Source organism: Endothiovibrio diazotrophicus, from assembly GCF_054657215.1.
In genome coordinates this window covers 1-57,671 of the sequence record NZ_BAAHXB010000018.1, presented here as the reverse complement: position 1 = coordinate 57,671, position 57,671 = coordinate 1, and the positions used below count along the sequence as shown (strand labels likewise).

37 protein-coding genes and 2 tRNA genes (1 of these 39 running past the window's edge) are annotated in these 57,671 nt (G+C 68.5%); 24 read left to right on the top strand and 15 right to left on the bottom strand.

The genetic code is table 11. From position 1 onward, the window contains the following. Positions 1 to 9,786 carry the 5' portion of an amino acid adenylation domain-containing protein gene (locus ACYQ2W_RS07200; protein WP_459864719.1) on the bottom strand. 4,752 nt of this gene lie to the left of the window's left edge, so only the first 9,786 of its 14,538 coding nucleotides appear in the window; its start codon is at positions 9,784 to 9,786; its stop codon lies off the left edge, out of view. An 847-nt stretch (positions 9,787 to 10,633) separates the two neighbouring features. Between ACYQ2W_RS07200 and ACYQ2W_RS07195 the strand changes: the two genes are divergently transcribed. The 3 genes from ACYQ2W_RS07195 to ACYQ2W_RS07185 all read left to right on the top strand — a co-directional run bounded on the left by ACYQ2W_RS07195 (position 10,634) and on the right by ACYQ2W_RS07185 (position 16,911). Continuing rightward, positions 10,634 to 11,164 carry a YcjF family protein gene (locus ACYQ2W_RS07195; RefSeq protein ID WP_459864717.1) on the top strand — a complete coding sequence of 177 codons (531 nt, stop codon included), beginning with the start codon at positions 10,634 to 10,636 and terminating at the stop codon, positions 11,162 to 11,164. Positions 11,165 to 11,689: 525 nt separating this feature from the next. Continuing rightward, positions 11,690 to 12,973 carry a prohibitin family protein gene (locus ACYQ2W_RS07190; RefSeq protein WP_459864736.1) on the top strand — a complete coding sequence of 428 codons (1,284 nt, stop codon included), beginning with the start codon at positions 11,690 to 11,692 and terminating at the stop codon, positions 12,971 to 12,973. Between the two features lie 23 nt (positions 12,974 to 12,996). Then, the gene (locus ACYQ2W_RS07185) at positions 12,997 to 16,911 is read left to right on the top strand and encodes a non-ribosomal peptide synthetase (RefSeq protein ID WP_459864715.1); all 3,915 of its coding nucleotides are present in this window, start codon (positions 12,997 to 12,999) and stop codon (positions 16,909 to 16,911) included. Positions 16,912 to 17,134: 223 nt separating this feature from the next. On the opposite strand, the gene ACYQ2W_RS07180 is transcribed toward ACYQ2W_RS07185, so the two are convergent. Continuing rightward, on the bottom strand, positions 17,135 to 18,475 hold the full coding sequence (locus ACYQ2W_RS07180) for a serine hydrolase domain-containing protein (protein WP_459864713.1): 1,341 nt from the start codon (positions 18,473 to 18,475) through the stop codon (positions 17,135 to 17,137). Positions 18,476 to 18,761: 286 nt separating this feature from the next. Here ACYQ2W_RS07180 and ACYQ2W_RS07175 point away from each other — a divergent pair. Both ACYQ2W_RS07175 and ACYQ2W_RS07170 read left to right on the top strand, forming a co-directional pair. Beyond that, positions 18,762 to 18,837, top strand: a tRNA-Ala gene (locus ACYQ2W_RS07175). A 58-nt stretch (positions 18,838 to 18,895) separates the two neighbouring features. Next, positions 18,896 to 18,971 (top strand) — tRNA-Glu (locus ACYQ2W_RS07170). Positions 18,972 to 19,109: 138 nt separating this feature from the next. Here ACYQ2W_RS07170 and ACYQ2W_RS07165 read toward each other — a convergent pair. The 3 genes from ACYQ2W_RS07165 to ACYQ2W_RS07155 are packed head-to-tail and all read right to left on the bottom strand — an operon-like array spanning position 19,110 to position 20,336. Next, entirely contained in the window at positions 19,110 to 19,775 is a 666-nt protein-coding gene (locus ACYQ2W_RS07165; protein WP_459864712.1) for a nucleotidyl transferase AbiEii/AbiGii toxin family protein, read from the bottom strand. Further along, positions 19,772 to 20,176 (bottom strand): type IV toxin-antitoxin system AbiEi family antitoxin domain-containing protein, encoded by a 405-nt coding sequence (locus ACYQ2W_RS07160; protein WP_459864738.1) that lies wholly within the window; start codon positions 20,174 to 20,176, stop codon positions 19,772 to 19,774. The genes ACYQ2W_RS07165 and ACYQ2W_RS07160 overlap by 4 nt, the downstream gene beginning before the upstream one ends. Next, positions 20,094 to 20,336, bottom strand: coding sequence for a type IV toxin-antitoxin system AbiEi family antitoxin domain-containing protein (locus ACYQ2W_RS07155; protein WP_459864734.1), 243 nt, complete (start codon positions 20,334 to 20,336; stop codon positions 20,094 to 20,096). Before ACYQ2W_RS07155 ends, ACYQ2W_RS07160 begins: the two co-directional genes overlap by 83 nt. A gap of 300 nt (positions 20,337 to 20,636) precedes the next feature. Between ACYQ2W_RS07155 and ACYQ2W_RS07150 the strand changes: the two genes are divergently transcribed. Then, positions 20,637 to 20,843, top strand: a complete 207-nt coding sequence (locus ACYQ2W_RS07150; protein WP_459864732.1) for a helix-turn-helix domain-containing protein — start codon at positions 20,637 to 20,639, stop codon at positions 20,841 to 20,843. Positions 20,844 to 21,080: 237 nt separating this feature from the next. On the opposite strand, the gene ACYQ2W_RS07145 is transcribed toward ACYQ2W_RS07150, so the two are convergent. After that, on the bottom strand, positions 21,081 to 21,812 hold the full coding sequence (locus ACYQ2W_RS07145) for an SPOR domain-containing protein (protein ID WP_459864710.1): 732 nt from the start codon (positions 21,810 to 21,812) through the stop codon (positions 21,081 to 21,083). A gap of 175 nt (positions 21,813 to 21,987) precedes the next feature. Here ACYQ2W_RS07145 and ACYQ2W_RS07140 point away from each other — a divergent pair, with 175 nt between their 5' ends. From ACYQ2W_RS07140 to hypD, 7 genes are all read left to right on the top strand, one after another. Then, positions 21,988 to 22,440, top strand: a complete 453-nt coding sequence (locus ACYQ2W_RS07140; RefSeq protein WP_459864708.1) for a YkgJ family cysteine cluster protein — start codon at positions 21,988 to 21,990, stop codon at positions 22,438 to 22,440. A 69-nt stretch (positions 22,441 to 22,509) separates the two neighbouring features. Beyond that, complete coding sequence (gene rlmD / locus ACYQ2W_RS07135) at positions 22,510 to 23,859, top strand: 23S rRNA (uracil(1939)-C(5))-methyltransferase RlmD (RefSeq protein ID WP_459864707.1); 1,350 nt, start codon at positions 22,510 to 22,512, stop codon at positions 23,857 to 23,859. Next, a complete protein-coding gene (locus tag ACYQ2W_RS07130) occupies positions 23,856 to 24,077 on the top strand; it encodes a DUF2835 domain-containing protein (RefSeq protein WP_459864705.1) in 222 nt (73 codons plus the stop codon). Before rlmD ends, ACYQ2W_RS07130 begins: the two co-directional genes overlap by 4 nt. A 127-nt stretch (positions 24,078 to 24,204) precedes the next feature. Continuing rightward, entirely contained in the window at positions 24,205 to 24,447 is a 243-nt protein-coding gene (locus tag ACYQ2W_RS07125; protein WP_459864703.1) for a HypC/HybG/HupF family hydrogenase formation chaperone, read from the top strand. After that, on the top strand, positions 24,440 to 24,790 hold the full coding sequence (gene hypA / locus ACYQ2W_RS07120; protein ID WP_459864701.1) for a hydrogenase maturation nickel metallochaperone HypA: 351 nt from the start codon (positions 24,440 to 24,442) through the stop codon (positions 24,788 to 24,790). The genes ACYQ2W_RS07125 and hypA overlap by 8 nt, the downstream gene beginning before the upstream one ends. A gap of 384 nt (positions 24,791 to 25,174) precedes the next feature. Beyond that, complete coding sequence (gene hypB / locus ACYQ2W_RS07115; protein WP_459864699.1) at positions 25,175 to 26,026, top strand: hydrogenase nickel incorporation protein HypB; 852 nt, start codon at positions 25,175 to 25,177, stop codon at positions 26,024 to 26,026. A gap of 278 nt (positions 26,027 to 26,304) precedes the next feature. Beyond that, positions 26,305 to 27,399 carry a hydrogenase formation protein HypD gene (hypD, locus tag ACYQ2W_RS07110; protein WP_459864697.1) on the top strand — a complete coding sequence of 365 codons (1,095 nt, stop codon included), beginning with the start codon at positions 26,305 to 26,307 and terminating at the stop codon, positions 27,397 to 27,399. A gap of 211 nt (positions 27,400 to 27,610) precedes the next feature. Here the strand turns inward: hypD and recN are convergent, their stop codons facing one another. The 4 genes from recN to ACYQ2W_RS07090 form a co-directional block, all read right to left on the bottom strand. Next, positions 27,611 to 29,281: a DNA repair protein RecN gene (gene recN, locus ACYQ2W_RS07105; protein WP_459864695.1), complete on the bottom strand. Its 1,671-nt coding sequence runs from the start codon at positions 29,279 to 29,281 to the stop codon at positions 27,611 to 27,613. A 64-nt stretch (positions 29,282 to 29,345) separates the two neighbouring features. Next, the gene (locus ACYQ2W_RS07100; RefSeq protein WP_459864693.1) at positions 29,346 to 29,825 is read right to left on the bottom strand and encodes a YcjF family protein; all 480 of its coding nucleotides are present in this window, start codon (positions 29,823 to 29,825) and stop codon (positions 29,346 to 29,348) included. Positions 29,826 to 29,857: 32 nt separating this feature from the next. Next, positions 29,858 to 31,408 carry a hemopexin repeat-containing protein gene (locus ACYQ2W_RS07095; RefSeq protein ID WP_459864691.1) on the bottom strand — a complete coding sequence of 517 codons (1,551 nt, stop codon included), beginning with the start codon at positions 31,406 to 31,408 and terminating at the stop codon, positions 29,858 to 29,860. Positions 31,409 to 31,554: 146 nt separating this feature from the next. Beyond that, positions 31,555 to 32,469, bottom strand: a complete 915-nt coding sequence (locus ACYQ2W_RS07090) for a prenyltransferase/squalene oxidase repeat-containing protein (protein WP_459864689.1) — start codon at positions 32,467 to 32,469, stop codon at positions 31,555 to 31,557. Between the two features lie 173 nt (positions 32,470 to 32,642). On the opposite strand from ACYQ2W_RS07090, the gene ACYQ2W_RS07085 reads away from it, so the two are divergent. The 3 genes from ACYQ2W_RS07085 (at position 32,643) to ACYQ2W_RS07075 (ending at position 39,003) form a co-directional block, all read left to right on the top strand. Further along, positions 32,643 to 35,090, top strand: coding sequence for a pre-peptidase C-terminal domain-containing protein (locus tag ACYQ2W_RS07085; RefSeq protein WP_459864687.1), 2,448 nt, complete (start codon positions 32,643 to 32,645; stop codon positions 35,088 to 35,090). Between the two features lie 308 nt (positions 35,091 to 35,398). Further along, entirely contained in the window at positions 35,399 to 36,280 is an 882-nt protein-coding gene (locus ACYQ2W_RS07080; RefSeq protein WP_459864685.1) for an ethylbenzene dehydrogenase-related protein, read from the top strand. Beyond that, positions 36,277 to 39,003 carry a hybrid sensor histidine kinase/response regulator gene (locus ACYQ2W_RS07075; protein WP_459864683.1) on the top strand — a complete coding sequence of 909 codons (2,727 nt, stop codon included), beginning with the start codon at positions 36,277 to 36,279 and terminating at the stop codon, positions 39,001 to 39,003. Before ACYQ2W_RS07080 ends, ACYQ2W_RS07075 begins: the two co-directional genes overlap by 4 nt. Before the next feature lie 63 nt (positions 39,004 to 39,066). Here ACYQ2W_RS07075 and ACYQ2W_RS07070 read toward each other — a convergent pair whose 3' ends face one another. Then, a complete protein-coding gene (locus tag ACYQ2W_RS07070; protein WP_459864681.1) occupies positions 39,067 to 39,843 on the bottom strand; it encodes a TatD family hydrolase in 777 nt (258 codons plus the stop codon). Between the two features lie 244 nt (positions 39,844 to 40,087). Between ACYQ2W_RS07070 and ACYQ2W_RS07065 the strand changes: the two genes are divergently transcribed. From ACYQ2W_RS07065 to ACYQ2W_RS07045, 5 genes are all read left to right on the top strand, one after another. Continuing rightward, positions 40,088 to 41,545: an HDOD domain-containing protein gene (locus tag ACYQ2W_RS07065; RefSeq protein WP_459864679.1), complete on the top strand. Its 1,458-nt coding sequence runs from the start codon at positions 40,088 to 40,090 to the stop codon at positions 41,543 to 41,545. A gap of 261 nt (positions 41,546 to 41,806) precedes the next feature. Then, positions 41,807 to 43,879, top strand: coding sequence for a TonB-dependent receptor plug domain-containing protein (locus ACYQ2W_RS07060; protein WP_459864677.1), 2,073 nt, complete (start codon positions 41,807 to 41,809; stop codon positions 43,877 to 43,879). A 186-nt stretch (positions 43,880 to 44,065) separates the two neighbouring features. Then, entirely contained in the window at positions 44,066 to 44,977 is a 912-nt protein-coding gene (locus ACYQ2W_RS07055) for a carotenoid biosynthesis protein (RefSeq protein WP_459864675.1), read from the top strand. Positions 44,978 to 45,028: 51 nt separating this feature from the next. Further along, the gene (locus tag ACYQ2W_RS07050) at positions 45,029 to 45,625 is read left to right on the top strand and encodes a hypothetical protein (RefSeq protein WP_459864673.1); all 597 of its coding nucleotides are present in this window, start codon (positions 45,029 to 45,031) and stop codon (positions 45,623 to 45,625) included. Positions 45,626 to 45,697: 72 nt separating this feature from the next. Continuing rightward, positions 45,698 to 48,640: a hybrid sensor histidine kinase/response regulator gene (locus ACYQ2W_RS07045; protein ID WP_459864671.1), complete on the top strand. Its 2,943-nt coding sequence runs from the start codon at positions 45,698 to 45,700 to the stop codon at positions 48,638 to 48,640. Between the two features lie 46 nt (positions 48,641 to 48,686). Here ACYQ2W_RS07045 and ACYQ2W_RS07040 read toward each other — a convergent pair whose 3' ends face one another. From ACYQ2W_RS07040 to ACYQ2W_RS07030, 3 genes are all read right to left on the bottom strand, one after another. Beyond that, on the bottom strand, positions 48,687 to 49,490 hold the full coding sequence (locus ACYQ2W_RS07040; protein WP_459864669.1) for a hypothetical protein: 804 nt from the start codon (positions 49,488 to 49,490) through the stop codon (positions 48,687 to 48,689). A 147-nt stretch (positions 49,491 to 49,637) separates the two neighbouring features. After that, positions 49,638 to 50,087, bottom strand: a complete 450-nt coding sequence (locus ACYQ2W_RS07035) for a cyclic nucleotide-binding domain-containing protein (protein ID WP_459864667.1) — start codon at positions 50,085 to 50,087, stop codon at positions 49,638 to 49,640. Next, a complete protein-coding gene (locus ACYQ2W_RS07030; RefSeq protein WP_459864665.1) occupies positions 50,080 to 52,536 on the bottom strand; it encodes a Lon protease family protein in 2,457 nt (818 codons plus the stop codon). Before ACYQ2W_RS07030 ends, ACYQ2W_RS07035 begins: the two co-directional genes overlap by 8 nt. Positions 52,537 to 52,682: 146 nt before the next feature. Here ACYQ2W_RS07030 and ACYQ2W_RS07025 point away from each other — a divergent pair, with 146 nt between their 5' ends. Both ACYQ2W_RS07025 and ACYQ2W_RS07020 read left to right on the top strand, forming a co-directional pair. Next, complete coding sequence (locus ACYQ2W_RS07025) at positions 52,683 to 52,964, top strand: FmdB family zinc ribbon protein (protein WP_459864663.1); 282 nt, start codon at positions 52,683 to 52,685, stop codon at positions 52,962 to 52,964. Further along, positions 52,952 to 53,338, top strand: a complete 387-nt coding sequence (locus tag ACYQ2W_RS07020; RefSeq protein WP_459864661.1) for a hypothetical protein — start codon at positions 52,952 to 52,954, stop codon at positions 53,336 to 53,338. The genes ACYQ2W_RS07025 and ACYQ2W_RS07020 overlap by 13 nt, the downstream gene beginning before the upstream one ends. Here ACYQ2W_RS07020 and ACYQ2W_RS07015 read toward each other — a convergent pair. After that, positions 53,245 to 55,923: a bifunctional acetate--CoA ligase family protein/GNAT family N-acetyltransferase gene (locus ACYQ2W_RS07015; protein WP_459864659.1), complete on the bottom strand. Its 2,679-nt coding sequence runs from the start codon at positions 55,921 to 55,923 to the stop codon at positions 53,245 to 53,247. The genes ACYQ2W_RS07020 and ACYQ2W_RS07015 overlap by 94 nt on opposite strands. 223 nt (positions 55,924 to 56,146) lie before the next feature. Here ACYQ2W_RS07015 and ACYQ2W_RS07010 point away from each other — a divergent pair, with 223 nt between their 5' ends. Beyond that, the gene (locus tag ACYQ2W_RS07010; protein ID WP_459864657.1) at positions 56,147 to 57,088 is read left to right on the top strand and encodes a histone deacetylase family protein; all 942 of its coding nucleotides are present in this window, start codon (positions 56,147 to 56,149) and stop codon (positions 57,086 to 57,088) included. Positions 57,089 to 57,671 lie beyond the last annotated feature (583 nt).

Sequence of the window (57,671 nt, the reverse complement as noted above, 5' to 3'; positions counted from 1 at the left end):
GACGTAGAGGGTGAGGTCGAACTGGGCGCTGGCGCTGCCCACCTCGTGGGCGCGGAACGGGGTGTGGGCGAGGATCTCGTCGATCTCCTCGCGGCTGTCCATCACCAGGCAGATCTCGAACAGCGGGTTGCGCGCCGGGTCGCGGGGCAGCTTGAGGGCATCGACCACCTGGTCCAGCGGGGTGGCGTCGTGGGCGTAGGCCTCGAGCATCGCCTCGCGCACGGTGCCGAGGAGCCCGCGGAAGCCGGCCTCGGGGGCCACCTCCACGCGCAGCGCGAGGGTGTTGACGTAGAAGCCGATCTGCGGCTCCAGCGCCGGGTGGTCGCGGCCGGCGCTGACCCCGCCGATGACCAGGTCGCGCCGGCCGCTGATCCGGTGGAGCAGGGCGAACAGCGCGGCGGTGACCCCCATGAAGGGGCTGGCGTCGTGGGCGCGGGCGAGGCCGGCGAGGGCGGCGGTGGCGCCGGCCGAGAGGGTGCGCTGCAGCCGTCCGCCATCGTAACGCTTGATCGCCGGCCGCGGCCGGTCGGCGGGCAGCTCCAGCGGCGGCGGCGGGTCGGCCAGACGGCGGCTCCAGTAGGCGAGGCCGGGATCGGGCTGCGCCGCCCGCCACGCGGCGTAGTCGCGGTAGTGGATCGCCAGCGGCGGCAGATGGGCCGCGCCGCCGCCGCTCTCCTCGCGGTAGAGGGCCATCAGGTCGCGGACAAAGACCCCCACCGACCAGACGTCGGCGACGGTGTGGTGGAGCACGCAGGTGAGCCACTGGCTGCCGGGCACCTGGATCAGGGCGGCGCGCCAGAGCGGCGCGCGGGCCAGCTCGAAGGGCTCGGCGACCAGCGCCTCGGCGCGCCGCCGGGCGGCGGACTCGGGATCGACGCCGTTGGCCGCATCGATCACCCGGAGGGGCGGGCGCAGGTGGGGGACGATCACCTGACGGGGCAGGCCGTCGTGATCGATGAGCGCGGTGCGCAGGCTCTCGTGGCGCGCCGCCAGACGCTCCAGGGCGCGCTCCAGCGCGGCCTGCTCCACGGGCTGCTCGGTGACCAGGGCGAAACCGATGTTGTAGGCGATCAGTCCCGGTTCCAGCTGTTCGAGGGTCCACAGCCGCGCCTGGGCGCTGGAGGCGGGGTAGTCGGCGGCCTCCGTCAGGCGGGGGATGGCGCCGAGCGCCGCCCCCTCCAGCCGGTCGCTCAGGCGGCGGGCGACGCCGGCCACCGTCGGCTCCTCGAAGAACTGGCGCAGGGTCACCCCGTGGCCGTCGCGGTTGACCCGGTTGAGGATGGTCAGCGCCTTCAGGCTGTGGCCGCCGAGATCGAAGAAGTTCTCGCTCACCCCCACCTCGGCGAGGTTCAGCACGTTGGCCCAGATCCGCGCGATGCGCGCCTCCTCGGGGTTGCGCGGTGCGACCAGTTGGCGGGCGCGGTGGCGCGGGGCGTCGCTGCGCGCCAGCGCCTCGCGATCGACGGCGCCGTCGGCGCGGCGCGGCAGGGCGGGGAGTTCGGCGAAGCGCGCCGGGGTGACCGCCGCCCGCGGCTGGCCGAGGAGGAAGGCGGCCAGGTCGCGGGCGGTGGTGGAGCGCCCCTCGGCGCAGCGGTAGAAGGCGGTAAGGCCGTCGGCCTCGGCGACCACCGCCGCCTCGCGGATCGCCGGGTGGCGGGCCAGCGCCTCCTCGATGGCGTGCAGGTCGATCCAGTCGCGGGGGCCGCGGACCAGCGCGTCGGCGGGGCCGAGCAGCTCCACCGAGCCGTCGCTGCGCAGGCGGCCCAACTGGTTGCCTTCGTCCAGCGCGGCGATGGTGCCGATGGCGGCGGGGGCGCCGAAGCGGTCGCGCAGCGCCGGCCGGCCGCCACGCTCCGTGCCGGCCGGGGCGGCGCTGCGGGCGGCGGCGCGGTCGGCCGCCGACAGCGGCAGCTCGCCGAGCGGGGTGGCGGGGGCGGCGAGGGCGGCGGCGAGGAGCGACTCGAAGCTCTCCATCCAGCGCTCGGCGCTGGTGCGGCCGATCAGCGCGCCGTCGTAATCGAGGTCGAACAGCGCCTCGCCGTTGAGTTCCAGCACGTTGAGGAAGAGCTCCACCTTGGGGTGGCGCAGCGGCGGCGAGTACCAGTGGGTGGCGAGGCCGTGGAAGTGCAGATCGACCCCGCGGTCGAGATTGAACAGCACGCGGATCTCGCTGCCCTCGCCGTCGGCGGATTCGAGGAACCGGTGGCGCGCCTCGCTCTGCCCCGCCTTGAGGCGCTGGGCGACCCGTTCGAGGAGGGCGGAGAAGGGTTCGCCGGGATGCAGTTCGAGGACCAGCGGGTGGACCGCCGAGGCCTGGCCGATCATCCGCGGCAGGCCCGCCTCGTTGTGGCCGGCCAGCGGCAGGCCGATGGTGAAGCGCTCCTCGTCGGCGAGGCGGCCGAGGAGCACGCCGTAGGCGCTGAGCAGGACGCTGAACGGACTCACCCCGTGGCGCCGGGCGAAGGTGCGCACCTCGTCGAACAGCGCGGCGCCGCCGGCGGTGCGCGGGGCGCGGCGGTGGATCCGCCCGCCCGAGAAGGTGGCGCGGGCCGGGCGCCGGTGGTCGGCCGGCAGCAGCGGCGAGGGTGGCAGTTCGCCGCGCCGTGCGGGTGCCTCGGCGGTGGCGCTGCGGCTCCACTCGAGGAAGGCGTCGTAGGGTACCGCCGGATCGAGCGGCGGGTGGCCGCCGTCGGCCGCCCGGTAGAGGGCGGCCAGCTCGCTCAACAGCAGGCCGAGGGACCAGCCGTCGGCGATGATGTGGTGCAGGCGCAGCACCAGCAGGTGGTGCTGCGCGCCGCGGCGCAGCAGGTGGGCGCGCAGCAGCGGGCCGCCGGCCAGGTCGAGGGTGCGCTCCAGCTCGTCGTCGAACCAGGCGCGCACCGCCTCCTCGCGGTCGTCGATCTCCACCAGGGTGAGCGGCGGTTGGAGCCGGGCGGCGATGTGTTGGCGCTCGCCGTCGATGGCGGTGGTGCGCAGCGCCGGGTGGCGGGCGACCACCGTGGAGAGCGCCTGCTCCAGCGCGCCGCGGTCGAGTTCCCCCTCGAGGGTGAGGGCGACGCACTCGTGGTAGGCGAGATCGGCCTCCGGGCGGGCCTGGAGCAGGAACCACATCTCGCGCTGGCCGCGCCACAGCGGCAGGTCCCGCGCGGCCGTCTCCGTTTGCGGGCTCGCCGGGGCGTCGGCGGCGGCCAGCCAGCCCTCGGCCTTCATCGCCTGCACGCCGCGCCGCACCGCCTCCACCAGGGCGTCCACGTCGGCGTCGCTGTGGGCGGTGGAGAGGAAGCAGTTGCGCCCCTCCCAGACGAAGATCCCCTGGTTCAGCAGGTGGTAGTTGAGCAGTTCGGCGTCGCCGCTGAACTCGAAGCGGAAGAGCGAGCTGAAGCCCACCGTGCGGATCGCCACCCGCTCCTCGGCGAACAGCGCGTTGAGCCGCCGGCGCAGCGCCTCGGTGCGGGCGTTGAGCCGCTCCTGCAGGGCCGCCCCCTGCTCCTTGAGGTGGCGCAGCACCGCCTCGGCGGCGGCCATCGACAGCGGGTGGTTGTTGAAGGTGCCGGCGACGAAGGCGGTGCGCGTGCCGGGACCGCTGCCGTCGCCGTACTGCCAGCGGCCGCCGTCCACCGCGTCGAGGAAGCGGCGGCTGCCGGCGACCACGCCGATCGGCATGCCGCCGCCCACCACCTTGCCGTAGGTGACGATGTCGGCGCGCACGCCGAAGTGGTGTTGGGCACCGCCGGGGTGGGTGCGGAAGCCGACGATCATCTCGTCGAACAGCAGGGCGATCCCCGCGCGCTCGGTGAGGGCGCGCAGCTCGCGCAGGAAATCCGCCGGCTGCACGCTGGGGTCGCGGCTCTGCACCGGCTCGACCAGCACCGCGGCCAGTTCGCTGCCGTGGAGGGCGAGGGTGTCGAGGGCGGCGGGGTCGCCGTAGCGCAGCACGATGACGTCGTCGACCATCGCCTGCGGGGTGCCGTCGGTGACCGGCATGGTGGTCACCTGCGCGCCGCTGCTCCAGCCGGCGGCGAGCACGCCGTCGAAGGTGCCGTGGTAGGCGTTGGTGAACATGGCGATGCGGCGGCGGCCGGTGACCGCGCGGGCGAGGCGCACCGCGACCATCACCGCCTCGCTGCCGGTGGTGAAGAAGGCGACCCGCTCGGCGCCGGTCAGCTCGGCGATCAGCTCGGCGACGCGGCCCGCGGCGGGGGTCTGCGGGCCGAGGGGGGCGCCGGCCGCCAGTTCGCGGGCGAGGGCCTCGCGGACGAAGGCGGGGTTGTGGCCGAACAGGGTGGCGCCGAAGCCCATGGTGACGTCGATGTAGCGGTTGCCGTCGACGTCCCACACGTAGGGGCCCTCGGCCCGCTCGACGTGCAGCGGGTAGATCAGCTCCTTCCACTCCTGGCGGTAGCCGATGGTGGCGCGGGGGTTGGCGTAGACTCCGCGGAAGCGGTCGGTGAGCCGCTTGGAACCGGCGGCGCGCTCATTGTAGGCGGCGGCGAGGCGGGTGAGGTGGCCGCGCTGGGCGTCGTTCAGGCCCTGCTCGCCGGTGCGCGGCTGGACGTAGAGGCCCTTGATTTCGCCGCCGGGACGCGGGGTCTCCGCCGTCGCCGGGGCGGGGTGGGGAGCGGCCGACGATGGTTGGGCCGCGGCGTGCGTGGGGAGGGCGGTGGTCTGGCCGCCGAGCACCGCCAACTGCTGGCGGAACAGCTCGCTCATGGCCTCCACCTGACGGGACATCAGGGCGGCCAGCGGGGTGTCGGTCGGTACTTCGCCGGTGGGCATCGCCGGGGTGGCCGGGCCGTCGGCGGGGAGCGTGGGCGCGGCCGGTTGGGCGTCGGCGGCGAGCGGGGCCGGCACCCGCGCCAGCAGCAGGGCGGTGAGGCGGTCGAGGGTGTCGCCCTGTTCGAGGACCTCGCCGAGGGTGAGGGCGATCCCGTACTCCCGCGCCAGCCCCTGTTGGAGCTGGGCGATCAGCAGCGAGTCGAGGCCGAGGGTGAACCAGTTGGCGCCCGGGTCCACCTGCTCCGGCTGGAGGCCGGCGATGGCGCCAAGGATGGTCAGCAGGTGGCCGCGGATCGCCGCCTCGGTTGCGCCGGCGGCGGGCGGGGCGGGGGCGTCTGCGGTGGGCCTGGTCGTCGCTTCGTTCGCTGTGGCCGACGGGACGGTGCGGCTGGTGGGGAGGAGCGGGGTGGTGCCCTGGAACGGGTACTTGGGCGCGTCGGTGAAGCGTCCCGGACGGTGTGCGAAGAGCGCCTTCAGCGAGAGGGGGACGCCCGCCTCGATGAGCCGGCCGGCACTCTCCAGCAGCCGCTGTTCGGCGTCGTCGCGGTGGGAGCAGGGGAGCCAGACCATCCCCGGCGCCGCGTCGGCGGCCAGCGGGGCCAGCGCGGGGTGGGCGCCCAGTTCGAGGACCAGCGCCTCGCCCTCCGCGGCGATGGTGGCGAGGGCGTCGTGGAAACGCACCGGTTGGCGCGCGTGACGCGCCCAGTAGCCGGGGTCGCCAAGTTCACCTGTCGCCAGCCGGGACCCGCTCACCGTGGAGTAGAAGGGGATCGCCGGGTCGCCGATGGCGAGGCGCCGCGCCGCCTCCGTCAGCGGCTCGAGCACCGGCTCCATCAGTGGCGAGTGGAAGGCGTGGGAGACCGTCAGCCAGGTGGCGCGAATCCCCGCGGCGGTGAATTCGGCGACCAGCCGTTCCACCGCGGCCTGGTCTCCGGAGAGGGTGATCGCCGCGGGGCCGTTGTAGGCGGCGATGGTGACGCGTCCCGCGTCGCTGCCGAGTCCGGCGATCCGCGCCTCCACCGCTTCGGCGGGGGCGGCGACGGCGGCCATCGCCGCCGTCGGCAGCGCCTCCATCAGGGCGCCGCGCCGCGCCGCCAGGATCAGGGCGGCCTCCTCGTCGCAGGCGCCGGCGACGGCGGCGGCGGCCAGCTCGCCGATGGAGTGGCCCACCACCCCGGCGGGCTCCACGCCCCAGGAGCGGAGCAGGGCGGCGAGGGCGAGGGCGTAGGCGACCACCGCCGGCTGGGTGACCGCGGTGCGCGCCAGCTGGTCGGCGCGCTCCGGGTTGAACAGCAGCTCGCTCAGTGGGAGGTCGAGGTGGGGAGCGAGGATCCGCTCGGCACGTTCGATCGCCGCGCGGAAGGCGGGCTCGTGGCGGTAGAGGGCGGCGCCCGCCCCGGCGCGCTGGGAGCCCTGGCCGGAGAAGGCGAAGATCACCCGCGGCCGGCGGTCGCGGTGCAGCGGGCCGCTCGGCGTGGCGGCGGCGAGCCGCCGGCCGATGGTCTGCGGGTCGCTGCCGGCGGCGGTCAGCCGGTAGGGGAGCAGCGCCCGCCGGCGGGCGGCGGTGTGGGCGAGGTCGGCGAGGCGCGCCGCGTCGGCGTGCTCCAGGGCCTCGCGGTAACGGCTGGCGAGGGCGCGCAGCGCCTCCGCCGAGCGGGCGGAGAGGGCGAGCAGCGTCGGTCGCGGGGGCTCCGCGGTGTCGGTCGCCGCTGCCGGATCGCGCGCCGGGGCGGTTTCGACGATCAGGTGGACGTTGGTGCCGCTGAAGCCGAAGGCGCTCAGGCCGGCGCGGTGCGGCGTATCGGCCGGCCACGGCTGGAGGCGGTCGACCACACGCAGCGGGATCTCCCCCCAGGGGATGTGGGGATTGGGCTGCGCGAAATGGAGCGATGCGGGCAGTCGGTCGTGCTCCAGGGCGAGGATCAGCTTGATCAGGCCGGCGATGCCGGCGGCGGCCTCCAGGTGGCCGATGTTGCTCTTCACCGAGCCGATCAGCAGCGGCCGCTCGGGGGCGCGCCCTTCGCCGTAGACCCGGTTGAGGGCCGACACCTCGACCGGGTCGCCGAGGGGGGTGCCGGTGCCGTGGGCCTCGATGTAGGCCACTTCGCCGGGGGTGATCCCGGCGTCGGCCAGCGCGGTCCGGATCAACGTCCGCTGGGCGCCCCCGTTGGGGGCGGTGAGGCCGTTGGAGGTGCCGTCGTGGTTGAGTGCGCTGCCGCGGATCAGGGCGCGGATGCGCCCGCCGTCGAGCCCGCCGTCGCGGCCCTCGTCGGCGGCGCGTCGCAGCACCACCACCGCGCACCCCTCGCCGCGGGCGTAGCCGTCGGCGGCGGCGTCGAAGGTGCGGCACTGTCCCCGCGGGGAGAGGGCGTTCATCCGCGACAGGCCGATGCTCTGCTCCGGGCTGAGGATCAGGTTGACGCCGCCCACCAGGGCGAGGTCGCACTCGCCGTCGCGCAGGCTGCGCAGGGCGAGGTGGAGGGCGGTGAGGGAGGAGGAGCAGGCGGTGTCCACCGCCAGGCTGGGTCCCTGCAGGCCGTAGACGAAGGAGAGCCGCCCGGCGGCGACGCTGCCGGCGGTGCCGGTGAGGGCGTAAGGACCGATCGTGGCGCTGTCGCCGCTGCGCGCCTGGGCCTGCACGTAGTCGGAGCCGCTGATGCCGATGAAGACGCCGGTGCGGCTCCCCTTCAGGCCGAGTGGGTCGATGCCGGCGTCCTCCAGCGCCTCCCAGCTGACGCTGAGCAGGAGTCGCTGCTGCGGGTCGAGGGCTTCGGCCTCCACTGGGGTGAGGTTGAAGAAGGGGGCGTCGAAACGTTCCAGACCCTCCAGGTAGCCGCCGCGGGGGGTGGCCATCTCGCGGTCGTGGCGTTCGGGCCAGCGGCCCTGTGGCGGGGTGCCGGTAGCGTCGATGCCCCCTTCGAGCAGCGCCCAGAACTGCTCCGCCGAGTCGGCGCCGGGGAAACGGCAGGCGAGGCCGATCACCGCCGCCGGGGTGCGCGGGTGGGCTTGGTCCGCCGTCGGGCTGGTGGCGGGTGCGGCGGCGGCGGCGGCGGGCGCGCGCTCGAGCAGGGCGTCGGTCAGCGATGCCAGGTCGGGGTGGTCGAACACGGTCTCCACCGGCAGCTCGGTGCCGAGGGCGGCGTTGATCCGGCCGAGCAGTTCGGTGAGGCGCAGCGAGGTGAAGCCGGCGTCCATCAGCGGCTGGTCACTCGCCAACCGCTCCTCCGGGGTGACCCGCAGCGCCTCCTGGCGCAGCGCCTCCAACAGGGCGTCGCGTTCGCCGGCCGCCCAGGCGGCGCGCAGTGCCGCGCCGGTGAGGGTGGTGAAGCCGCGCAGCGCCTCGATCTGCGCGTCGAACTCACCGTCAGTGAAACGTTCCACCATGTGGAAGCGGCGCACCTTGCCGCTGGTGGTCTTGGGGATGTTGGGCACCGCCACGCAGTAATCGACCCCCAGCCCGGTGTGCTGGATCACCCGGTCGCGCAGTTGGGCGGCCAGTTCGGCGAACTCCTCGCGGCCGCGGCGGAAGAGGACGAACAGCGCCAGCGCCTCGCGCGGCTCGGTGGCGTGGGGGACGGCGCAGGCGAGGACCTTGTTGAGGTCCAGCCCATCGACCCCGGCGGCGATCCGCTCGATGTCCTGGGGGTAGAAGTTCTCGCCGTTGACGATGATCAGGTCCTTGCGCCGGCCGGTGATCACCAGCCGTCCGCGGTGGATGAAGCCGAGGTCGCCGGTGTCCAGCCAGCCGTCGGCGGAGAGCGCGGCGCGGGTCGCCGCGGGGTTGTTGTAGTAGCCGAGCATGACGCTCGGGCCGCTGATCTGGATGGCGCCGACCCGGTCCTCGCCGCAAGGTTCGCCGCGCTCGTCGGCGATGCGCAGGCCCACCGTCTCCACCGGTTCGCCGACGTCGGCGAAGAGCAGCGCGTCGTCGTCGTTCCGCTCGTCGTCGAGGAACTTCAAAGGCTGGCCGGGAGCGGCGCTGCGCCGGTCGACGCGGTGGGTGCTCATCCCCTCGCCCACCGGGGTGAGGGTGACGCACAGCGTCCCCTCGGCCAGTCCGTAGGCGGGCATCATCGCCCGTGGCGAGAGGCCGTGGGGGACGAGGGCGGCGAGGAATTCATTGGTCAGCGCGGCGGAGATCGGTTCGGCGCCGTTGACCAGCACCTGCACGGCAGAGAGGTCCCAGCGCTCGGGCTCGCGCCCCTGGGGATGCTTGAGCAGGTGGCGGTAGGCGTAGTTGGGGGCGCCGAGGATGGTCGAGCCGAGTTCGGTGGCCTTGCGCGGCCAGATGCTCGGCGCGCGCATGAACAGCCGGGTGGGGATCAGCGCCTGCTCCAGGCCGAACACCACCGGCAGGATGTGGAACCAGATGATGCCGAAGTCGTGGGTCAGCGGCATCCAGCTGAGCAGCCGCGCCTCCTCGCCCGCCGCGCCCAGATAGCCTTTGATGGCGTGGACGTTGGTCACCAGTTGGGCATGGCCCAGGGTGACCCCCTTGGGGGTGCCGGTGGAGCCGGAGGAGAACTGGATGAACGCGACATCCTCCGGCGCCACCCGTGCCGGCTCTCCCGCCGGATGGTCGTACTCGTCGCCGCGCGCCACCCGATTGCGGGCGGTGGCGCACGCGGGGAGCCGGATGCCGTGCATCTCGGGTTCCAGCGACCTGTCGGAGACGCTCCAGGGGTGGTCGAGGGTGGCGAGGATGTTGGCCAGCTTGAGCACCGTCTCCTCGTTGCCCGGCGGGGAGACCGGCACCGCGATGAAGCGCCCCAGCAGGCAGGCCCAGAACAGCGCGGTGAACAGCGCCTGATCGTCGGTCAGGATCACCACCTCGTCACCGGGCGCGACGCCGTCGGCCTGCAGCCGGCCGAGCCAGCCGCGAGCCCGCCGCAGCAACCGGTCATAGCCGATCCGCTGCTGTTCGTCGCTGGAGCGGATGTAGGTGATGCCCCGGGGGCCGCGGGCGGTTGCGAGGAGGGCCTCGGTGAGGGTGTGGCAGGTCAGTTCCATGTAGAGGCACTACGTTGGCTTGGACGACGATTCCGTTGTCGTGGTGGTGCCCGTCGCAAGGGTGACGGGGGGGGGCGATCGTTCGAACCGATCGATCCGCGACGCCAAAATTCCGCGCCCGGAAGGATGGCGGAGTGGTGCTCTAGTTATACATTTTGTGTGTGTTTTTCGATCCGTAATTCATAACCAGGGTCGCAGATTGAGTTTTCATTTCAGTAACAACGTTGCGCAGGATACGGTTCTTGAGGATTCGGCTGATTCGGTCCCACTCGGCGATCGCTAAAGCTATCAGAATCGATCGTTGAGGTTAAGGGGGGATGACGTGGTTTTGATTTCGGTTCTATCCGCTCTGCGATATGTTTGAGGCGTTGTTGTTACATCTATTGATCTCTGTTTGTTTCACAAAATGTCGGCGTTTTCCTGCGCTCGGGCGGAACGCTTCGACAGGGCGGAGTCGGTGGGCGGATCGGGCTCGAACGGTGCGGGCGGCTTCGGGGGCTGCAACGGCGGGCCGGGTACCGTCATGTTCGCGAATCCGCTGCCGGAAGCTGGCTGAAGGGAGGGGCGGTTCGCGGAGCCGGCGCTTGATGCGGGGAGCGCGATGGGCGTCGCCGAACGGCCGGCGAGGTGGGAGGAAGCCCCGGCGTTTCATGCGCGCGGAGGCGCCGGACGATCGTCGCCTCCATGAAAGATGAATATTTCATTTCGAGGCGCCGGTATTTTTTTCGAAAGACTACTATTTCGCAATCGAAACGTCTAAAATCCTCCGTGGCCGTCAAGGCATGGGCTCGGCGCTCATTATATTTTCACATTGAGTCGTCGTAGCGCATTCTTGAGAAATCAGTGAGTGATCCAATCCAGTCAATTTCAAAATTCCTTAAGGAGCAGAACAATGAGCGAACGTGCGGAACGGGCCAAGGAGATTATCAACAACCACTCGATGTGGGGTGCCAGCATGGGGCTGATCCCCTTCCCCATGGTGGACATGGCGGCGATCACCGCCGTCCAGGTGAAGATGATCCACAATCTGTCCCATCTCTATGAGGTGGAGTTCCGGAAGGATCTGGCGAAGTCCCTCATCGGTGCGCTGCTTGGCGGTGGCGTCCCCTACTTCCTGACCACCCGCGGCCTCGGCTCGCTGGCCAAGTCGATCCCCTTCGTCGGGCAGTTCATGGGGATCGCGGTGATGCCCGCCCTGGCCGGTGCCTGCTCGCTGGCGTTGGGTCGGGTGTTCGCCCAGCACTATGAGGCCGGCGGCACGCTGCTCGATTTCGACGCCGAGAAGATGCGCGAGCACTTCAAGAAGGAGTTCGAGGCGGCCAAGAGCGAGACCGAGGAGGCGCAGGCCACGGGCAAGAGCGCTCCCGCCAGCGCGTAGTCGTTTGTCGATTCGGCGTGCCGTGGCGGCGATTCCGCCACGGTGCGTCGGGATCGGTTCGGATGGGGTGTGCGCGTTCGGCGCGCCGCCTCGGGAAGGGCGCCCGGTTGTGGAGGGATGCGCGTGGCGTTGGTTACCTACGTTTTGCTGAGTATGTTGGTGGGCTTCCTGGCTATCGGATGGCCTGGCGGTTTCTTCTTCTATTTTGTCATTTCCCTGATCGTCTCTCCGCTGCTCGGACTGGCCTTTCTCATCCTGACGACCTCCGGTCTGCGTCGTGGCAAGTGCGATTCCCGCGGGGATTGCTGCCGGCACTCCTCGTCCGGGGCGTAGGGCCGGTGGTTGCGCGGTCTTTTTCCGACCCGGAATCCCTCCTACTCTTCCCGCCCTTTCCACCTTTGATGTGATCTGACGACCATGACCGACACTGTGGCGGATACGCCGGGGTTTTTTGCGGCCGAGGGTGCGGCCCGCGCTCCACTGAGATGGCTTGCCGACTGGTATCGTCGGAATCGCCGCGAGGTGATGTTGTCGCTCCTGCTGGCGATGTTCGTCTTCGTCTATCTGGCGCCGGACATCATCGTCAACATCACGCCCGGTCAGGGGGGCGTGATTTGGCGCCGGTTCGGTGGCGGTACCGACGTCAACAAGGTCTACACCGAGGGGATCAAGCTGATCCTGCCGTGGGACCGCATGTATATCTACGACACGCGTCTGCAGGCAACGGAACGGACCTATACCGCGATCTCCAAGGACGGCCTCGAGATCCAGGTCAAGATCACCTTCCGCTACCACCCGATCTTTCTCTCACTGGGCTACTTGCACAAGCACGTCGGGCCGCGTTACGTGGATGTGCTGCTGGTGCCGGAGATCGGTGCGAAGGTGCGTCACGAGATCTCCAAGGTCAGCTCCATCGACGTCTATGGTCCTCAGCGCGAAGCGCTGCAGGGGCGGATCTTCGATGCGGTGGTCAGCCTGATGAACCGCAATCAGATCGTCGCCGCCGGTACCTCGACGGTACCCGCACGGGATCCCCGCGAGCCCGATTTCAACGAACGCTCGGATCTCGGCTCGTTGCGCCAGCTCGACCTCAACTACGTGGAGCTGACCGATATCCTGATTCGCGAAGTGACGCTGCCGGAACGGGTGCGTGCCGCCATCGAACGGAAGATGGAGCAGGATCAGCTGGCCCAAGAGTATCAATACCGGCTGAAACGGGAGTCGATGGAGAGTGCCCGCAAGGAGATCGAGGCGAAGGGTATCCGCAAGTTCCAGGATATCGTCCAGAAGGGGATCTCGGAGAACTACCTCAAGTGGCGGGGGATCGAGGCGACCCTCCATCTGGCCACCTCGAACAACGCCAAGGTGGTGGTGATCGGCAGCGGCGAGAACGGCCTGCCGCTGATCCTCAACACCGCCGATACGAACCTCGCCGGCGGCGGCGGGGGCGCGGCGGGAGACAACCCGCTGGGTGGCTCGCTGGACTCCTCCCGGGAGGCCGGCATGAATACCCTGGATCAGGAGCAGGCCGGGCTGAATGCGGCGAAGGTGAGCCCTTCCGAGTTCGGACCGCGTTTTCCTCCCCCCGCCGGGGAGGAGGCGTCGGAAAGGACCGAGCCGGCCTATCAGGAACCCGCCCGGCAGCCGCCGCTCAATCCGGCGCTGTCGCCGCTGGTCGGCGTCGAGCGGTCGCCGGACATGCTCGGCGAGATCGCCCGGGCGTTTGGCGGCTGGGCCGATACCGAGCGGGGGATGGAGCAGGATGAGGTGCCGACCGTCCCGCCGGACGAGGGGATGCCGGCCCGCTGAGTGGTTGAAGAGTGGGTGAAGGGATGCTGGCACGGGACCAGATCAAGGACATCTATCCGCTGACCCCGTTCCAGGAGGGGATCTACTTCCACGACCTGATCGATCGGGAAGGGGGGGCGGAGGGGCCGCGCGCCTATTTCCAGCAGCAGGTGCTGCGGCTTCGCGGGCGGCTCGACGGGGTGGCCCTGGAGGCGGCCTGGCAGTGTCTGGTCGAGCGTCACGACATCCTGCGCACCCTGTTCCGCAGCGCCGCCGAGCGTCCGCTGCAGTTGGTGTTGAAGCAGCGGGGGTTTGCCCTGGAGCGGATCGATCTCCGCCATCTGCCGGAAACGGAGCGGGGGCCGGCGGTGGCCCGCTACGTGGCCGAGCAACGCGCCACGCCGTTCGACCTGGGGCGCGATTCGCTGATGCGGGTGGGCCTGCTGCAGTTGGCCGCGGAGGAGCATGCCCTGGTCTGGAGTTTCCACCACATCCTGGTGGACGGTTCCTGCATCAGCCTGCTGCAGGACGAACTTTCCACTGCCTACCGCGCCTATGCCGCCGGGCGCATCCCGGCGTTGCCGCAGGTCCCCCAGTTCGGCGAATTCGTGCAGTGGTCGGAGGCGCGGCGCGCCTTGCTGGACGAGGCCTTCTGGTCGCGCTATCTGGCGGGGTGCCGACCGTCGGCGCCGCTTCCCGGGGCGCGTCCGGCGGCGTTGCCGGGGGCGCGGGAGGCGCGGTTGGAGGTGGTCGAGTTCGGGGCGGAACTCACCGCGCGACTGGGGCGGCTGGCCGCCGCGCAGCGGATCACCCTCAATATGCTGGTCCAGGGGCTGTGGGGGCTGCTGCTGGGACGGCTGAGCGGGGAGTACGACGTGCTCTTCGGGGCAGTGGTCTCCACCCGGCCGGCGGAGCTGGCGGGGGCGGAGCGGATGCTCGGCCCGTGCATCGCCACCCTGCCGTTTCGGGTGCGCTTCTCCGCCGAGGAGCGGGTGGACGAGTTCCTCCAGCGGATCGGCCGCGAGAGCCTGGAGTGGCTTGCCCACCGCTACAGCTCGCCGGCCGAGGCCCAGGCCAACGCGCGTGCCGCCGGCGGGCGCCAGGGGCTGTTCAACTACTTCGTCGACTACACCAACTTTCCCACCGAGTCCCGCCATACGGGGGAGACCCAGGAGCTGGACGAGGGGCTGCAGGTCACCGCGGTCGAGCCGTTCATCCAGCATCACTACGATTTCCACATGCTGGCGATCCCCGGCGATTCGTTGCGGCTGGAGCTCCACTACAACCACCGGGTGGTGGACGGCGAGGCGGTGGCCGACTTGGCGCGGCGGGCGGTGTGGCTCGCCGAACGGATGGTGGAGGGGCCGCACCGCCCGCTCGCCGAGGTCCCGCTGTTCGCCCCCGGAGAGCGGGCGCGGATCGTCGACGGGTGGTGCCGCGGGGCGCCGTCCCGGCCGCCGGCGGCGACCCTCCGTGAGCTGCTCGCGCGCAATGCCGCCGCCGATCCGCAGCGACCGGCGCTGCACGACGGGGAACGCCTGTTTCGCCACGGTGAGTTGTGGGCGCGGGCGGGGACCCTGGCGCTGGATCTCCACCGGCGGTGGGGCGTCTCCGCGGAGGGTGCGGTAGCCCTTGCGCTGCCCACCGGCGAGCCGCTGGTGCGGGGGATGCTGGCCTGCATGGCCCTGGGGGTGCCCTTCGTGCCGCTGGACCCGCAGGCGCCGGCGGCCCGCAACCGCCACATCCTCGAAGACTGCACTCCGGCGCTGGTGATCACCGACGGCGGATGGGAGGGTGCGCTGCCGGAGGGGCCGACCCTGGTGCTGGAGGTGGAGCCGACGGTGGAGGCCTTCGCCGGCATCGAGGCGTTGCCGCCGACCGCGGCTGGGGCGGCGGCCTACATCATCTACACCTCCGGCTCCACCGGCGCCCCGAAGGGGGTGCGGGTGGGGCAGGCGTCGCTGCTCAACTACCTGGGCTGGCTGTCGCGGGATCTCGGCATCGGCGCCGCGGACCATGGTGCGCTGCTCACCTCGCCGGCGTTCGATCTCGGCTACACCGCGCTGTTCGGTGCCCTGCTGCTCGGCGGCACCCTGACCCTGGCCGACGAGGAGCGGCGCCGCGACCCCGAGTGGGTGGTGGGAATGGTCGCGGAGCGGGGGGTCAGCTTCCTCAAGATGACCCCTTCCTACCTGACTGCGCTGCTCGATTCGCCGGCCGCCGCCGCACTCTCCACGGCCTCCGCCCTGCGCCTGCTGCTGCTCGGCGGCGAGCCCCAGGTGTTCGGCGACCTGGTGCGACTGAAGGCACTCTGCCCGCAGCTTTCGCTCGTCAACCACTACGGCCCTACCGAGGGGACCATCGGCTGCGTGGCCGGCGCGCTGGACGATCTGGTGGAGCGCGGCGAGCCGCTGCAACGGATCGGCCGCCCCATCGCCGGGGCCGCGGTGATGGTCTGCGACGGGGCGCTGGAGCCGCTGCCGCCGTGGGTCGAGGGCGAGCTGGTGATCGGCGGCGCGGCGCCGGCCCTCGGCTACCTTCGGCCGGAGCCGGAGGAGGGGGCCCGTTTCGTCCATTCTGCGGTGCTCGGCGGCCGCGCCTACCGCACCGGCGACTACGGCTACTGGCGTGGCGACGGCTCGATCGTCTTCACCGGCCGCCGCGACGACCAGGTGAAGGTGCGTGGCCACCGGGTCACCCTGGGCGGGGTCGAGGAGGCGCTGCGCGGTTGCCGCGGGGTCGCCGACGCGGCGGTGGTGGTGGACCGCTCGCGGATCGCCGCCGGCGAGCTGGTGGCCTTCCTGATCCCGCAGGAGGGGGCGGCGCTCGATCCCGCCGGGCTGCGCCGGGAGCTCGCCGAGCGGGTGCCGGAGGCGATGATCCCCTCCCACTCCCTGCTGGTCAGCCGCTTTCCGCTGACCGCCAACGGCAAGCTGGACCGGGCGGCGCTGCGGCCGCGCGCCGGGCGGATCCCGCTACGCGGTGCCGCCGACAGCGGGCCGGGCAACGCCACCGAGGAGGCGCTACGGGCGATCTGGCGCGACGTGCTGTTTCTCGAACAGGTGGGGCTCGAAGACGACTTCTTCGCCCTCGGCGGCCACAGCATCAAGGCGATTACCGTGGTCTCCCGGGTGCGCGCCTCAATGCAGCGGACGGTCGGCATCCGCGACCTCTTCGACCATCCGACGATCCGCGCCCTGGCCGCCCGCCTGGACGGCGCTGACCCGGCAGCGGGGGCGCAGGAGCCGTTGATCCGCCTGCGGGAGGGGAAGGGGAGCGGCGCGCTATTTTTCCCGCCGCTGCTCGGTACATCGACGGTCTACAAGGAGCTGGTCGACGCCCTCAGCGTGCCGTTCCGCTGCCGTGGTTTCCAACACCCCGGCTTCGACCGCGACGAGCCGTTCGCCGAGAACATCGCGGCGCTTGCCGAGCGCTATCGGCGGCGGATCGTCGAAGCGGACGGGGTGACCCTGGTGGGGTGGTCGATGGGGGCCCACGTCGCCCTGGAGGTGGCGAAGGGGCTGGAGGCGGCGGGGGCCTCGGTGCGCCTGCTGCTGCTGGACGCCGCCCCCAGGGTGAACGGTAGTGTGGAGTCGGTGGGCGAACCTCGGGTCACCCGTTTCGAGGAGCTGCGTCGGCAGCCCTACTGGGGGCGGGTGCTGGGTACCCTCACCGAACAGCTCGACGCTGCCGAAGTGGCGCGGATCGAGCGGCTGATGCTGCATAACCAGTCGCTGCTCGACGGCTACCGTTTCGAGGGGCGGCTGCGTGGCGACATCACCTGCATCGAGGCCGGTGGCAACCCGCGACCGACGGGGATGGCGCGGTTCGCCGCCTGCACCAGCGGCCGGGTGACCACCTACCGGGTGGGGGGCGATCACTACAGCATGTTCCATCCGCCCCACCTCTACGAGGTGCAGCGCCTGTTCGAAGCGGCGCTGGTCGGCGCGGGCGGCTGATTCCCCGCCCTACCACGCCCCGGCGTAGGTCGGCGCTACCGCGCCGACGCAAACGAGGGCAGCGGCCTGTCACGGTTGCCACGATCATTCCGAGTGTGGAACGCCCCGCTCGGGAAGTCCGGTGGAAACGTGAAGGTGGGGCGCCTCCGTTCGCGTTGGCGCGGTAGCGCCAACCTACTCCGGAAACGGTGTTGCGTCCCCTCCGGAGAGGGCGGCCTGATCCCTATTTGAAGAAGAGCGCCGGAGCGTTCCCCAACTTGCGCTTGCCCGCGAGTAGCGTCGGGACGTCGGTGGTTCCGTAGAGCACGCTCTCCAGCTGGATCAGCAGCGCCAGGCCGGGATCCTGGGTGAGATCGTTCTTGCCCAGGAAACGGTTGGTCGCCACCACCATGTAGTACTCCGTCCCGCCGGGGGTGGAGGGGGTGGTGCGGTACATCATCACCGAGTAGCCGAAGATCTCACCGCCGTGGCCGAGGCTCTTGACGTCGGGGATCAGCGAGGCGTTCATGATGCCGAGCCCGTACTGGACCGGGAACCCCTCCAGCGAACCGTCGACGAAGGTCATCCGCGCCTGCTGCATGGCGTTGCTGTAGAGCACCTGGTCGGGGTTCTCGATGATCAGGTGGAGCCAGTTGGCCAGATCGCCCGCGGTGGAGATGACCGCACCCGCCGCCCACGCGGCGCTGGGGCTGGAGAGGGTGAAGTCCTTGACCGTCGGCGACGGCGCCGCGGCACCGTCCTCGATCCCGGCGTAGCCGTTGCTGTGGACGGCGGGGAAGTTCGGGTTCTGGGGGAACAGGGTATGGGTCAGTTTCAGCTGCGGCATGCCCGCCTGATCAAGATTGTGGTTGATGCCGGAGAGACTCCGGTTGACCAGGGTGGCGAGGGTCGGGCAGTCGGGGGTGCCGCCGGGGCAGTTGACCTTCTCGGCGATCAGACCGAGCAGCACGTAGTTGCTGTTGGAGTACTCCCAGCCGGCACCCGGAGCGAAGGGGCGGGGCAGGGTGGTGCTCAATTCGGCCAGCTCCGTCGCCGGCCACACCTCCAGCGGCTCCTGGAAAAAGACGTCGATGAAGGGTTCGGTGGTGCCGCCGCTCTTGACCTCGGCGCCGAGGTAGTTGGGCACGCCGGCGGTCATGTTGAGCAGTTGACGGATGGTGATCAGCGTCCCGTCGGGGATGTGCAGTTCGGGAATCCACTGATCGACGGTGTCGTCCAGGGTGAGCTTGCCGGCGTCCACCATCTGCAGGATCAGGGTGGCGACGAAGGTCTTGGTGATGCTGCCGACGCGGAACTGCAGCCCCGCGGTCATCGGGGTCTGGTTCGCGGTATCGGAGAGCCCGCTAACGCCCAACCAGGCGGGGCCCTGGACGGGGGCGGCGGAGGCGACGACCCCTTCGACCACGCCGTTTTCGACCGCGTTGTCGAGGATCTGTTGCAACTGTCCCAGATCGGGCGCGACGATGACGGGGGTTGCCGAGGCGATCGAAACGAACGCCGACAGCAGGATCGGGAGGAGTCGGGCGGAGGCCGCGCGGGCACGCCGGGTGAATCGTGGGATCATGGGATAGGCTCCATGTTGTTGTTGGTCGATTCCATCGTTCAAGCATCGCTACCATAGCAGCGTTTTCTCGGAGGGTGGAAATCCATCGTTCCGCCCCGCTCGATCGGGTCCCCCACAAGGTTCGACCGACGTTTGTTTCGATGTCGTGAAATCGGGTGTTGATTTAAAAAATCGGGACCGTATAATGCGCAGCTCTCGCAGGGAACGCGGGGTGTGCAGGAGGGGTAAGGGCAACGAAAATGGTTGCATCTTTCAGCAAGTTACCCTAGAATGCGCAACCTCTTTTGGGGCTATAGCTCAGCTGGGAGAGCGCTACACTGGCAGTGTAGAGGTCGGCGGTTCGATCCCGCCTAGCTCCACCAAATTCGGAAACAACCGGGCCGGCTTCATTGCCGGCCCGGTTGTTTCAAATCAGGTCTCGTCCCCATCGTCTAGAGGCCTAGGACACCGCCCTTTCACGGCGGCGACCGGGGTTCGAATCCCCGTGGGGACGCCAAATCTACCCCAGTTATGGCGACATAATTGGGCTGCACCGTGAGGACGTCGCCGTCCCGCACGGCGCCTTGCAAAAGCGATCGCAAGATCGCTTTTTTTATTTCCGGGGTGGGAAGGGAGATTTCCGGATAGGGGGACGTCAGGGAGGGGCGCCAGACCACCCCTCGCCACTCTTCCAGTGGCGATGCAGTCCCTCTGCTCCTTGCAGCAACGGTACGAAAAACTCCCTGAGGGACGCAATGACCTCAGACAGGGGGATCTCCGTAAGCCCATTCTTCCTCTGGAACGCCTTCCACTGGACCTGTTTCCGCTGATCCCGGGCAAACTCGTCGGTAAGACCGAAAGGTACGATGGACGGGAGGAGAGTGCCGCGGCGGGAAAAAGTGGCGTGTATCGCGTGGCGCAGGATCTCGCCGTCGAAGTCGGTATGGCGTGCCAGAATCCAAAGGTCGAAATAGTCCTTGCGGATCTCCTCGGCCCGGACGGTTCCGGGCTGAAAGCCTATTCCATCGTCGGCACCCATCGCGCAGAGGGCCCGAAAGATGGATTCCAAACGAGGGATGTCGGCGGCACCGAAGCCGAGGAGGTCGGCGTCGCGCGTCGGCCGGTGGGGGATGTCGAACCAGAGGTCGAACAGCAAGGCGCCCTTGAGCAGGAACTGGTCCGAATACCGGGAGATGCTCAGGCGATAGAGAAAGCGCTCGAGCGCGTAGCGCGTGAGGAGGAGATTGAAGTCCACCCGATCGGCGCGCGCCTTTTCGAGTAGCCTGGCGCGAATGGAGGCCGCGATGTTCCGCTTGGTCATGGAAGGCTTTCCAGGTAGGGGCGCATGACGTTGGCGACGCGGCAGAGCTTCGCATAGTGCCAGAGTTCATCCATGGAGACGCGCCGTTCCGCCCATGCCGCGCGTAGCGCCTCCAGCGCGACGTCGAGGCCGATCTTGTTGCGGAACTTGAAACAGTCGACCACGGTCTTCGCCACGCTGGTCACGTGGACGGCAACCCCGTCGATCACGTGTTCTTCAACGCCGCCGGTCAGCGCCGCTCCCGAGAATCGGACGATCCGAAGAGGGGGATACTCCATCTTGGGGGCATGTGCCTTGTTGGGGATGGCGAGCCAGACTTCAAAAGGGGCCTGGGTGGTGAGGTCGTGGAAGCGGAGCGCGGAGAGAAGGCAGATCACGGCATGGGGGGTTCTGCGCGCCACCTCGCCCAACGCGAACAAACAGCCCTTGGCGGACCAAGCGGGTCAGGGTGACCCTGGGCAGGCCATGTGCTGCCAGGTCCCGTGGACGGATGAGCCCCTGTTTTCGCGCAAGCTCCAGGGTGGCTTCTTGGTGACTTTGCACACCGATATTATGTTGCATAATATCGGTAATAATAAATAAATACCGAATAAATGGAACCATATCCTGAATAGAATCTTGCGGGATCATGGGGTGCCCAACCGTGGCCTAGTGGCTAAAGAGGGGGCCGTTGGCGCCAAATTGGAAGGATCTCGCCGGTTCACTGAACCGTCGAAAAATTACGTGGTTGAGAACGAAAGCTGGGGTTCGATCAGCGGGTCGAGCATCGTGTCGGTCTTCGGCAGCTTGAGGAGCAGCACCTCGATCCCCCGCTTCTTCAGCAGATGCTTGTACATCCGACTGAAAGAACTGGTGGCCGACATGGAATTCAGGGTCGGCCGCAGGGTTGCGTTGGATGAGGTGGCGAGGGAGACCGGTATCGGCCGGACCACGCTGACCCGGATCGCCGGCAACCTTGGCCACAGCACATCCACCGAAACATTGGATAACTTGTGTGAATTCTTCGATTGTCGAATCGAGCAGCTGATCGAATACGTTTCGTCCGGGGCCGACGCCCAGAAGCCGTAGTGGCGTAGCTGGTGTGGGAGCGGGAGGAGAACCCCGGCGGGAGTTCCGGCTCAACTGGATGATCGAATTCGAGACTTCTTCCGGCGCTGCCGGTCTCGCACAGTAGGATGTACTACATTGATTTCGCGACCAATCACCTATAGACCAGAGCCCTCATGGAACAGCAAATGCGCTGAGGCTTTCGTCGAGACCCCGCGGAGGTTTCCGTGCGATCCCCGTGGGGACATCGGTTTGCCGTCACCGCTGGACAAGTGGGACCGTGACCGCTTGAACCCCTTTCTCTTTACGTATTCGCTCGGCCATTTCGGCCGCTTCCTCGCGACTTTCGTAACGCCCGATGCGTACGGTGTGCCAGCGGCGGCCGTTGCTGGAGACGGTGTGGTAGACGAAGGCGGCGTAGCCGGCCCTTTGCCACTCTTCGACGCTCTCGTTCGCATGGGGCTGCTCGCTGTAACTGCCTACCTGGACCGAGTAGCCGACGATGGGGGATTCGTCCGCCGGCGCCGTTGGTTCAGGTGTCGCTTCGGGAGGCGCCGGGAACGGGGTGGCCGCGGCGGGCGTGGCGGGGGGCTGCGCGACCGTGTTCACTGCGGGCGATGCCGCGGTGGCGGCTGAGGGGGGCTCGGTCGCCATCGGTCGCTCTGCCGCTTGCGCTGTGCCGGAGTCGGCGGACGGTGCCTCGATGGCCTTGCCGATGTTCATCGTGGGGATCGGGATCGGTGCTGTGAGGGGTGAATCGCCAGCGACCGGCGGCGCCGTTCCCGCCGCCGCTGGGGTGGCGGGCGTCTCCTGCCGGGGGGCCTCCAGGAAGGCGGTGAGCAGGTCCTCGGTCAGCTCCTTCGGTGGCGATGGAGTGATGGCGGTCTTCAGTCCGCCGTAGTAACCCGCGGTGAAGGCGAGCGTCAGCGCCACCGCGGCGAGGGCGATGAGCAGCAAAAGGGTCCGCTGATTGAGGGGGTGGCACTCCATCGTTCGGGGTCTGCGGGGTCGTGGGCCGGGCGGTAGGGCGGGGCGCGTTTGGGACTGGTCCGCCATTGTCTCCCATTTCGCCACGGGATGGGGATTGCCGCGGCTTCCGATGGGCTTGATTTTGGTGGGCGTATCACCCAAGGTAACCGTTTTTTCGTGGCAACGGGATCGGGTGATGTTCGGGTGGTTGGCGAGGCGCCGTGCGCCGGTGGTGCTGGGGGGATGCAACGGCTGCGGCAAGTGCTGCATGCATCTCACCCTGGTGGACCGCGGGCGGCCGATCAAGCAGATGGAACAGTTCGAGCGGCTGGTGGCGCGTGAGCCCGAGTATCGCTTCTTCCGCCCCATGGATGCGCGCGACGAGGATGGCTTCATCTATTTCTCCTGCCTTCTGCTGGGGGAGGACGGCCGCTGCACCGAATACGCGAGCCGGCCGTCGATCTGCCGCGAATATCCCGATCCTTCGATGTTCCGTTTCGGGGCCCAACTGCCCGGCGGTTGCGGTTACTACCGCGCACCGGAGCGCTCCTTCTCCGATGTGTTGGCCGAGGTCCAGAAGGAGGGGAACCAGGCGGAGCGCCCCTGGTGGCGCCGCTTCACGCCGCAGCGGCTGTTCGCGCGCTCCTGAGTGCCCTCCCGTGGGGGGTATCCCGGCCCTGCTATAATCCCCGCCCTTTTTCCGTTCCGAGACCGCCCCATGGCCCGCCGCAGACGTTCCCGCAAGCAGAGACTCCCCGCCGATCCGGTCGAGGCGACCATCGACTCGATGGCCCACGACGGTCGCGGGGTCGCCCACCTGGAGGGGAAGGCGGTGTTCATCGACGGGGCGTTGCCCGGGGAGCGGGTCACCTTTTTCTATACCTCGCAACGCCGTTCCCATGATGAAGGCAAGGTGGAGGCGGTGCTGGATCCGGCGGTCGACCGGGTGGCGGCGCGCTGCGAGGCGTTCGGGTTGTGCGGCGGCTGTGCGCTGCAGCACCTGGAGGAGGGGGCGCAGATCGGTTTCAAGCAGCAGACCCTGCTGGAGAACCTGAAGCGGATCGGCAAGGTGGAGCCGGAGCAGGTGTTGGAACCGCTCACCGGTCCTCACTGGGGCTACCGGCGCAAGGCGCGCCTCGGGGTGCGGGACGTGCCGAAGAAGGGGCGGGTGCTGGTCGGTTTTCGCGAGAAACACAGCCCCTATCTGGCCGATTTCACCCGCTGCCAGGTGCTCCATCCGGCGGTGGGGATGAAGCTGGAGGCGATCTCCGAGTGCATCGGCGCGTTGTCGGTGCACAACCGCGTCGCCCAGATCGAGGTCTCCATCGGTGCCCGCGGCGGTGAGCGGGAGGTGGTCGCCCTGGTCTTCCGCAACCTCGATCCGCTCACTGCCGGGGACGAGGCGCGACTGCGCGCCTTCGGCCTCGATCACGGTTTCGACATCTACCTCCAATCGGGCGGCCCCGACACCGTGGTCCCGCTGAGCGCGGGGGTGGGGGAGCTGAGCTACACCCTGCCGGAGTTCGACGTGGAACTCTTCTTCGGACCCATGGACTTCACCCAGGTGAACAACGACATCAACCGCGCCATGGTCTCCCGCGCGCTGGCGATGCTCGACCCAAAGCCGGAGGAGCGGATCCTCGACCTGTTCTGCGGCCTGGGCAATTTCACCCTGCCGATCGCCCGCCGCGCCGGCAAGGTCGTCGGGGTGGAAGGCGATGCCGAGCTGGTGCGCCGGGCGGGGGAGAACGCGGCGCGCAACGGTATCTCCAATGCCGAGTTCCACACCGCCGACCTGACCCGGGAGCTGACCGGCCAGCCGTGGCTGGCCGAGGGGATCGACAAGCTGCTGATCGACCCGCCGCGCAGCGGTGCCTTGGAGGTGATCCCGCACGCGGTGGCGCTCAAGCCGCGGAGGATCGTCTATGTTTCGTGCAATCCGGCGACCCTGGCCCGCGATGCCGGAGAGCTGGTGCATGCCCACGGCTACCGCCTGCTGAAGGCGGGGGTGATGGACATGTTTCCCCACACCGGCCATGTGGAGTCGATCGCACTGTTCGAGAAATGAAGGAGTACCGCTTCAGCCTCTCCATCAGTCGTGAGCGGTTCCGCCCCTACTATGAAGGGCGGATCCATGCGGTGGTGGTGACCACCTGGGGGGGGACGCGGGTCAAGCTCCCGGCGTTCCGCCTGCGCCCCTTCGTCACCGAGGAGGGGATTTACGGCAGCTTCTTCCTGGTGCTCGATGACCACAACAAGTTCGTCAGCCTGCAGCGGATCAAATAGCGTTACCGGCCCTGGGCGAATGCTCTCTGTGGACTCGCCCACTGTCTTGGGGCGTCGAGATGCCGGTGCGGCGCGCCCACGATCCCGTATACTATCGAAGTCCGGTTTCCGCAGTTGAGTCCCGCCCATGTGTCTCGGCATCCCCATGCAGATCCAATCCATCGACGGCCACACCGCCCGTTGCGTGGCGAAGGGGGTGGAGCGCGAGGTCTCGCTGTTCATGATGCAGCAGGAGCCGCCGGCGGTAGGGGAGTTTGTCATCGTCCACGTCGGCTACGCCATCCAGCGGGTGACCGAGCAGGAGGCGCGTACCGCCTGGGAGCTGTTCGACGAGATCGCCGAGGCGGAGGAGGGTGGCGGCGTTGCATGAACTCTCCCTCTGCCACGCCCTGATGGATCAGTTGGAGCGCACCGCCGCCGCCCATGATGCCGCCCGGGTGAGTCGCATCGTTTTGCGTCTCGGGCCGCTCTCCGGGGCGGAGGCGTCGCTGCTGAAGAGCGCCTTCCCGATCGCCGCCGCGGGGACCCTGGCGGAGGGGGCGGAGCTGGAGATCGAGGCGCAGCCGATCCGGGTGCGCTGCCGCAGCTGCGGGGCGGAGAGCGAGGCCACCGCCAACCGCCTGCTGTGCGCCGCCTGCGGCGACTGGAACACCACCCTGGTCAGTGGCGATGAGCTGTTGCTGGCCAGCGTCGATCTGGAAAAGGACGCATAGGGCGGCGGCCCCTGGCCGCCGTGAGCGGGAGCACTTCCGTCGGGTGTTCCCGCGGGGCTTTCCGAATGGTGGCTCCGTTCGGCAACGGCGCGCACGGCACGCCCTACCAGGAGCCTGTCGGACTATGGGGGATCGAGCCGCGGGAGGGCAGGAGGGCGGCCCCAATTTTTCGAAAATCCGAGGAGAATAGCGAGCTATTTGACGAGGATTTTCGGAAAAGTGGGGTCGTCATCCCGCTTTCGCGGCCGATTCATCCATAGTCCGACAGGCTCCCGGGAGACGCCGGGTTGTTCTTCATGCCCTTCGTTCCCCTTTGCCTGCCCTCCATGGTTAAAACATTCGCGGTTGGCCAACGGGGCCGGCCATCAATTCTGGAGTCGAACCATGTGCGATATCTGCGGCTGCAACATCACCCCCGGCAATGAGCACCTGCTGGCCGAGGGGGGGAAGCTTTCGGTCACCCCGGAGGGCGAGCGAGCGGTGGAGGTGCTGAAGGGGCTGCTCTCGGAGAACGACCATCAGGCCGCCCACAACCGCGAGCACTTCGACGCCCACGGGGTGCTGGCGATCAACCTGATGTCCTCCCCCGGCGCGGGCAAGACCGCGCTGCTGGAGGCGACCATCGAGGCGCTCGCCGGCGAGTTCGCCATCGGTGTGGTGGAGGGGGACCTGGAGACCGAGAACGACGCCGAGCGGATCCGCGCCAAGGGGGTGCCGGCGGTGCAGATCGCCACCGGCAGCGCCTGTCACCTGGACGCCCACATGGTCCACGACGCGCTGCACCACATGAGCCTCGACGGCCTCGACCTGCTGTTCATCGAGAACGTCGGTAACCTGGTCTGCCCGGCGAGTTTCGACCTCGGCCATCACCGCAACGTCACCCTGCTGTCGGTCACCGAGGGGGACGACAAGCCGGCCAAATACCCGGTGATGTTCCGTGCCGCCGATCTGATGCTGCTGACCAAGACCGACCTGCTGGCCGTGCTCGACGACTTCGACCCCGACCGCGCCGAGCAGCACCTGCGCCACCTGGCCAACCCGGCACCGGCGCTGCGTCTGTCGGCGCGCAAGGGACAGGGGATGACGGCGTGGTTCGACTGGCTGCGCGCCGAGCTGACCGCCCAGCGCGAACGGGTGCGCAACCACCAGACCGCCCATCCCGCCCTGCAACCCGACGGTGCCCGCCTGCATGCCCACGACCACCACCACCATGGGCATCACCACCATCACGGGTGAGGGGTTTTGACCATGAAGGTCATGGAGGTGTCTTGGTGCAAGGTCCAACTCGCCGGGATGCCGCTCCCGTAGGATGGGCAAAGCGTAGCGTGCCCATCAAAACGGTACTGCCGCGGCGAAGCTCACCGCCTTCGTTCGATGGGCACGCTGCGCTTTGCCCATCCTATGGTTGGGAGTGGGCGGGCACTCCGCCTTCTGATTTTCGAATTGAACGGAATACCCCCCCCTTCATGTCCCTCATGGTCAACTCTTAGAAGTCTTGAGAAAGAGCCCAACCGATGACCACCGAAGCATCTCAATGGCTGGAGCGGATCCGGGCGCTGCCCATCGAGGGGCCGGTGCGGATCATGAACGTCTGCGGTGGGCACGAACGCTCGATCACCATGGCCGGGCTGCGCCGCATCCTGCCCGCGGGGGTCGAGCTGATCCCCGGTCCCGGCTGCCCGGTCTGCGTCTGCCCGGAGGAGGATATCTACGAGGCGATCCAGCTCGCTCTCAGGGAAAAGGTGATCCTCACCGCCTTCGGCGACATGCTGCGGGTGCCGGTCAACGTGCCCAAGGAGGAGGCGCGCTCGCTGGAGCAGGCGCGGGCGGCAGGGGGCGACGTGCGTCCGGTGGGTTCGCCCATGGAACCGGTGCGCATCGCCCGCGACAATCCCGACCGCCAGGTGGTGTTCTTCGCCGCCGGCTTCGAGACCACCACCGCGCCGGTGGCGGCGATGGTCGCCGAGGGGGTGCCGGAGAACCTCTCGGTGCTGCTTTCCGGGCGCCTCACCTGGCCGGCGGTGGCGATGTTGCTGGCCTCCGGCGCGCCCGGCTTCGACGCCCTGGTGGCCCCCGGCCACGTCTCCACCGTGATGGGGCCGGAGGAGTGGCAGTTCGTGGTCGACGATCACCGGATCCCGGCGGCGGTCGCCGGCTTCACCCCCGAGAGCCTGCTCGCCGCCTTCTACTCGGTGCTGCGCCAGCGGATCGAGGACAAACCCTTCCTCGACAACTGCTATCCGGAGGTGGTCCGCCCCGGCGGCAATCCGGGTGCGCAACGCTGGCTCAATGAGACCCTCGAGGTGGTGGACGCCAACTGGCGCGGCATCGGCATCATTCCGGGCTCCGGCTACCAACTGCGCGAAAAACACGCCGCGGTCGACGCCCGCAGCCGTTTCCCCGCCTACCGCGAGGAGGCGCGCCGCCGCGCCGGCCAGATGCCGCCGGGTTGTGACTGCGCCAAGGTGGTGTTGGGGAAGATCTACCCCACCGCCTGCAAGCTCTACGGTGCCGCCTGCACCCCACGCACCCCGGTGGGGCCGTGCATGGTCTCCGACGAGGGGGCCTGCCGCATCTGGTGGAGCAGCGGCGCACGGTTGGCGGAGTAGGTCGGCGCTACCGCGCCGACATGAACGGAGGCACCGCTCTTTCAAGTTTCCGCCGTGCTTTCGGAGTGGGACGCCCCGTTCGGATGGGGCGTGATTGCGGTGAGTCCGTTGCTTCCGCTCGCGTCGGCGCGGTAGCACCGACCTACGGCGAGAGCCGTGCCTCAGGGCTTGGCGAGATGATCGCCCATGCGCGGGAGAGGCGGCTTTGCGCCTATCCCGCGTTGCCGATCATCTCCTCGGCGTGGGCCAGGGTCTGCTCGGTGATCTTGACCCCGCCGAGCATACGCGCGATCTCCTCCACCCGGCGGCGCTTCTCCAGCACCTGGATGCCGGTTTGGGTGACGTTCTCACCGCGCACCTTGGTCACCTGCAGGTGGTGGTGGCCCTGGGCGGCCACCTGGGGGAGGTGGGTGACGCAGAGCACCTGGCGGTCGGCGCCCAGCGCGCGCAGCTTGCGCCCGACGATCTCGGCGACGCCGCCGCCGACGCCGGTGTCCACCTCGTCGAAGATCATGGTGGGGATCCTTGCGCTGTGGGCGATGATCACCTGGATGGCGAGGCTGATCCGCGACAGTTCGCCACCGGACGCCACCTTGGCCAACGGCTTCGGCGGCTGGCCGGGGTTGGCGCTGACCCGCATCTCGATCCGCTCCACCCCGTGGAGGGTGAACTCACCGTCGGCGAGCGGCTCCAGGGCCACCTCGAAGCGGCCGCCGGGCATCCCCAGCTCATTCATCGCCTCGCTCACCCCCTCGGCCAGCCGGCTCGCCGCCTTGGTGCGGCTCCGGGTCAGCTTGGCGGCGGTGGCGCGGTAGGCCTCGGCCAGCCGCGCCACCTCCTCGTCGAGGCCGTCGAGGCGCTGGTCGGCGTTCTCCAGCCCCTCCAGCTCGCCGCGCAGCCGCTCGCCGAGGGCGGTCAGTTCGGCGGGCTCCACCCGGTGCTTGCGGGCGAGATCGTGGATCGCGCCGATGCGTTCCTCCACCCATTGCAAGCGCTGCGGGTCCAGCTCCAGCCGGTCGAGGTAGCCGCGCAGCTCGCCCGCCCCCTCGCGCAGCTGGATCAGTGCCGAGTCCACCAGTTCGCAGGCGGGGCCGAGGGAGCCGTCGAGGGCGCGCAGCGACTCCAGTTCGGCGAGGGCGTGGGCGAGCAGCGAGGAGGCGGAGCCCTCGTCGTCCTCGTAGAGCAGGCCCAGCGCGCGGCTCCCGGACTCCAGCAGGCGGCCGGCGTTGGCCAGCCGGGCGTGCTCCTCGTCGAGCCGCTCCAGCTCGCCGTCGGCCAGCTCCAGCCGGTCCAGCTCCTCCACCTGGTAGCGCAGCAGTCCCAGCCGCTCGCTGCGCTCATCGCTCTGCCGACGCAGGCGCTCCAGCTCCTCGCGGGCGGCGCGCCAGTCGCGGTGACGGCCGGCCAGCTCGGCGAGCAGTTTGCCGTGGCCGGCGAAGTCATCGAGGGTCTCGCGCTGCACCTCGCGGCGCATCAGCGACTGATGTTCGTGCTGCCCGTGGATCTCCACCAGCAGCCCGCCGAGGGCCTGCAGCGAGGCCACCGGCACCGGCGAGCCGTTGATGTAGCCCTTCGAGCGACCGTCGGCGATCACCCGGCGGATCAGGCACTCCTCCTCCTCCAGGGCAAGGTCGTGCGCCTCCAGCCAGGCGGTGGCGGCGGGCAGGTCGGCGAGGAGGAAGGTGGCGCTGATCTCCGCCTTGGCCGCGCCGTGGCGGATCACCGAGCTGTCGGCACGGTCGCCGAGCAGCAGGGCGATGGCGTCGACGAGGATCGATTTGCCCGCCCCGGTCTCGCCGGTGAGCACGCTCATCCCCGCACCCAGTTCCAGCTCCAGGCGGTCGATGATGGCGAAGTCGCGGATGTGGATGTGGCTCAGCATGGCGCGCTAGTGTACCCGATTCGACAGGGTGTGCAGCGCTCACGGGGAGCCGATGGGGAGTGGGTCAGGGTTTGACCCCGGCGAAACTCTTGCGCAGCTCCGCCTTGCCCTCCTCCAGGTGCTCGTTGTAACGCTCCCGCGCCTGTTTCGGGTCGAAGGAGAGCAGGGTCCCGCCCGCCTCGAAGTGCTGGATGAACAGGCGGCCGATGGCGTAGGTGGAGGCGCCGCTGAACAGCGCCGCGCCCGCCGCGGTGGCCACGCCGGCGACGGGCATGCCGCGGATCAGCCGGGCGAGGTTGAGGGAGAGCGAGACCGCCCCGCTGCCGCCGACCACCGCGCCGATGATGACGCGGGCGCGCTCGTCGGAGAAGGGGATGTCGTAGAGGCGCGCGAGGTCGCTCAGCATCTTCGCCTGCACCCCCGCCAGCGCCAGCCATTCGACCAGCGGCAGCGGCACCAGGCCGAGTGCCGCCGTCCCCATCATGTACTTCCTGACCAGCGCCTGAGCCTCGGCGCTCCTCTGTTCCGGTTCCAGTTCGGACATCGTCGGTTTCCTTTCGCGGTTGGCGGGTTCGGTCAGACGAAGAACTTCCAGTCTTCGACGTAGTCACTGGCCACGAACTTCGGGTAGCCGGGATCGGCCCGGTAGGTGGTCATGTCGTAACGGATGTACTGGTCTTCCCGAAAGAAGTACACCTTGCCGTTCTTCCAGTAGATGCAGGCGTCGATGCAGTCGAAGATGAGGCCGGCCCAACGCTCGCTGGTGAGTTGGGGGTAGCCCTCGTCGGCATGCCCGTTGTCGGCGTTGTAGCGGATGTAGTGCTCGCCGCGGAAGAAGTAGACGGCGTCGGGTCCGACGTTGATGGCCGCGTCGATACGGTCGAACGTCACGCCGGGCCACTCCTCGATGATCGGTTTGGGGTAACCGGGGTCGATCGCGCCGCTATCCGCGTCGACGCGCATGCACTGATCGCGTCGGAACAGGATGATCTTGCGCTGCAGGTCCTCCCCCGTGGGAGAGCGCAGTCCCCAGCCGACGAAGGCCGCATCGGGGCGCTCGAAGTGGGCGAACTGCGGCTTCTTGAGGGCCGGGAGGAGGCTGGTCAGCAGTCGCGGTTTGTCGCTGGTGCCGCGCTCCAGGTCGTAGCAGAAGAATTTGTCGTTGCGGATGAAGTAGATGCGGCGATCCAGGTTGAATATCGCGGAGATGGGCTCAAACGAGGTCGCGGCCTGATAGGCACGCTGGAGCACCTCCGCCTTGTGCGGGTCGTTCACCAGGGTCCAGATCCCGCTAACCTCCAGTTCGATGACCTGTGGGTTCTCCTTGATGGTGGTGATCCACGCGTTGTAGTTCTCTTCGTTGAGGGTGCTCAGCGCCGCCAGCTTCAACTCGTCCCCGCCCTTGCCGAACACCCGGCACTCGGAGTTGCTGATCAGCCGCTCCTTGGTCGTCTGGCTGCCCTCGCTGGCCTGGCCCTCCACGCCGCCGAAGCTGGCCTTGATGCCGGCGTTGATCTCCTCCTTGGTCATGGCGGTGGACTTGGCGACGATGAAGGCGAGCATGGCCTTGCCACCAACCCAGGCCCGACGCACGTAGTGGGTGCCGTACTTCTCGAAAAAAAGCTCGTAGGCGCGGCGGTGGTCGTGGTCGAAGGGGCCGTCGGGGATGGTGTCGAGGGCGAGGCGTTCCGTGTCGGGGAAATCGGCCACGTTGGGCAGATAGAGCGCCATCAGCGGGATGAAGGAGCTGCGCAGGGCGTAGTAGGCGCTCTCCTCGGAGTGGATCTGCTGGGTCTGGTTGGCGTTCACATCGATGCTGAAGACGCTGTTGCTGGCCGCCACCCGGGCATCCAGCGTCATCTGCTTGTCGAAGCGCTCCCAGGACTCCTCGATCACCGTCTGGTTGAGGGCCTGGCCCACCGGCACCGGGGGGCTGTCGTTCACGGCGTAGCCCTGTGGCACCAGGAACGCCTCGCCGAGCTCCCGCGAGTTGTAGGTCCAGTGGTCGCACTGTTCGAACAGAACGTCGCGCAGCGCATAGGGGTGGCGCGGTCGCAGGTAGATGCCGCGGCCGACCACTTCCAGTCCGGGGATCGGGAACACTACGTCGGGGGATATCTTCGACATCGGTAATCTCTCCATTTACCTCGGTGGCTACCAGGCGCGAACGCGCGGTCCTTGGTCCAACGAACCGGGTGGATTCTTACACAGCGGACGATTGAGGCCAACCTCCATCGTCCGGCGTGGAAGTCGTCGGGTGGATGCGCTATCGCTTATCCACCCGACGGGGTCGGTCTGCCGTCGTTCTTCTTCATGCGCTTCGATGGTGAATCTTCCCGCGCTTCGTCCTCCAGTTCGAGCCACAGCGCCGTCGCGTGCCAGTGGGCCCGGCAGCCGGGGCGGGCGGCGAAGCAGAGACCGCCGTCGGCGCTGGTCCACTGCGCCAGGGCACGCCGGTAGCGGGCCTCGTCGGCGGCCGGGTGGCCGACCCAGCGCAGGAAGATCAGGCTCTCGGCCAGGCCGTCGAGGAAGCCCTGGCGGAGGAACGGTTCCAGGTGGCGGGTCAGCTTGCCCGCTGCACGGGCCACCGCCGCGTCGTGGCCGCCGCATTCGTGAAGCGCCAGCATGGCGTGGGTGGTGAGGTAGTAGCCGGAGCGACCGCCGTCGCTGAAGGCGCCGTCCTCGCCCTGGCCGGCGATCAGGTCGGCGGCCGCCTGCTCGATGAACGGTTTCTCCACCGGCGCGCCGTAGCGGCAGGCGAGCAGCAGGGTGTTGGCGCGGTCGAAACGGGGCGCCTCGGCGAGGCAGCCGGCCAGCCGCTGCCGCTCCGGCTGCCGTTGCAGCGCGAAGCCGGCCTCCTCCAGGAAGCGCCCGCTGAGATAGCGGTCGGTCAGCGCGCCGCAGGCGAGGCCGCCGGGGTCCAGCGCGTCGATGCGCCGTGCCGCCCGCTCCAGCACGGCGGCGTCCTCCGCGGTGGGGTGGCGCTGCTGGTGGCGGGCGAGGGGGAAGAGCAGCGAGGCGATCAGGTTCCAGTCCCACTCGCCGGCCGCCCGCTCGCTCATCTCCCGCTCCAGCCGCTGTTGCAGCCAGTGCAGGGTGGTGGCGCTGTCCGCCGCGGCGAAGGTGGGTGGGGCGTGGAGCGGGAGCAGGATCAGCAGCAGCGGGAGGAGCAGGGGACGGAGGTTCATGGAGGTGCCTGTTAGTGGGATTTTCAGGTCGGGAGGCCTAAAATAAGAATCGTGTAAGAAATACCGAGGGCGGTGCGGGAAGTACCGTCTCAAGCCATTGGCCGCCAGGGTGGCCGGGGGGAGAGCCCCGGGGGTGCCTGAGGAGACGGCCGCTGTTCCTTCGGGAGTCTACAATGAAGATCCTCTCTCTTTCGCCACGGTGGCTTCTCCTGCTGGTGCTGTGCGCCAGCGTGGCGGTGCGGGCCGAGACCTACAGCAGCAACCTCGACACCCAGAACTACGTCACCCACACCCACAGTTTCGCGCTGGCCGGTGACGGGGCGTGGAGCTTCGATCTGGCCACCAGCGGGACCGTCAGCCTGTGGAACGAGGGGATCAAGGTCTACGCCGCCGACGGTACCCTGATCCATCACTTCCGTTACCTCTACAGCGGCGACAGCAGCGTCCCCCTGCCGCTGGAGGCGGGCAGTTACACCTTCACCACCACGGCGGTGGGCAGCGGCGGCTATACCATCACTACCCGGGTGGCCGCCGAGGATGCGCCGGCCGACGCCGAATCCAACGACCAGCCGGGGAGCGCCGCCGGGACCACCTTGAGCGCCGGTCTCCAGGGCCGACTCGGTTATCGCGCCAACAGCGACGGCGTCGGTGATCCGGTGGACTGGTGGCGGCTCACCCTGCCGGAGGACGGGGCGCTCTCCTTCGTCGTCGAGCAGGCGGACCAGCACGTCACCTTCTGGAACCAGTTCCTGGAGGTCTACGACGCCGACGGCAGCACCCTGCTGCAGAATTACCGCTACATCTACAACAGCGACGTTCCCGTCACCCGCGGCCCGCTCGCCCTGCGCGCCGGGACCTACTACCTGAAAGTGGCGACCGCCGACTCCCTCTCGGTCTACGGCGGCTACGTCGTCGCCACCCAGTCGGCCACCTCGGCCTTCGCCAACGACGGGGCGGGCAACGACGGGGCGTCCACCGCCGGGAGCTATACCCTCGGCGGCGCGGCCACCGGCCACCTCGGCTACCAAGGGGGAGGTGCCGGCAGCGACAGCGACCCGGAGGACTGGTGGCGCTTCAGCGTGGCCGCGGAGAGCGAGGTCACCTTCACCATCGAGCGCGAAGCGGATCTGAGCCTGTGGAACGACGGGATCACCCTGTTCCGCGCCGACGGCACCACCGTGGTGGCGCAGTACCGCTACTTCAGCGACGCCAGCAATACCTTCTCGCCGGTGACCCTGCAGGCGGGTAGCTACTACCTCAAGGTGCGGGGCAGCGGCCACGGCGGTTACCGCCTCTCCAGCGTCGTCAGCGGCATCGAGCCGACCCCGACGCCCACACCGGAGCCCACTCCAACCCCGACTCCGGAGCCGACGCCCACGCCCACGCCCACGCCCACGCCCACGCCCACGCCCACGCCCACGCCGAGCCCCGGCGCCTGTAGCGCGAGCGACCTGGAGGCGTGCGCCACCATCGAAGCCTGCACCGGTGCCGGCGGTTTCTGGAACTTCGACGGGTGCGGCGCCGAGCCGCAGCAGGACCCGAGCCACTACCCCACCTACTGCGAGCAGGGCTACACCCAGTACTGCACCAGCGACGCGGTCTGTTCCGCCGACAACCCGGCCGCCTGCACCGACGCCTTCCATTGCGAGCAGTATGGCGGCAGTTGGGTCGATGGAGAGTGCCAGGCTGCCTCCACCCCGGGGGATGGCGCCGCCGAGACCATCGGTGACTGGATCCCGCGGGAGAACACCACCTACCAGGCGGTGGCGACCCTGGTCCAGCAGGACGACGGCTATCGGCTCGACGGCGGGGTGTGGAGCAACGGCCGCCCTAATGGCGCCGGCGAGTATGACGGCAACGGCATCCAGTCGCGCGGCGAATACGACTTCATCGGCCGCACCGTCTACGCCACCTTCCTGGTCCACGGCGCCGACCGTTACGCCGCCTGGTGGGTGAAGCCGTGGTACCTGCCGATGCACCACATGAACAGCGACCACTCCTATGCCAGCGGCCTGCTGATCCCGGATGACACCTGGATCCACGCCACCTACACCATCGGTGACGACGGCTCGTGGAGCGTGGCGCTCGCCTCCGGCGACTTCGCGCACCTCGGCGGTACCGTCCTCCAGCAGGAGTCGGGCACCCTCACCGAGGAGCAACGCGGCCAGCTCGCCTCCTCGCCGTTCCTGGTCACCTTCACCGACAACTATGCGGGTACCGACGCCTACATGGTGCTGGGAGAGGTGAAGTTCGCGGATGGGGGGGACGGGATGAGCGATGTGGCCGACGCCTGTCGCGCCGCGGTCTCCGTCCAGGGGGAACTGCACATCCCCTGCGTCCAGGTGGGCGAGGCGATCTACGACACCCGCCTGCAGATGGTCGCCGCCTCCGACATCCGCTTCGAGCTGCTGCCCGCCATCGCGGCGAGCGATGTTGCGGGGGCCGCAACCGATGCCTGCCTGGCCCGCTACGACCTCTCCCGCGAGCGGGTCAGCCTGCCCTGCGTCGACGTTGCCCTGGATGGCGCTGGGGTCCTGCCGGTGTGGGCGGAGCTGGAGCCGATGGGGACCGTCGGCGGCAGGCTGCGCTTCCGGGTTGCCGATTTCGGGGCCCTGCAGTAGCGGGTCCGTTGGCGGCGACGGACGGGGCGTGGAACCGGGCGCGGAGGGGAGCGGCCGCGCGCCTCTTGGCTGCCGTCGGGCGATGATCAGGGGGCCGGGTGTACCGAGGCGCGAGGCGGTCCCGGCGGATGGGGTTCATTGAGGCGGGCATGGGCATGCGGGATACTTGCCACGTAGCCGGTGTGGCGGCGGTCCGGGAGATGCCCGTTCCCCATCCGTCCCGATCGTCACCACGCCTCCCGCAGGAAGGGGGTTTTCCATCCGGAAATCCCGTTCTGCCTCTTGCCTCGGCCAACAAGGTTCCCGTCATGTCGTTCGTCACCCACCTCCGACTCTTCACGGTCGCCATCGCCCTCTTCGGTACGATCGCTCCCGCCGGCGCCGGGCAGCGTCTGGAGGTTATCCGTGCAGATGCTGCCGTCCGGCTGGATGGCGTGGCCGACGAAGCGGTCTGGGGCCGGTTGTCAGGGGTAACCGTCAATGACGTCCGTAGCGACATCCCGATGACGCTCAAGGCGTTCCATGATGCGCAACGGATCTACCTGCTGGTCACCTTCCCCGACCCGGACGAGTCCCGCAGCCACAAGTCCCTGGTCTGGAATCCGGCGGTGGGGGGGTACGACATCGGCTTCGATCGCGAGGACTCCCTTGTCCTGAAGTGGAACCTTTCGCCTTACCCGGTGGACCTGACCCTCTCCGGGGAGCTGGAGTATCGGGCCGACGTCTGGTTCTGGAAGGCGTTTCGCACCGATCCGGTGGGCTATGCCGACGACAAGCTACAGATCTACACCACGCTCCGCGACCGCAAGGCGCGGGCGCTGACCTCCCGCAAGGGGAACCTGTTCTACCTGACCCGCTCCGGCGACGCCGGGGATTCGGCCTACGTCTCGGTGCTGGAGGTGGAGAACCGGGGAGAGAGGATCCCCGGCTTTACCCATCGCACCCCCACCGGCAGCCGCGCCGACGTCCGTGCCAAGGGGGGATGGCGGGACGGTACCTGGACGGTGGAGCTCCAACGCCGCTTGATCACCGGCCACGATGATGACGTGCCCCTGGCGGTGGGCAGCGAGACCCTGCTTGGGGTGTCCCGCTACGAGATTGCCGGACGCGAGGTCGACCCGCGGCAAAGCCAACCCCTCCACGGCGCGGGGGAGGTGGGGGAGCTGATCCGGGTGAAGATCGCGCCATGATCCGGAGGATCCCCTACCACCTGCTGATCTTCGGTGGATTCGTCGTGCTGCTGGCCCTGCTGTGGGGTAGCGGCTATTCGGGTCATCTGCTGCAGAAGCAGGCGGTCGAATCCCTGGAAATGGTGACCGGCAGTCACCAGCATGACCTACAGGCGCTGGCCGATGCCCGCTTCAACCTGAACCGGGCCCGACGGCTGTTCGACCGCAACCTCTCTGACCCTGCGATCCGTGCCGATGAGGTCTTCGCCAGCCTCTCCGCGCTGCTCGATGCCGCCAAGGGACAGCAGGGGGCGACGGGGGTGGATTGGCGCCCGGTCGCCCAGGCGCAAGCCGGTTTCCGCAGCCTGCTGCAGACCTTGGACGAAGAGGAGCGGACCAGCGACAACGCGCAACGACTCTACGATGCGATCCAGTCCGAGCTCTCCACCTTCCGCAGCGCGCTGGTCCGGGCGCGGGCCGGGCTGGCGAGCCGTGGTCCGATCGCGGAGCAGGCCTTGCTGCTGGCCCAGTTGATCCAGCGCAGTGATCAGGCGTCCTTGCAACTGAGCGATTTTCACCGCCAGGAGCCCAGTTACCGGGATGAGGTGATGGTGCTGATGGCGGGCGTGGAGCAGGCCCTCAAGTCGCTCGACCACTCCGGGAGTGCGGTCGCCGGGCATGCGGGGGAGGAGACCGGGGAGCTGATGGCTACCTGCCAGCGCATCGTCGCCGGAGTCAATCGTGTCTACTCGGGGCTGGAGGATGGGGACCTCAACGAGGCCAGCCTGACATCGGACATCGATGCGGTGCTGCGGGCCTGGGAGACGATGGGGGTGCTGCTCTCCCGGCTGACCCGCCAGTTGCACGGCCAGATCCGGCAGCAGCAGGAGGAGATCCGCAGCGGCATGGAGAGCAACCTCCGGCACTATCGGCTGCTGACCTGCGTCTCGCTGCTCTTCGGCGCGCTGGTTGCGCTGTTCCTGTTCATGGCGCTGCACCGCCGCCTGCTCGCCCTGGTCGTCGCCCTGCGGGCGGTGCGTGAGGGACGTTTCGATGTCGAGGTGCCGGTGGACGCGCAGGACGATATCGGCCGCCTGGGGCAGGCGTTCAACGAGATGAACGCCGACCTGCGGAGAAAGGGCGACGAGCTGCGCGCCACCATGGATGACCTCACCGGGGCGCGGGACCAATTGGACGCCGCCAACCGCGGTCTGCTGGCGCGGGTACGCAGCACCAATACGCTGCTGGACGGCTTGCCGGTCGGGATCATCCTGGTGGGGCGGGATCGGGTGGTCCGCCGGGTCAACCGGGCCGCGCTGGAGATGATGCGACGGAGCGAACGGGAGGTGGTCGGGCAGATCTGTCACAACCACGTCTGTCCCGCCGATCGCGATCGGTGCCCGCCCCTCGACCTGGGACAGGCGGTGGACAAGTCCGAAAAGGTCCTGCTGGACCGCGATGGAAGATCGATCCCGATCCTCAAGACGGTGGTGCCGATCCGCCTGGATGGGGAGGAGTTGCTGCTCGAGGCGTTCTTTGACATCAGTGAACGGAAACAGATGGAGTCGGCGATGGCCGAAGCGATCCGCAACGCCGAGAAGGCCAATCGGGCGAAGAGCGAGTTTCTGGCCAACATGAGCCACGAGCTGCGCACCCCAATGAATGCGGTGCTGGGCTATGCCCAGCTGTTACAGGGTGCGCCGGGGCTTGGGGAAGAGCAGCGCGGTGACGTGGAGGAGATCCTGACCGCGGGTCGTCACCTGCTGGAGCTGATCAACGAGGTGCTCGATCTCGCCAAGATGGAGGCGGGTCGGCTGGAGCTGGAGCAACTGGAGTTCGTCCCGGCGCAACTGGTGGAGGAGCTGGCCGGGACCTACGGTGTGCAGGCCCGCGCCAAGGGCATCGAGCTCGACGCCGAGACGGCGCCGACGCTGCCGGAGTTGGTGGTGGGCGATCCGACCCGCTTGCGCCAGGTGTTGGTCAATCTGTTGGGCAATGCGATCAAGTTCACCGAAAGGGGGAGGATCTGCTTGGCGGCACGGCCTGCGGAGGGGGAGGGGCTGCTGTTCGAGGTGAGCGATAGCGGCATCGGTATCGACGCGGCGGTTCGGGACAAGCTCTTCCAGCCCTTTACCCAGGCCGACGAGAGCATGACCCGCCGTTTTGGCGGTACCGGTCTCGGTCTGGCCTTGTGCCGCAAGCTGGTGGAAGCGATGGGTGGGGAGATCGGGGTGGATAGCGAGCCGGGACGGGGCAGCCGCTTCTGGGTGAGGCTGCCGCTGGCGGCGGTTCCCCTGGGAGGGAAGGCATCGTCCGCCGCCCGGTCGCAGTCGGAGCGCGCGGCGGGGGGACGCTACCGGGGGCGGGTCCTGGTGGTAGAGGACAATGCGGTCAACCGCCAGGTGGCGGTGGGAATGCTGGTCCGCTTCGGCCTGGACCCCGACACCGCAGCGGACGGCGAGCAGGCGCTCGCTCGGCTGGAGGAGGGGAGGTACGACCTGGTGCTGATGGACTTGCAGATGCCGGTGCTGGATGGTGATCAGGCCACCCGGCGGTTGCGTGAGCGGGAGCAGGAGGGAGGGCTGGTTCCCACGCCGGTCGTCGCCTTGACCGCCTACGCCATGGCCGGTGACCGGGAGGCGGCGCTGGCCGCGGGGATGGACGACTATCTGACCAAACCGGTCTCGCTGTCCGAGCTGGAGGCGGTGTTGGAACGGTGGTTGTCCCACGAGGAGGCGTCATGAGCCACCTCACCGCATGAAAGCGAAACACAAGCCTTTCAACTCTTCGTGCCTTTTCCTTCGCGCTCAATCCGCAACCGGCAGCCGGAGCAGCGCCCGGGCGGTGGCGGTGGTGGCGGCGGCGACCTCCTCGGCCGGCTGATCGCGGACCTCGGCCAGGGCGGCGAGGATCTCCGGGAGGTATTCCGGGCCGTTGCGCATCCCGCGGTGGGCGGCGGTGGGGATGTCGGGGGCGTCGGTCTCCAGCACCAGCGCCTCCAGCGGGAGTTCACGGGCGAGGCGGCGGATGCGGCTGGAGCCGGGGTAGGTGACGGTGCCGCCGAAGCCGAGCTTGAAGCCGAGGTCGAGGAGCCGCCTGGCCTGCTCCAGGCTGCCGCTGAAGGCGTGGGCGATGCCGCCGTGGAGGAAGCGCAGGCGCCGCAGGGTGGCGCCCACCTCGTCGTAGGCCTTGCGGATGTGCAGCAGCACCGGCAGCCCGGCGTCGCGGGCGATCGTCAGCTGCGCCTCGAACAGCCGCTGTTGCGCGGCGCGGTCGAGCTCCCTCAGGTAATAGTCGAGACCGATCTCCCCCACCGCCAGCGGATGGTGATCGGCGATGGTGCGCTCCAACCGGGATAGATGTTCCGGCCGGTGGTGTTCCAGGTAGATCGGGTGGAGACCGAGGGCGGGGAAGAGATCCGCTTCGCCGGCGCAGAGTCGGAGCAGGCCGGCCATCCCGGCGGCGTCGATTGCCGGCACCACCTGCGCCGTCACGCCGGCCCTCCGCGCCCGCTCCAGCACCGCCGGGCGGTCGGCGTCGAATTCGCTTACGTCGAGGTGGCAGTGGGTGTCGATCAGTTCCATGGGAAAAAGACTAATCCGAGCGTTCGGTTTCGTCATCCGATCCGGGAAAGTGCGCCACTCGTCGGCAGGTGGATCAAGGGCGGGGAGGCGGTGGCCGACTGGAAGTCCGGGCTTCAAGGTTTTTTCCGCGGGTCGGTAGAATCGTGCTTCCCCGCGCCGACCTTCAGGGCCTATTATTGCGGTGACGCTTGTAGGCTTTTTGCCTATATCGATCTACATGGTTTCGTTACACAGGTCTGCTTGCGTGTCGAGTTCCGCTGAAAACAAGCCGCAGCCCAGTCCGCTGGATCAGTGGGCTGCGCGGCTCGCCCGGGAGAAGATGCCGGCCTTTGCCGCCACGGCAAGGGCGGTGGGTGGGCTCGCGCGCAGCGACGAGAGTTCCTTCGGTGATCTCTCCCAGCAGATCCTGCAGGATCCCGGCATGACCAGCCGGGTACTGCGCCGCGCCAACAGCGTCTACTACCGGGTCGCCGGCGAGGAGATCCACACCATCAGCCGGGCGGTGGTGGTGCTCGGCATGGAAGCGTTGGCCAGCCTCTGCGTGTCCCACTCCCTGGTGGACTCCCTCCAAGGGGGGCACCAGCATCAGGTGGTGGGCGAGATGGCCCGCTCGTTCCACGCCGCCTCCCAGGCGCGCGGCATCGCCCGCAGGATGAACGACCGGGGCGCCGAGGAGCTGTTCATCGCCACTCTGCTCCATCAGCTCGGGCCGATCGCCTTCTGGTCCTTCGCCGAGCAGGAGGCCCATCAGGTGTTGGCGGCGATGAAGGGCGGTGCCTCGCGGGAGAAGGCGGAGCGCAGCGTGCTCGGCTTCTCCCTGGACGAGCTGACCCACCGCCTCTGCGTCGATTGGCAATTGAGCAGCCTGGTGCGCGATTCCCTTGCCGGCAAGGAGTCGCCGCGGCTGGATACCATCCGGCTGGCGCGGCAGCTGGCGTCGGCGGCGGAACGGGGGTGGGATTCCGCGGCCACCCGGGAGGTGTTGGCGCGGATCGCCGAGCACACCGGGATGAAGCTGGACGACGTGCGCGAGATGGCCCACGCCCAGGCGGAGGAGGCGGCCAAGAACGCCGCCGCCATGGGCGCCGCGGAAGCGGGAGGGCGGATCCCCGTGGCGGGCTGCGGGGTCGAGACCCTGATGGGCGAGGAGCCGGCTGCGCCCGAGTTGGCGCTGCCCGACAGTGCGCTGCAGATGGAGTTCCTCAGCGAGCTGACGCGCATGATCGCCGAGGGTCGGGCCGACCTCAATCAGCTGGTGGGGGCGGTGGTGGAGGGGGTGTTCCGCGGTATCGCCATGGATCGGGTGTTGTTCGCCATGCTGACCCCCGATCGGCGCAACCTGATCGTCCGCCATGCCCTCGGCCTGGGAGTGCCGGCGGTGGGAAGGCCGTTCAGCCGGCTGTCGCCGCCGCGTCCCGACATCTTCGCCTACGTGCTGGCCAAGCGGGAGCCGGTGTGGGTGAACCCGGCCGACCGGGAGGGGCCGTTCCGGTCGCTGATCCACCCGGAGACCCGCGCGGTGACCGGCAGCTCCCCCTTCTTCGCCATGGCGGCGATGGTCAACGACCGCCCCATCGGTCTCTTCTACGCCGATCGCAAGGGCGATGGGCTACCCCTCGACGAGGCCTCCTATCTGGTCTTCCGCCAGTTTTGTCAGCAAGCCAACATGGGGCTGAGCTTGATCTCCGGCACTCGTCATTGACCTTTTCTTGATTTCGGTTTTTCCTATATCCTGCAAGCCTCCGCGCGTGGTGGGGGGGTCTCTCGTCACCAATTCGTATACCTTCTTTTAACGAAAATCCCTACAGGATTTCCTTACCGTGGGTTATGATTGTCTGACAAAGTTGTAAGAATTTTCCGATTTGTGTTGTTGTGGCGGACATGGGATCGATTGGTTGGGGGCCCGACGGAGGCCCACAAGGACCGGGAGGCTCTCCGCGCACGGAAAAATGGGGGTCGAGGTATGAGAGGGTTCACGAGGATTGCCGGATACGCCGTGGTGGCGGGGGCGCTGCTCGCGGGTGCGACGGCCCGCGCCGCGTCGGAGGCCGAGGAGGATGGGGCGGAGCTGCTCAATCTGCTGAACATCCTGGAAGAGCAGACCGAGATCGCCACCAAGACCAAACTCAATGCCGATTACGTGCCGGGCATGGTCACCGTGCTCCACGGCGACGATCTGGAGGCGCGCGGCGTGGCCACGGTGTGGGAGGCGTTGGGGCTGGTGCCGGGGATGGAGCTCTCCATGGACCGCATCGGCGAGCGGCTCGTGGCGGTGCGCGGCATCGGCGGCTCGATCCTCTCCGGCAATCTGAAAATCCTGCTCGATGACGTGGCGATGAACTCCGCCTACGGCGCCATGGCGGTGCCGGTATTCGACCTGCCGGTGGAGCAGGTGGAGCGCATCGAGTTGATCCGTGGGCCCGGTTCGGCGATTCATGGCGAGTTCGCCTACGCCGGCGTGGTCAACGTGGTGACCCGCCACGAGGGACAGCGGGTCTATACCCGTTTCGGCCAGTTCGGCGAGCGTCATGCGGGGGCGAGCACTTCGTGGGAGGCCCCTTCCGGTGCGCTCAAATTCAACCTCAACGTGGCCGGCACCCGGGGGGATGGTGCCGATCTTTCGGTGCCGAGCGATGCGCTGTTCGGCGCCGGCCAGGCGGCGGTCTCCAACGCACCGGGTTCGGTCAACGAGGTGCGCAAATTCGAGGGCGTGCTGTTCTCCATGGAGGCCGGGCGTTTCTCCCTCATCGGCCAGTGGCTGGAGGATCGTCACGGCGACCACTTCGGCCCGCTCAACGTGCTGCCCACCGACGATGGCACCACCGCCTACCGCAACGGCTACCGTACCATCGAGGGCCGCTACCACGACGAGCTGTCCGCCGAGGCGGCCTTCGAGCTGAAGGTGGGCTGGCAGCGCTATCGCCACGATGCCGACGTGGAGCTGCTGCCTCCCGGCTATGTCTTCCCCCACATCCTTTTTCCGGGGGCGATCGTCTATCCCGACGGCTGGAGCGAGCACTCGCGCTATCAGGAGGAGCGGCTCCACGGTTCGCTGGACTTCACCTGGAAGGGGTGGCACAACCACGCCGTGCTGGCGGGACTGTCGCTGACCGGCATCGACGTGGAGGAGTCCCGGTTCGATACCGAGGTCGATCCGGCGACCCTGGTCCCGTTGGGCACGTTGACCCGTTTCTACGGTCGCGAGGCGCACTCTCGCAACATCGTCGCCCTTACGCTGCAGGACGAGTATCGGCTGAATGACGACGTGACCGTCACCCTCGGCCTGCGCCACGACGATTACGACGACGTTGGCGAGAAGTTCTCGCCGCGGCTCGCCGCCGTCTGGCGGATCGATCGGAGCAACATCCTCAAGGCGCAGTATGCCGAGGCGTTTCGTCCCCCCACCTTCTTCGAGCTGAGTCGCACGCCGACCATCCAACCACAGCTGATCGAGACCACGGAGGTGGGGTACATCCACCGTTCCAGCGCCGGGGTGGGCCGCCTCACCCTGTTCAACTCCCGTCTCAAGGATCGGATTTTCGAGAACAACCTGGCGGTCTTCAGCAACACCTCCGGGGCGAGGACCCGCGGCGTGGAGCTGGAACTCGAGCGTCAGCTCGGGCCGAAATGGAAGGTCAACGCCAATCTCACCCTCGCCTCCACCGAGGAGGACCTCACCGGCGAGGCGATGCCCGGCGCGGCCCAGCGGCTGCTCAACCTGGGGCTGATCTACCGTCCCGCGGCGGAGATGACCTGGGCGGCGCAGTGGCGCTACGTCGGCGGGCGGGAACGGCAGATGGGCGATACCCGTGCCAAGATCGGGGATTACCACACCCTGGGGGTGACCGGGACCTTCGCCCATCTGGCCGGCTCCGGCTTGACTCTGCGGGTGGGGGTCGACAACCTCCTCGATGAGGAGGTACGGTACCCGGCGGCGCTGACCGGCGATCTGCTGGGCAACGTCTTCCCCTCCTATGCCGACGACTATCCCCAGCCCGGGCGTTACCTGTGGGCCCAGGTGGGGTACGATTTCTGAGCGGAGGGGGCCCGGCGCGGAAGTGGCGCAACGGCCGCGGCTTTATTGCAAAGTCGCGGCCGTTGCGTCACTTCCGCGTGTGATTTCTCCGCCGGTTTCGGTCGTCCGTACGGCCGCCGCCGGGAGGGGACAACAACCAAATCCGGTGCGGAGTCTCGCCCCGGAAAGGGACGTCAGGGAGCTTTCATGGAGACGTTGCCTTTTCCCAGCACGGGATATCTGGTCGGCGCGTTGGCCAATCTGGTGCTGTTCACGTTGGGCTTCCGCTATGCCTGGAAGCATCAACGCCATCTCGCCTTCGTCATGCTGGCCGCGGCGCTCTTCGGCTGGTTGGTGGAGTACTCGCAGCTGATTCGCCCCGACAGCGAGTACTACTACACCCAGGCGGTGGTCAGCCTGCCCGGCCCGATGCCACTGGGCGTGGTGCTCGGCTGGGGCATCATGATGTTCATCCTGGTGATGACCACCGAGGCGTTGGCGTTGCACTGGACAGTGCGCCCGCTGCTCGCCGGACTGCTCGGGGTGAGCCTCGATCTGGTGGCCGACCCGCCCTTCGTCTACATGGATTTCTGGGTGTGGAAGAACGGCGGTGCCTGGTTCGGCATCCCGTGGTCGAACTACGTCGGCTGGTTCCTGCTGCTGGCGCTCTACCTTTACTTCCTGGAGTTGGGGGTGCGCTGGCTGCTGCCGCGGCGGAAAGGGGTGGTGGGTGAGATCCTGGTCGCCTTTCTGCCGATCATTCCCTCCTTCTTCCTCTTCCAACGGCTGATCGATGGCTACCAGTGGCTGGTGGCGCAGGGGATCGTCGTCGATCAGGTGGTGATCGCGGTGCTCCTCGGCGGCAGCGCGCTGATCGTGGCGCCCTTTCTCTATCGCGCGCGCCGCGACCAGACACCGATCAAGGTGGTGCTGGTGGTGCCCGCGTTCGCCTACGTCTCCTCGATCCTCGGGCTCTATACCTCGGGGCTCTATCTCGCCCATCCCCAGCTGGTGGTGGTCAGTCCGGTGGTGGCGATGGTCAGCGGCCTGATCTTCTGCTGGGCCTATCTCGAACGCTTGTTGCCGCCGTCGGTCGCCGGGGGCGGGGCGGTGCGGTAGCGGTGTGGTCGCGATGTACGGGGCATGGACGGCGTTAAGGACTATGGATCGATGATCTGGCTGGACGGGGAGAGAACGTGGGCGGCGTGGCGCCGGCGGGCGCTGCTGATTTTCTGCACGCTGCTGTTGATCGCGCCCCTCTCCGGCAATCCGGTGGCCGGCGAACAGGAGGAGCGCCGCATCCAGGTGGGGGTCAAACTCTTTCCTTCGCTGCTCGCCGCCGACCGCGACATCGCCGGCAAGCGCGACGGCGACGGCCCGCTACGCCTGCTGCTGCTCTATCGCGATCGGCGCGAAGTGGCCGAACGGGCCGCCGAGCGGCTGCGCGAGGTGGAGAAGGTGCGCGGCATCCCGATCGCGGTGGAGGTGGTGCCGCTCACCGGTCTGGCCGGCCGCGCCAAGGAGCCGTTCGCCGGGATGTTCATCACCCAGCGTCTCGGCGAACACCTGGATGAGGTGATCGCCGTCGGGCGGGAGCGCCAGGTGGTGCTCTTCTCGCCGTTCGAGCAGGACGTGGAGCGCGGGGTGCTCGGCGGGGTGCTGGTCAGCGACCGCATCCTGCCCCAGGTCAACGTGCGGGCGATGCAGGAGGCGGGGATCCGTCTCAAGTCCTTCTTCCTGAGGATTGCGGACCGTTATGAACCGTAGGCCTCACCCGACCGTCGCCCTTCCGTGCCGCCACCGGTTGAGCGGGGCCGTCGCCCGCCTGCGGGGGGCGGCGTGAACGTGCGGCCGGTCCCCTCCATCACCGGTGCCGCCGGCAATCTCCAGGCGCGCATCTCGCTGATCTTCCTGATCCTCGCCGGTTCGCTGACCGCGCTGATGGGCGCGTACTGGATGTTGGTGCTCGAGCCCCAGCTCAACGCCAACGCCCAGGCCAATGCGCGGGTGCTCGCCCAGGCCCAGGCGCAGGCCCTGGCCGACGCCCTCTCGCCGGTGGACGGCGAGGTGCGGCCGCAGTGGCTGACCGCGGCGATGGACGAGATCCTGATTCTCACCGATCCCAATACCGGCACTCCGTTCGTCCGCGGCATCTCGGTGGAGGTGGACTACGACGTGGTCCACGCCGCCAACGGCGCCCTTGACCTGGTGCGCGGCGACGACCACTGCGGCGACTGCTTCGTCACCGAGATCCCCCTCTATTCGCGGGTCAACCGCGAGCTGCTCGGCATCGCCCGGCTGCAGGCCAGCGGCGCCTTCTTCCAGCGCATCCGCGAGGACGTGCGCGGCAAGCTGCTGTGGGGTTCGGCGGCGGGGCTGGCGCTGCTCGCGCTGGTCTGGTGGACGGTCAGCGGGCTGGTCGGCAAGGTGCGCGAGACCGCCCGCGCCCTGGCCGGCGAGAAGGAGTACAGCGACAGCATCATCTCCTCCATGGGCGACGCGCTGTTCGTGCTCGATGCGGCGGGCACGATCCTCACCGTCAACCAGTTCACCACCCGGCTCCTCGGCTTCTCCGAGGGGGAGCTGCGCGGGCGCCCGTTCACCTGGCTGTTCGCCACCGATACCGGCGGCAGCGGCGACTTCTCCGGCGAGAAGGGGTTTTCCCGGCTGATGCGCCGCGGTGCGGTGAGCGACCTCCACGGTGACTTCGTCCACCGCAACGGCCATGCCATCCCGGTACTCTTCTCCTGGTCGACGCAGAACGATCCCGACGGCCTGCCGACCCGCATCGTCTGCGTCGCCAAGGACATCACCGAGCGCAAGCGGGCGGAGACCGAGTTGAAGCGGGCCAAGGAGGCGGCCGAGCAGGCGACCCGTGCCAAAAGCGAATTCCTCTCCAGCATGAGTCACGAGATCCGCACCCCGATGAACGGCATCATCGGCTTCACCGGTCTGCTGGAGCGCACCCGCCTCGACGCCACCCAGCAGGAGTACGTGCGCACCATCGGCGCCTCTGCCCAGGGCCTGTTGACGATCATCAACGACATCCTCGACTTCTCCAAGCTGGAGTCGGGCAAGCTGGAGATCGAGCACGAACCGTTCAACCTGCGCGAGGTGGTCGACGAGGCGTTCACCCTGCTCGCCGCCGGTGCCTACGAAAAGGGATTGGAGATGGTGCGGATGGTCTCCGCAGACGTCCCCACCGAGCTGTTCGGCGACGCGGTGCGAGTGCGCCAGGTGCTGGTCAACCTGATGGGCAACGCGGTCAAGTTCACCGCCGAGGGGAGCGTCACCCTGCGGGTGCGCCGCGAGCGGGTCGACGGGCGCCAAGTGGTGCTGCGCTTCAACGTCACCGACACCGGCATCGGTCTCAGCCCGGCCAACCAGGCGAAGCTGTTCCGCGCCTTCACCCAGGCCGACGCCTCGGTTACCCGCCGCTTCGGCGGCACTGGCCTGGGGCTCGCGATCTCCCGTCGGCTGGTGGAGAACATGGGCGGCAGTATCGGGGTGGAGAGCGAGGAGGGGCAGGGCTCCACCTTCACCTTCACCCTCTGTTGCGAGATCGCCGGCGAGATGGAGCTCTCGCCGCCGCCGGCGGAGCTGGTCGATCGCGAGGTGCTGCTGTTCGAACGCCACCCGCGCTCCCGCGAGGCGCTGATCCACGCCCTCAGCGCCTGGGGGATGGACGTGACCGCCAGCGGCGACCCCGACCAGTTCCGCCGCCAGTTCTCTGCTGGCCGCTACGATCTGGTGGTGGCGGGGTTGCAGCAGGGGAGCGTCGACCAGTCCGGTCTCGGCTGGCTGCGGGAGGTGATCGGTGCGCGGACCCTGCCGCTGATCACCTTGGTCAACTCGGTGGATCAGCGGATCCACCAGCGGCTGGTGCGGGAGGGGGCGCGGGTCTCGTTACCGAAGAGCGTGCGCGCGGAGATCCTGCGTGGCCACCTGCTCGCCGTGTGGGGAGCGGGACCGGCGGAGGAGCGTGCCGAACGCGAGGAGCGGTCCTCGGCGGGGCTGGAGGGGTTGCGGGTGCTGGTGGTGGACGACAACCCGGTCAACCTCACCTTGGCGGCGACCCTGCTGACCCTGCGTGGGGCGGCGGTGATGGAGGCGGAGAACGGCAACGAGGCGATCGATGCCTACCGCCGGGAGCGTCCCGACCTGATTCTGATGGATGTGCAGATGCCCGAGATGAGCGGCATCGAGGCGACCCGCAGCATCCGCGCCCTGGAGCGCGAGCGTGGCGGGGTGGAGAAACGCCTGCCGATCATCGCCCTCACCGCCCACGCCTTCCCGGCGGAGCGCGAGGAGTTCATGCACGCGGGGATGGACGACTGCGTGATCAAGCCGGTGAGCGAGCAGGAGCTGTGGCGGATCGTCGAGCAGTGGTGCGACCGCGGCGCCCTGTCCTCTGCCGCCCCGCGGGGGGGGGACGGGGGCGCGGGCGGGGAGGGGGACGGGCTCTACGATCGTGACGAGGCGCTCTCCCTGGTGGGGGGGGATACCGCACTGGCCGACCGTCTGCTGGGGATGCTGGTGAATGCCCTGCCGCAGCGCTGGGGCCGGATCCAGGCCGCCTTCGACGCCGGCGAGCGGGAGGAGCTGCGCCGAGAGGTCCACACCCTCAACGGCAGTGCCGGCACCTGCGGCGCCAGCGGCCTGCGCGACGCCGCCCGTGCCCTGGAAAGCGCAGTGCAGAGCGAATCGTCCGACCAGTGGGGAGCGCCGCTGGAGCGCCTGCGCCACGACGTCGAACGCTTCCTAGAACGCTACGGCGAGTGAGTTTTCAAACCGCGCGGAAGATGCCGCCGCGGCGGCGCTGAGGGGCTTACCCCTTCCGGCCCAACAGCTTGCCCAGCAGTGAACCCTTGCCGTCCTTCTCCGCCGCCTTGCGTGCCTTCTCCTCCTCCTCGATCCGCTTCAGTTCCGCCTCCCGCTCCTGTTTCTCCTTCTCCAGGTTGCGGCGGATGGTGGCGCGCTGCTCTTCGCTCATGCGCTGGATGCGGTGCTCCAGCACCTTGTTGGAGCGGCGCAGCAGGTAGTTGCCCAACTGGTCGCAGAAGGCGCTGTCGATCTTCTCGGGGGGAAAGGAGACGGTGGCGCGGCCGAGGGAGGAGAAGTTGCGGGCGAGCAGGTCGACGCAGCCGTCGCCGGGGTTGGCGCGGAACTCCAGGGCGCCCTTCACCTGCCCGAGCAGCACGAAGGTGGCCTTGTAGACCTCGTGGCGGTCGTTCATCAGCTCCTTGCAGTGGTACTTCACCGCGTTGTTGGTGAGGTACTCCTTCATCCGGTTGATCTGGCCCGCTTCGTTGATCTCGAACACCTGCTTCAGCTCGCGGGTGCAGACGAACTGCAGGGTGAACTTGCGTTCGGCGTAGTGGCCGAGGAAGTAGTCGCCCTGGTTGAGCCCCTTGAGCAGCGGCTTGCCGGCGATCTCGTAGTCCACCGGGATCTCCGGCTTGACCACGTTGAGCTGCTGCACCACCTCCCGCAGGTAGGCGTGGAGCTGCTGCATCTTGGGGTCGATCTCCTCGCGGAAGCGCCGTTCGATCTCCTCCTTGCGCCGCCGCTCCTCCAGCTCCTGGTTCTTGAGCTGGTCCGCTTCCTGCCTCAGTTCGTCGAGAATGCCCATGCGCCTGTCTTCCCGGTCGGTGGGTTGAACGTGATTGTCGGCTTAACCGCGGATTTCGCCGATCCACGCAGATGGAAGAGCGATCATATCTGCGTGAATCTGCGAAATCCGCGGTTCAAACAGCTTTTCGAGCAGTTGCCAATCGAGTTAAAAAAAGAGCAGCAGGTTGTTGTCCTGGAGCTTGCGGCTCATGATCTCCATCATCCGCTTCAGCACGATGAAGCCTACCTCCCGGTTGCGCTCCAGGTACTCCATGAAGGCGGGGCCGTTGAGCCGGATCGCCTCGGTGGGGCGGTTGCAGGTGACGGTGGCGGAGCGCCGTCCGCCGTGCAGCCAGGCGATCTCGCCAAGCAGCTCGTAGTCGAGGTTTTCCAGCCGCACCTCGTGGGGCTCGGACTCCTCGGGCAGGCGCACCACTACGTCGACCAGACCGTTGATCAGCAGATAGAGGTCGCGGTCGGCCTCGTTTTCCGCGTGCTGCTCCAGCAGCGCCTCGCCGGCGGCGCAGACGCGGATCGAGCAGAGTTCGGCGATCTCCTCCAGGGCACCTTCGTCCAGGCCGTCGAAGATCGACAACTGGTGCAGCTCCTCAATCATCCGCTTCCCCCTTCTCGTCATCCTTCCTCTCCTCCCCGTCGGTGTGCTCCTTGGCCAGGTCGGCAAAGGTGTGGCGCAGCAGGGCGTATTCGGTCAGTCGGTCGCGTACCCGCTGGTTGACGCTCCCCTCGGGGTAGTCGCCCTGCTCGTCGAGGGCACCCGCCGCGATGCCGGTGAGCAGTTCCACCGCCTGGTCGACCTGCTCCACCGCGTAGATCTGAAAGCGTCCCTCGCGCACCGCCTCCACCACGTCGGCGCGCAGCATCAGGTGTTTGACGTTGCTCGCCGGGATCACCACCCCCTGGCCGGGGGCGAGGCCGCGGGCACGGCAGACGTCGAAGAAGCCCTCGATCTTCTCGTTGACCCCGCCGATCGGCTGCACCTGGCCCAGCTGGTTGACCGAGCCGGTGACCGCCAGTGCCTGGCGCACCGGCACTTCGCCGATGGCCGAGAGCAGCGCGCAGAGTTCGCCCACCGAGGCGCTGTCGCCCTCGATCATGCCGTAGGACTGCTCGAACACCAGGCTGGCGTTGAGCGACAGCGGCTGGTTCTTGGAGTAGCGCTCGGCGAGGAAGGAGGAGAGGATCATCACCCCCTTGGTGTGGATCGGGCCGCCCAGTTCGGTCTCCCGTTCGATGTCCATCACCTCCCCCTCGCCGAGGCGGGTGGTGGCGGTGATCCGCGACGGCTGGCCGAAGTGGTAGCCGCCCAGACCGATCACCGACAGGCCGTTGACCTGGCCGACCCGTTCGCCGTCGGTGTCGATGAGGATGGTGCCGCGCTGGATCTCCTCGTGGATCTGGCGGTGGATGCGGTCCTGGCGGCGGATCGCCTGGTCGATGGCGTGCTGCACGTCCTCGGCGTCCACCTCGTTGCGCCCCGCCTCGCCGGCCCAGTAGTCGGCCTCGCGCTGCAGGTCGGCGATCGAGCGCAGGTGGGTGGAGAGCCGCTCGGCGTCGCTCACCAGGCGGGCGGCGTGCTCGATGATCCGCGCCACCGCCGCGCGGTTGAACGGGCGCAGCTTCTCCTTGCGCGCCTGGGTGCCGATCAGCCGGGCATAGAGCAGGTCGTTCTCGCCGCTGCGCTCGATCTCGTCCTCGAAGTCGGCGGCCACCTTGAACAGTTCGGCGAACTCCGGGTCGTAGGCCGATAGCAGGTAGTAGATCATCCGCGAGCCGAGCATCACCACCTTCAGCTCCAGCGGGATCGGCTGCGGCTCCAGGGAGACGGTGCTGACCAGGCTGTAGACCTGGCCGAGGGACTCGATGCGGATCTCGCGGGCGCGCAGCACCCGCTTCAGCCCCTCCCAGGCGTAGGGTTGGGTGAGCATCTTCAGCGCGTCGATCACCAGGTAGCCGCCGTTGGCGCGGTGCAGGGCGCCGGCGCGGATCAGCGTGTAGTCGGTGACCAGCGCGCCCATCTGCGCCTGGTGCTCGACCCGGCCGATCAGGTTCTGGTAGGTGGGGTGGTCCTCGTAGATCACCGGGGCGCCGTGGGTCTCGCCGTGGTCGACCAGCACGTTGACCTTGTAGCGGCGGAAGAAGTCGTGCTCGCTGTGGTCGCCGCCGAGCAGTTGCAGCGAGCTCGCGCCCTCCTCGGTCTTGCGGAAGTCGTTGATGTGCTCGAGGATGTCCTTGCGCAGGGTGTCGAGGAACTCGATCACCTCGGGCAGCTTGGCGTAGTGCTCGCGCACCTCGTCGATGGCGTGATCCACCGCCACCGCGGCCACCTCGCGGTTGAGCTTGCGCAGCCGTTCGCGCGCCTCCTTCTGCCATTTCGGCACCTGATGGGCGATCCGCTGGAGCTGTTCCTGGAGGTTCTCCATCACCTCCTGCATCTGGTCGCGGTCGTGTTCCTCCAGCTTGCCGAAGTCGTCGGGATTGACCACCTCGCCATCCTTCATCGGCGCGAAGGCGAAGCCGCCGGGGGTGCGGATGAGGGTGATGTTGTGGCGCTCGGCCTCCTCGCGGATGGTGCTGAAGGCGCTCTCCTGACGCGCCTTGATCTCCTCCTCGATCTCCTGGGCACGGGTGCGGTACTGCTCGCTTTCGAAGGCGGCGGGGAGCGTCGAGCGCAGCTCTTCGATCAGGTGGTCGACATCCTTGCGCAGCTTGACCGCGCGGCCCGGCGGCAGGCGCAGCATGCGCGGGCGCTGCGGGTCGGGGAAGTTGTTGATGTAGCACCAGTCGGAGGGGTGGGGCTCGGCCGCCGCCCGCTGGTCGAGGAACTGGTGGACCAGACTGCGCTTGCCGATGCCCTCGGGGCCCATGACGAACAGGTTGTACCCCTCGCGGCGGATGCCGATGCCGAAGCGCACCGCGGAGACCGCGCGCTCCTGGCCCAGCACCTCCTCCAGCTCCTCCAGCTCCGCGGTGGTGCGGAAGGGGAACTGCTCGGGGTCGCAGGGGCGGTAGAGGGCCTCCGGCGGCAGGGGGGCGATCGTGCTCATTCTTTTCCTTGGTTCGGTGAGACGGTATCGGTGGATGATAACGCAAAAGGGGGACGGTTTACCGGCCCGGAACCTCTTGATTTCGCCTCGGTTCGCCCCCATTCTATCCGCCGTCACAGGACGGTTTCCCGAGAGGTTCCACCCCGATGCCCATTTACGAATACGCCTGCGAAGCCTGCGGTCACCAACTGGAGGCGATCCAGAAAATGAGCGATGCCCCGCTCACCGACTGCCCCGAGTGCAGCAAGCCGGAGCTGAAGAAGCTGATCTCCGCGGCGGGCTTCCGCCTCAAGGGGGGCGGCTGGTACGAGACCGATTTCAAGAGCGGCAGCAAGCGCAACGTCGCCGAGTCGGACTCCTCGGCCAAGCCGGCGGCCAAGCCCGCCGGGCATAGCTGCTCCAGCGGGGGATGTGGTTGCGCGAGCTGACCCACTTCCCGTTCCTGCCCAACAAAAAAAGCCCCGGATTTTCCGGGGCTTTTTTTGTTGGGCAGGATGAACTCGAGCGGGTGTTCGCGCAGCGGGCGCACCACCTGGACGACGTCCTCCCGGGTATCGCCGAAGCCAACGAACGGATCGACCTGCATACCGCCGCCGAGATCACGAAACTGATCGTCCGCGCCGCCTCCACCGCAGGCGTGTCGGTGAGGGCGTTCGGCGAGAGGGTGGCTGTGACTTCGTGTATCGCCGACGTATATCTCCCGCGCCCTCACACCCGCCTGGTCACATGTCGCAACCCCGGGTCCTCCGGCGAGATGGTGATCTCGAAGCCCAGTTTGCCGACCAGCTCCAGCATCTCGTGATTGGAGGCGAGCACCTCCCCCTCCATGGTGTCGAGGCCGCGGTCGCGGGCGGTCTCCAGCAGTTGCGCCATCAGGTGGTGGGCGATCCCCTTCCGCTGCCATTCGTCGTCCACCACGATGGCGAATTCGCAGCTGGTGCGGTCGGGGTTGGTGACGTAGCGGGAGACGCCCACCTCGCGTTCGACGCCGTTCTCCTCGACCACCGCGATCAGCGCCATCTCCCGGTCGTAATCGATCTGGGTGAAGCGGGCGAGCATCTGCGGGGTGAGTTCGCGCAGCGGCTGGAGGAAGCGGAAGTAGCGGGAGCGCTCGGAGAGGCCGCGGACGAAGGCCTGTTCGATCTCGGCATCCTCCGGGCGGATCGGGCGGATGGTCAGGTCGGTGCCGTCGGCCATCTGCTGGCGGTGGATCAGTGCCACCGGGTAGGGGTGGATCGCCATGTGGCTGTAGGGCTGGGCGGTGGTGGAGTGGTAGCTGACCACCAGCCGGGCGTCGACCGCCACCGCGCCCTCCTCGTCGAGGATCAGCGGGTTGATGTCCAGCTCCTTCACCTGGGGCAGCTCGCAGGCCAGCTCCGAGACGCGCAGCAGCACCGCCTCCAGCGCCTCCAGGTTGGCCGGCGGCAGGTGGCGGAAGGCGCCGAGCATCCTGGAGACGCGGGTCCCCTTGATCAGGTCGCGGGCGAGGCGGTGGTTGAGCGGCGGCAGGCTCACCGCGCGGTCGCCCATCACCTCCACCGCGGTGCCGCCGGAGCCGAAGGTGATCACCGGACCGAACACCGGGTCGGTGATCAGTCCGACCAGCAGTTCGCGGCCGTTGGGGCGGGAGAGCATCGGTTCGATGGTGACGCCGGTGATCTTCGCCCCGGGGCGGTTGCGCTTCACCGTCTCGATGATCTCGTTGTAGGCGTTGCGCACCGATTGGGCGTTGGCGATGCCGAGGCGCACGCCGCCGGCGTCGCTCTTGTGGGTGATGTCGGGGGAGTCGATCTTCAACGCCACCGGGAAGCCCATGGATTCGGCCTGGATCAGCGCCTCGTTGGCGGAGTGGACCACCTGGGCGCGGGCGCACGGGATGCGGAAGGCGCCGAGTATCGCCTTCGATTCGGCCTCGCTGAGCACGCTGCGCCCCTCGGCCAGCGCCCCCTCGATGATCAGCCGCGCCCCCTCCACGTCGGGGGGGTTGGTGCGCGACAGGGAGGCGGGGCTCTCCACCAGCAACTGCTGGTTGCGGTAGTGGCTGGTGAGGTAGAAGAAGGCCTCCACCGCGGCCTCCGGGGTGTGGTAGCTGGGCAGCCCCGACTGGCGCAGCAGGCGGCGCGCCTCGTCCACCTGCACCTGACCCATCCAGCAGGTGAGCAGCGGTTTGCGGAAGTTCTTGGCGAGCTTGACCATCGCCTCGGCCACCGCGGTGGGCTCGGTCATCGCCTGGGGGGTGAGGATCACCAGCACGCCGTCCACCTCGCGGGCGCGCATGCAGCACTCCACCGCGGCGGCGTAGCGCTCGGCGGTGGCGTCGCCGATGACGTCCACCGGGTTGCTGTGGGACCAGGTGAAGGGGAGGCGGTCGTCGAGCTCCTTGAGGGTCTCGGGGGTGAGCTTGGCGAGGCTCACCCCGAGGTCGGTGGCGCGGTCGCTGGCCATCACCCCGGGGCCGCCGCCGTTGGTGACGATGGCCAGCTTGTCGCCGGCGGTGCGGAAACCGGAGGTGAGGGTGGTGGCGGCGGAGAAGAGGTCGCCGATGCGCAGGCCGCGGACCACGCCGGCGCGGCGCAGGGCGGCGTCGAAGACGTCATCCGAGCCGACCAGGGCGCCGGTGTGGGACTGGGCCGCCTTGGAGCCCTCGGGGTGGCGGCCCACCTTCAGTGCGATGACCGGCTTGGCGCTGGCCGCGGCGCGGATCGCGCTCATGAACGAGCGGGCCTGATGGATGCCCTCGATGTAGAGCAGGATGCTGTGGGTCTCGGGGTCGTTGACCAGATAGTCGAGCAGCTCGCCGAAGTCGGCATCCGCCGAGATGCCGGTGGAGACCACCGCCGAGAAGCCCACCCCGTTGGCCGCCGCCCAGTCGAGGATGGCGGTACAGAGCGCGCCGGACTGGGAGACCAGGGCGATCTTGCCGGGGGCGGCGCTGCCCTTGTTGAAGGTGCAGTTGAGGCCGCGCTTGGGGCGCATCACGCCGAGGCAGTTGGGGCCGATGAAGCGCAGGTTGTGGCGCCGCGCGTTCTCCACCAGGGCCTTCTCCAGCCGTTCGCCCTCCGCGCCCACCTCGCGGAAGCCGGCGGAGAGGATCACCGCGGCGCGCACCCCGTGGCGGCCGCAGGATTCGATGATCGCCGGCACGGTGGCCGCCGGGGTGGTGATCACCGCCAGATCCACCGGCTTGCCGAGGCTCTCCAGATCCGGATAGGCGGGGTGGCCCTGGACCGCGTCGCGCTTCGGGTTGATCGGGTAGACCGGGCCCTCGAAGCCCGATTCGAGCATGTTCTTGAAGACCAGGGCGCCGACGGCGTCGGCGCGGTCGCTGGCGCCGAAGACCGCCACGGAGCGGGGTTCGAAGAGGTGGTTGAGGTAGTGTTTGGCCATGGTTTTCGGTAGTTTCGTTTTGGACGGTTGATCTACTGTAGTGGGTGGCGCTTCGGTTTGCATCGTTCGTGGCGGTTCAGCACGTCATTGAATCGCGGATTTCGCAGATGAACGCAGGTCGAGAAGACCGAAAATCTGCGCCAATCGGTGAAACCAGCGGTTGGAATTCTTGTCTCGTCGATGTGGAATGGTTGCCACTGTTGGTCATTTACCGGGGAACTCCATGCGTACCGCCTATATCTCCCATCGCGACTGTCTCGGCCATGACAACGGCAGCGGCCATCCGGAGGGGCCGGGGCGCTTGCACGGCATCGAGGATGCGCTGATCGCGGGGGGGTTGATGAATGTGCTGCGTCACTTCGATGCACCGCCGGCGAGCCGCGAGCAGTTGGCGCGGGTCCACCAGACCGCCTATCTCGACCGCATCGAGGCCCTGGCGGCGGGTGGGGAGCGTACCTTCCTCGACCCCGACACCCCGTTCGGCCCGGGCAGTCTGCCGGCGGCGCTGCGCGCCGCGGGGGCGGCGGTGGAGGCGGTGGAGCGGATCATGGCGGGCGAGGTGGACGACGCCTTCTGCGCGGTGCGCCCGCCGGGCCATCACGCCGAGCCGGGGCGGGCGATGGGCTTCTGCATCTTCAACAACGTGGCCGTCGGCGTCGCCCACGCCCTGGAGGCCCATGGGCTGGAACGGGTGGCGGTGGTGGACTTCGACGTTCACCACGGCAACGGTACGGAGGTGATGTTTCGCGACGATGAACGGGTGCTCTTCTGCTCCACCTTCCGTCATCCGTTCTACCCCCACACGCCGCTGCTGGAGGGCCATCCGCGAATCATCCACGCGCCGCTCACCGGCGGGGGCTACAGCGAGGAGTTCCAGGAAGCGGTCAGCGAGCGCTGGCTGCCGGCACTGGAGGCGTTCGCGCCGCAGATGATCTTCGTCTGTGCCGGTTTCGATGCCCACTTCGAGGACGAGATGGGGGGGCTGCATCTGCTGGAGAGTGACTATTTCTGGGTCACCCGTGAGATCGTCCGGCTCGCCGCCCGCCATGCCGGGGGGCGGATCGTATCCACGCTGGAGGGGGGCTATCGGCCGGATGCGCTGGGGCGCTCGGTGGTGCAGCACATCCGCGCGTTGATGGGGCTGGCGGCCCACGGCCGGCCGTGAGTCCGGCCGGGGAGGCGTTGCCCCTTCCCTGGTTACGACGTTCCGCGTCGTAGTCCACCGCCTCGGACGCTCTGCGTCCTGCCCGGGGCGGTGGTGGACGTTTGGCGTGGTTGCCTTCGTTCCGCACGACGCGGAGCGTCGAAGAGGGCGTTACCACGCGGAGCGTGGTAACGAGGGCGTCGCTGGCGGCAGTGCCTTTTGGGGCGCTCGCCTCCCTGGTTACGACGCTCCGCGTCGTAACCCACCGCCTCGGACGCTCTGCGTCCTGCCCGGGGCGGTGGTGGATGTTTGGCGTGGTTGCCTTCGTTCCGCACGACGCGGAGCGTCGAAGAGGGCGTTACCACGCGGAGCGTGGTAACGAGGGCGTCGCTGGCGGCAGTGCCTTTTGGGGAGCTCGCCTTCCTGGTTACGACGCTCCGCGTCGTAACCCACCGCCTTGGACGCTCTGCGTCCTGCCCGGGGCGGTGGCGGATGTTTGGCGTGGTTGCCTTCGTTCCGCACGACGCGGAGCGTCGAAGAGGGCGTTACCACGCGGAGCGTGGTAACGAGGGCGTCGCTGGCGGCAGTGCCTTTTGGGGCGCTC

Excerpts from the sequence above, each read along its gene's own strand:
- ACYQ2W_RS07025 (WP_459864663.1), top strand. The coding sequence starts at position 52,683 with ATGCCCATTTACGAATACGCCTGCGAAGCCTGCGGTCACCAACTGGAG.
- hypB (WP_459864699.1), top strand. The coding sequence starts at position 25,175 with ATGTGCGATATCTGCGGCTGCAACATCACCCCCGGCAATGAGCACCTG.
- hypD (WP_459864697.1), top strand. The coding sequence starts at position 26,305 with ATGACCACCGAAGCATCTCAATGGCTGGAGCGGATCCGGGCGCTGCCC.
- ACYQ2W_RS07125 (WP_459864703.1), top strand. The coding sequence starts at position 24,205 with ATGTGTCTCGGCATCCCCATGCAGATCCAATCCATCGACGGCCACACC.
- ACYQ2W_RS07040 (WP_459864669.1), bottom strand. The coding sequence starts at position 49,490 with ATGGGCATTCTCGACGAACTGAGGCAGGAAGCGGACCAGCTCAAGAAC.
- ACYQ2W_RS07015 (WP_459864659.1), bottom strand. The coding sequence starts at position 55,923 with ATGGCCAAACACTACCTCAACCACCTCTTCGAACCCCGCTCCGTGGCG.
- ACYQ2W_RS07140 (WP_459864708.1), top strand. The coding sequence starts at position 21,988 with ATGTTCGGGTGGTTGGCGAGGCGCCGTGCGCCGGTGGTGCTGGGGGGA.
- ACYQ2W_RS07190 (WP_459864736.1), top strand. The coding sequence starts at position 11,690 with ATGTTGTCGCTCCTGCTGGCGATGTTCGTCTTCGTCTATCTGGCGCCG.
- ACYQ2W_RS07155 (WP_459864734.1), bottom strand. The coding sequence starts at position 20,336 with ATGCAACATAATATCGGTGTGCAAAGTCACCAAGAAGCCACCCTGGAG.
- ACYQ2W_RS07030 (WP_459864665.1), bottom strand. The coding sequence starts at position 52,536 with ATGAGCACGATCGCCCCCCTGCCGCCGGAGGCCCTCTACCGCCCCTGC.
- ACYQ2W_RS07085 (WP_459864687.1), top strand. The coding sequence starts at position 32,643 with ATGAAGATCCTCTCTCTTTCGCCACGGTGGCTTCTCCTGCTGGTGCTG.
- ACYQ2W_RS07075 (WP_459864683.1), top strand. The coding sequence starts at position 36,277 with ATGATCCGGAGGATCCCCTACCACCTGCTGATCTTCGGTGGATTCGTC.
- ACYQ2W_RS07055 (WP_459864675.1), top strand. The coding sequence starts at position 44,066 with ATGGAGACGTTGCCTTTTCCCAGCACGGGATATCTGGTCGGCGCGTTG.
- ACYQ2W_RS07095 (WP_459864691.1), bottom strand. The coding sequence starts at position 31,408 with ATGTCGAAGATATCCCCCGACGTAGTGTTCCCGATCCCCGGACTGGAA.
- rlmD (WP_459864707.1), top strand. The coding sequence starts at position 22,510 with ATGGCCCGCCGCAGACGTTCCCGCAAGCAGAGACTCCCCGCCGATCCG.
- ACYQ2W_RS07010 (WP_459864657.1), top strand. The coding sequence starts at position 56,147 with ATGCGTACCGCCTATATCTCCCATCGCGACTGTCTCGGCCATGACAAC.
- ACYQ2W_RS07165 (WP_459864712.1), bottom strand. The coding sequence starts at position 19,775 with ATGACCAAGCGGAACATCGCGGCCTCCATTCGCGCCAGGCTACTCGAA.
- recN (WP_459864695.1), bottom strand. The coding sequence starts at position 29,281 with ATGCTGAGCCACATCCACATCCGCGACTTCGCCATCATCGACCGCCTG.
- ACYQ2W_RS07090 (WP_459864689.1), bottom strand. The coding sequence starts at position 32,469 with ATGAACCTCCGTCCCCTGCTCCTCCCGCTGCTGCTGATCCTGCTCCCG.
- ACYQ2W_RS07150 (WP_459864732.1), top strand. The coding sequence starts at position 20,637 with ATGGAATTCAGGGTCGGCCGCAGGGTTGCGTTGGATGAGGTGGCGAGG.
- ACYQ2W_RS07100 (WP_459864693.1), bottom strand. The coding sequence starts at position 29,825 with ATGTCCGAACTGGAACCGGAACAGAGGAGCGCCGAGGCTCAGGCGCTG.
- ACYQ2W_RS07180 (WP_459864713.1), bottom strand. The coding sequence starts at position 18,475 with ATGATCCCACGATTCACCCGGCGTGCCCGCGCGGCCTCCGCCCGACTC.
- ACYQ2W_RS07035 (WP_459864667.1), bottom strand. The coding sequence starts at position 50,087 with ATGATTGAGGAGCTGCACCAGTTGTCGATCTTCGACGGCCTGGACGAA.
- ACYQ2W_RS07145 (WP_459864710.1), bottom strand. The coding sequence starts at position 21,812 with ATGGAGTGCCACCCCCTCAATCAGCGGACCCTTTTGCTGCTCATCGCC.
- ACYQ2W_RS07080 (WP_459864685.1), top strand. The coding sequence starts at position 35,399 with ATGTCGTTCGTCACCCACCTCCGACTCTTCACGGTCGCCATCGCCCTC.
- ACYQ2W_RS07130 (WP_459864705.1), top strand. The coding sequence starts at position 23,856 with ATGAAGGAGTACCGCTTCAGCCTCTCCATCAGTCGTGAGCGGTTCCGC.
- ACYQ2W_RS07070 (WP_459864681.1), bottom strand. The coding sequence starts at position 39,843 with ATGGAACTGATCGACACCCACTGCCACCTCGACGTAAGCGAATTCGAC.
- ACYQ2W_RS07050 (WP_459864673.1), top strand. The coding sequence starts at position 45,029 with ATGATCTGGCTGGACGGGGAGAGAACGTGGGCGGCGTGGCGCCGGCGG.
- ACYQ2W_RS07060 (WP_459864677.1), top strand. The coding sequence starts at position 41,807 with ATGAGAGGGTTCACGAGGATTGCCGGATACGCCGTGGTGGCGGGGGCG.
- ACYQ2W_RS07185 (WP_459864715.1), top strand. The coding sequence starts at position 12,997 with ATGCTGGCACGGGACCAGATCAAGGACATCTATCCGCTGACCCCGTTC.